Origin of the sequence: Pseudomonas sp. MSSRFD41 (assembly GCF_014230245.1) — a bacterium.
Classification (GTDB): Bacteria; Pseudomonadota; Gammaproteobacteria; order Pseudomonadales; family Pseudomonadaceae; genus Aquipseudomonas; species Aquipseudomonas piscis.
Map to the genome: position 1 here is coordinate 1 of NZ_JACKZK010000022.1, position 56,931 is coordinate 56,931.

Here is a 56,931-nt window from a genome sequence, read left to right on the forward strand (position 1 = left end):
GTAGCCGCTGCTGAGCCTGCGAAGCTGCGCCAAGGCCCGCAGGGCCTTCAATTGTGGCGTTAGCAAGGTTGCGCCCGCTGCGCGGCCGTGCGCAGCGGGCGGCAGCGGCTACACCCAGCGGGTTTGCCCGGCGTTACCAGGCGGTGGCGGGGGCGGTGCGTACCTGGGCCTGGCCACCGGCATCGGCGGGGCAGGCCAGCAATGGCACCGCACGCACCGAGTCACCGGGTTGCAGTTGCAGGCGCTTGGTGGCCTGGCGGTCCACCAGCAAGCAGCCGGCCACCAGGCGCCCGGGCGCGGCGGTGATGCGGCAGCTCTCCAGGCGCCGGTTGTGGATCAGCCACATCGGCGCCTGCTCGTCCGGGTTGCCCACCAGCAACGGCAGGACCTGGCTTTCACGCACGCTGCGGATCTTCGCCACTTCGGCCTCGATCAGCGGGCCACCGTCGAACACATCGATGCAGCCCTGGTGGCTGAAACCTTCATCGCGCAGGATGCCCACCGCCTGCTCGGTACTGGCGTGAGCCTGGCCAATGGCCGCCTGGGCCTGGGGGCTGAGCAGGCAGGTATAGAGCGGTTGGCGCGGCATCAGCTCGGCGATGGATGACTTGCCGCCATGGCTGGACAGGCGATTGGCCTGCTGGAAATCCATCTTGAAAAAATGCCGCCCCAAGCTGTCCCAGAACGGCGAGCAGCCCTGGTTGTCGACCTGGCCGCGCAACTCCGCCACCAGCTTCTCGCCGAACAGCGCCGGGTACTCGGCGACGAACAGCAAACGCGCCGTGGACAGCAGGCGCCCGGTATAGCCCTGGCGCAGGTCGTGGCGCAGGAACAGCGAGCACAGCTGGGATTGCCCGGCCATGTCGTTGCTCAAGAACAGGGTCGGGATCTGTTTCTCGATACCCAGTCCCGGGGCGCTGCCACGGGTGACGCCGAGCCGGTAGTTGTAGCAGGGCTCGCGCAGGCCGATGGCACCGCTCAAGCCACAGATGCCGATCACCTGCTGCTCGTCATCTTCCAGCACGAACAGGTAGTCGGCGTCGGCGCGTTCCACCTGGCCGGCGAACGTGCGCTGGGCCCAGCGCACCCGCTGGTCCAGGCGCTCGGGGTCGGTGCTGAGGTTGTCCAGTTCCCGCTGGCTGCCACCCAGCAGGCGCAGCAGCGCGGGCAGGTCGGAGACGCGAATCGGGCGCACGATCATGCACGGGCTCCTGGCAACGGCACGGTTGCGAGTCGACAAGGGGTCATAGCGCAATGCTCCGCACGGCAGCGCCGGGCTCCAGTTGCAAGGCCTGGAACATCTCCTGGTCCAGGCCGATACGCTCCTCGGGAGCTTCGTCGAGCAGCGCGACGATGGCGCGGAAACCTTGCAGGCGGTCGTTGCTCAACAGCCATGGGCGGCCCCGGCCGCTCTGCACGGCGAAGTAGCTGGTGGCGATCCGGCTCTGGATGATCGAGCGCAGTTCGTTGGTGCGCGCTTGCAGGGTCGGCCCGGCATCGAACAGGTCGACGTACTGGGTCGGGGCGAAACCTTCGTCCACCAGGATGTCGCAGGCTTCCCGGGCGTCGGGATGGATGCGGCCGATGCAGTCCTGGGCCGCCTGCGCCAGCATCGGGATGTAGATCGGGTACTGGGGCATCAGCTCGACCAGGAACCCGCGCCCCTGCAGGGCGCACAGGCGTTCGGCCTCGATATAGGGCAAGTCGAAGAAATGCTGGCCCACCGCTTCCCAGAACGGCGATTGGCCCTTGCCGTCGCTGTAGCCGACGATTTCGCTGATGCAGCTGTCGGCGAAACGCTGGGGGTGGGCGGCGATGAACAGCAAGCGGGCCCGGGAGGTCAGTTGCGCCAGGGGCGTGCCGGCCAGCGCAGTGTCGATGTGGAAGCTGCGCAGCAGGGTCTGTTCGCTCAGGTCGTGGCACAGCGACAGGGTAGGGACCCCGTGCTGGATGTCCAGCTCCCGCGAGCTGCTGATGAACGGGCGGTTGCGCAGGCTGTAGAACGGTTCGCTGAAACCGGCCGTGGCCAGGATGTCGGAGCAGCCATGCAGCTCGCCGGTGGCGGGGTCTTCGAGGACGAAGAAATAGTTCTCCGGTCCCTGGTCGGCCTCGGCCTTGGCGAAGGAGGCCAGGGAGTCGAGGATCTTTTCCCGCAGGCAGGTTTCGTCGTCCACCAGCGAGGTGATGCCCAGCAGGCGTCCGCGGGCCAGGCGCCGCAGTTGGGGCAGGTCGGATAACGCCACGGGGCGCAAGGCCAGCATGGATGCACTCCTGTATCAAGGGCCGCCGACCCAGGGCCGGGCGGCCAGACATCACTGTCGATTACCACGCATTGTCCCCGGCCGCGGCATCTTGCGGCCGGTTCCCGGACTGCTCTTGATGGCCGTGCCGGGACGACGCGTCACCCGGTGGGGCAACGCGCCGCGTTCACTATGGCTTGAGCGGATCCGGCAGGGCGGCACCATTGCCCAGCCGGTTGAGCACAAACAGGTATACCAATCCTGCGACCACCCAGATCGCGCCAAGTTTCTGCGCATCCACGCCCATGTTGTACATGATGGCGCAGACGATCACGAAACCGATCGACGGGCAGACCAGGTGGCGCAGCACCTGGCCGGACTTCTGCCGGCGCCAGTAGAAATTGATCACGGTGATGTGCAGCAGCATGAAGCCGCTCAGGGCGCCGAAGTTGACCAGCGAGGTGAGGGTGTCCACCGAGTCGATGAACAGGTAGCAGATCACCAGCGACAGCAGCGCCACCAGGTAGATGCTGATGTGCGGGGTGTTGTGCCTGGCATGGACCTTGGCCAGCACCTTGGGCAGCTTGCCGTCGCGGGCCATGCCGAACAGCAGGCGCGACACGGCGGCCTGCGAGGTGATGGCCACCGCCACGCCCCAGGCCAGTGCCGTGGCGACCCCGGTGAGGGTCGCCAGCCAGCTGCCGGCTGCCAGTTCGGCAATCTCGTAGAAGGCGGTGTCGGCGGACTTGAAGCCCATGCCCGCTGCCAGGTCGGTGGCGATCCAGGTCTGCGCCACGAAGATCGCGCCCATCACCACCAGGGTTATCAAGGCTGCCCGGCCGACGCTACGCCCGGGATCGCCCTTGACCTCTTCGGCCAGGGTCGAGATGGCGTCGAATCCCAGGAACGACAGCACGGCGATGGACACGCCCTGCATCAGCATGCCGAAGTGGAAATTGTCCGGGCTGTACAAGGGCGCCAGGGTCAGCTCGCCGTGGCCGGTGCCGCCGTGCAGGGCGTTCCAGGCATGGAACAGGAAGATCCCCAGGACCACCAGTTGCGCCAGCAGGAACAGGATGTTCATCCGCGCGGTGAAGGTGATGCCGCGCAGGTTGACGAAGGTGGCGCTGACCAGGAACGCCAGGATGAAGCCGACCTTGGGCACTTGCGGGTACAGGTGGTTGAGCGCCATGGCCGCGTAGACATAGAGCAGCGGCGGGATCAGCAGGTAGTCCAGGAGCATCAGCCAGCCGGCGAGGAAACCCACATGGGGGTTGAGCCCGCGTTGGGCATAGGAATAAACCGAGCCGGCGATGGGAAAGGCGCGGGCCATGGCGCCGTAGCTCAGGGCGGTGAAGACCATCGCCACCATGCCGATGATGTAGGCCAGGGGCACCATGCCCGGAGCCTCCTGGTTGACGTAGCCGTAGACCCCGAACGGGGCGATGGGGATCATGAAGATCATCCCGTAGACCACCAGGTCGCGCAGGTTCAGCCCGCGCTTGAGCTCCTGCTTGTAGCCGAATTCTTCAATCTCCATGAAGCACTTCTCCTTGTAGCCAATAGGGGCAAAGCCCGCGGCGTGCGTCGTCATTGACGCTTGGGCCGCGGGCCGGTGTTTGAACCTGGCAGGATCAAAGACACACCACGGCGGTTTTTCTGATGGTTATTGCAGTCCTGCGAACAGCGTTCTTGGATGAGCCTCGGTGCTCTTGAGGCACTACAGCAACGGCGCCAGGCAATCGCTCCAGTGCTGTACCGCCTGCGGGGTGCGCAGCAGGTCGTTGCGCACCTCGATCAACACCGACTCCAGGCCCCGGGCATCGCCGTGCACCGGTACCGTCATATCGCTCAACGGATCGATTTCATAAGGCTGGTTGCCGGCCACTTTCAGCGGCAGGGCCCACAAGCCTTCCAGGACCCGGGCGGCATAGGCGGTGGCGTTGCCATAGAGCACGCCGATTTCCAGGTCCCGCGGCTGGCCGTAGTACACCGGGGTGAAACTGTGGATGCCCACCACCCGCACTTCGCGGCCCTGGGCCAGGCGCCGGTCGATGATCCGCTGCAAGCGCTGGTGGAATGGCGTGAACAACTGCTGGCGCCGGTACTCGCGGGTCGCTTCGTCCAGGTGCTGGTTGCCCGGCACCTGGTAGATCTCGCTCTGCAACGGAATGCTGTCGGGGGCATGCCGTGGCCGGTTGAGGTCCACCAGCAAGCGCGAGTAGTTGGCCGCGATCAGGGTCGCGCCCAGGGCCTGGGACAGGCTCTGGGCCAGCTCCAGGGCGCCCGGGTCCCAGGCGATATGCTCGCGGGCCGCCACCGGGTCCAGCCCCAGGTCGTTCAGGGCTGGCGGAATGTAGGGGCTGGCGTGCTCGCACACCAGGATCAGCGGATGCTCGGAGTCTTCCCGGAACAGGCGATAGGCCGGCTCGGTATAGAGTCCCAGCTCGGCGGATTTAGTACAGGTGTCCATAGTGCTCACAGAGTTGGGCGGCGTTCAGGTGCTCGGTCAGTGACACTTCCTTTTGCTTGACGGCGAAATAGGTATCCAGCAGCGCCTGCGGCAGCAGTTGTCGCAACTCGCGGTTCTCGCGCAGGCAATCCAGGGCCTGGGGCAGGTTGCCGGGCAGTGGCACGATGCCGCTGGCCCGGCGCTGTTCGGCGCTCAGTTCATCGGGGACCTTGTCGGTCACCGCATTGAGCGCCAGTCGCTGCTCGATGCCCAGGCGGCCGGCCATCAGCACCACGGCCATGGCCAGGTGCGGCGAAGCGGTGGCATCCAGGGCGCGGAATTCCAGGTTGTATTGCGACGCTTCAGGCTTGCCACCGATGGTCACGGTGGGGCAGATGCGCAGCGAGGCTTCGCGGTTGCGCAGGCCCAGGCAGGCATAGGAGGCGCTCCAGTGATGGGGTTGCAGGCGCGCATAGGAAATCGGTGTTGGCGCGGTGAAGGCGCACAGCGCCGGCAGGTGCTTGAGCACTCCGGCGGCCCAGTGCTGGCCCAGGCGCGAAAGGTCGTCGCCGCTCACCGCTTGCGGATCGTAGAGCAGCGGGGTGCCGTCCAGGTCCTGCAGGCTCAGGTGCAGGTGCACGCCGTTGCACACCGCGTTCTCGGCGGTCTTGGGCGCGAAGCTGACCCGCTGCCCCAACTGCCGGGCGATCTCGCGGGTGATCTCGCGCACGTTCACCGCGCGGTCGGCGGCGGCCAGGCCCTGGGTCGGGCGGCAGGTGACCTCGTACTGGTGCTTGCCGTATTCGGGCAGGAACATTTCCGGCTCGACCCCGGCGGCGCGCAATGCCGCCAGCAACCAGCCGCCGAAGCTCGCGCCCTGGCGCTGGGCCTGCAGCGAGAACGCCAGGTGTTCGGCCTGCTCGTCACCGGTGTCGAGGTTGAACTCATGCTCGAACGCCGCGGTGACCTGGATGCCCAGGGCCTGGTAGGCCTCCAGCTCGTTGCGCAGCAGGGTGCGCGGGCACGCGGCCCAGGGCTGGCCATCGGTCTCGCGGATATCGGCGTGGACGAAGTCCAACGGCGGCGCCGAGGCATCGGGCCCGGCACCGACGCTGACCCGGCTGTCCAGGTCGGGAATCAACCGCAGGTCGCCATAGGCGCCCCAGGGATTGTCCTCGGCGATCAGGTCCTGGGGTGTCAGCGCGCTGTTGGCCGGCACCCAGCCACAACCGCCGAGCCGGTAGTGCTCCAGCTCGTCGCTGGGAAACGAGCGTCCGCGAGTGACGCCGATCAGGTCGGTGGTGACGATGCTGGTCATCGCCACCGGGCTCAGGGCCTCGATGTCCTGGCTCCGGCTCATCCGCGGATCTCCCGCAGGCGCCCGAGCACGGTGGCGGTGTCGGTGATCCAGCAGTAGCCCTTGATCGCATTGAGGCAGGCCTGGTGCCGGGCATCGCTGTAGGTGGCGCAGGCGTCTTCCACCAGGGTCACCAGGTAGCCGCGGTCGGCGGCATCGCGTACCGCCATGTCCACGCACTGGTCGGTGACGATCCCGGCGACGATCAGGTGGCGCGTCTCCAGGTTGCGCAGCACGTAGTCGATGTTGGTGGAGTTGAAGACGCCGGACGAGGTCTTGGGCAGCACGATCTCGTTTTCCACTGGCTCGAGCTCGGCGATGATCGCCGCTTGCGGGCTGCCCTTGGGCAGGTGCATGTCCGACAGCTTGTGGTCCAGGGAGCGATCACGGCCGTCGGCGGTGAGGCTCTCGATGATGGTGTGCAGCACGTTCTGCCGAGCCTCGCGCACCGCGGCCAGGAGCTTCTGCTGGTTGGGGATCACTTGCTCCCGGGCGCGCTTGAGGAACGCCTCGCCTTCGGGGCCTTGCAGGTGCGGGTCGAACTGCGGCTCGAGCCAGGCCCGTTGCATGTCCACCAGCAGCAGGGCGGTGTGGTCGACGACGAAGGGCAGGTCCCGTGGCGAGCGATGGGGCAGGCTGAACATCCTTATTTCTCCTCCAGCACATGAGTGGCGAATTCGGCCCGCAGGGCATCGATGCCCTCCAGGCGTTGATCCAGATGGGTACTGCGTGGGGTCATGCAGGCGATCAGCGCCTCGACCTGGGCCAGGGCCGGCACCAGGCTGTCGAAGGGCGACAGCGACTCCACCGGGGCACTGATGACCAGGTCCGCCAGTTCGCGCAGCGGCGATGCGTAGATATCGGTGAACAACACCACCCGGGCGTTGCGTGCCTTGACGGCATTGGCCACGCGCAGGGCCTGGGTCTGGTAGCGGCGGTAGTCGAACAGCAGCACCACGTCCTGGCGCTGCACGTCGAACAAGCGGTCCGGCAGTTGCGCGTTGTCTTCGAGAAAGAAGCAGCCCGGACGCATCAGGCGCAGGTGGTTGAGCAGGTACTGGGCGAGGAAGCTGCTGAAGCGTCCACCGAAGCAATGCACCGAGTGCCGGCTGTCCAGCAGCCAGTCCATGAGCACGCGGATGTCCTCGGGCTGGGTCAGCGCCTGGGTGTCCTGCAGGGCCCGCTGGCTGTCGGCCAGGTAGCGTCCCCAGGTGTCGCCCCGGGCTACCTGGGCCCTGGGGTGGAGCAGGGTGCTGGGCGAGCGCAGGCGGTCATCCATGTCACTGAGCAGGGCTTCCTGGAACTCGCCGTAACCGCTGAAACCGAGTTTCTTGACCAGGCGCACGATGGTCGGGTCGCTCACCCCGGCGTGCTCGGCCAGCCGCGACATGGGGCCCAGGCCGCTGCGCGGATAGTGGTCGAGCAGGGCTCGCACCACCTTGCGCTCGGAGGGCGTCAGGTCGAGGGCGGGATCGGTGATCAGGTCTCTGAGAGAAGGCATCGGGATGATTGACAGGCCGGGTGTAGTTTTTGTTTCAGAAAAAGCTGAAAGCGATATTTATGTAATGAACATTACATGTCCAGTGAATTTTCCAATAAGGGCGAAAGGCTCTGGGGCGGAGCTTGACCCGGCGTCCTGCTGTCATCCATGAGAACGCACCCTGGGTAACAGCCGGGTTCACTGGCGAGCGCCTCGCTGGACCCCGTAGCCGCCGCATCCACGGTGCTTCGGCTAAACCCGCGCGGGCGCCATGGGTGTAGGATGCCCGGTCGCCAATCCATCGGAGCGCTGCCCGTGCAGGCCACCCGTCTGACCCTGATCTGCCATGCCCGTACCCTCGCCCAGAAGCTGGCACGCTTGCCCCTGGACGAGCCGCTGGAGATGGACTGGCAGGCCCAGGCGGCCTCCCGCGCCGCCGAGCTCAAGCGCAGTACCCGGGTGCTGTGCGCTCCAGAGCTGCGGACCCGGCAGACCGCCGCGCTGTTCAGCCCCAATTATCAGGTTGAACCGGCCCTGGCCGACTGTGCCCTGGGTGACTGGCAGGGGCTGGCCCTCGATGCCCTGCAAGAGCAACAACCCCGGGCGCTTCAGGCCTGGCTGGCGGACCCGCACCAGGCCCCGCCGGGCGGCGAGTCGGTGGCCGACCTATGCCAGCGCGTGACCCGCTGGCTGGAGCGACTGGCGCAGCAGCCCGGGCACTGGCTGGCGGTGACCCATCCGTGGGTCATGCGTGCGGCCATGCTCGAGGCGCTCCAGGCGCCACTGCACAGCTTCAATCTGATCGATATCGAGCCCCTGGCGCGCCTGGACCTAAGCCACGCCGGGTGCTGGCGCCTGCGCCTGGACGGTCGTCCCTGAGGTCCGGCGCCGGCATTTCTCCCGGGGCCGAAGCGGCCCATACTGGCCCGCAGGCATAGCAGCGGGAGCATCCCTTCATGAAAACCGTCCTGGTCATCGGCATCGGCGCCGGCCACCCCGACTACATCACCATCCAGGCGATCAAGGCGCTGAACCGCTGCGACGTGGTGTTCCTGATGGACAAGGGGCCGAGCAAGGATTCGCTGATCGACCTGCGCCGCCAGTTGTGCGAGCGCTACCTCACCGAGCGCCCCTATCGTTTCGTCGAGGCACGGACCCCGGAGCGCGAGCGTGGCGAAGTGGATTACCCGGCCAGCGTCCAGGCCCTGAACCGCGACAAGCAACAGCTCTTCGAACGGCTGATCGACCAGGAGCTGGAGGAGGGCCAGACCGGGGCGTTCCTGGCCTGGGGCGATCCGGCGCTGTACGACAGCACCCTGCGTATCCTGCAACGGATCCTCGCCAGCGGCACGGCGTCGTTCGAGTACGAAGTGATCCCTGGCATCACCAGCGTCCAGGCCCTGGCGGCCCGCCACAAAGTGCCGCTGAACCGGATTGGCCGCTCCGTGGAAATCACCACCGGACGCCGCCTGGCAGCGGGGCAGGCCGGCTCCGCCGACAGCCTGGTGGTGATGCTCGATGCCGAGGATGCCTATCGGCAACTGCGCAACCAGGACCTGGACATCTACTGGGGCGCCTACCTGGGCACGGCGGCTGAAATCCTCATTGCCGGGCGTCTCGACGAGGTTGCCGACGAGATCCGCCGGGTCCGCCTCGAGGCCCGCCAGGCCCATGGCTGGATCATGGACACCTACCTGCTGCGCAAGCCCGAGGACTGACGCCCCGCCGGACCCGCGTCGACCCCTTCGCCGGCAAGCCGGCTCCTACGGGCGCGGTGGCGGGGCGCTTTCCCGGCCGCGGCCGAAGCGTTCGCGGTACACCGACGGCGGTACGCCCACCAGGCCGCGAAAGGCCACGCGAAAGCTCTCCACCGAGCGATAACCGCAGCGCAGGGCAATGGTTTCGGTATTCTCGCTGCTGCTTTCCAGCAGTTCCCTGGCCCGGGCCAGCCGTTCATGCTGCAGCCAGGCCTTGGGCGAGGCGCCAGTGGCGTCGTGGAAACGCCGCAGGAAGGTACGTTCGCTCATCAGCGCCTGGGCCGCCAGTTCGCTCACGCTCAACGGTTGATGCAGGCGCTCCCGGGCCCATTGCATGAGCCGCGAGAGGTCGCTGCGCGGGGTGCGGCTGACCGGCGCGGGAATGAACTGCGCCTGGCCGCCGGTGCGTTGCGGCGACATCACCAGGCGCCGGGCCACGCTGTTGGCCACCTGAGTGCCGAAGTCCCGGGCCACCAGGTGCAGGCAGGCATCGATACCGGCGGCGCTGCCGGCGGAAGTGATCAGTTGCCCGGCATCGACATAGAGCACATCCGGGTCCACACGGATATTCGGGAACCCCTCGGCCAGCTCGCGGGCATAGCGCCAGTGAGTGGTGGCGCTACAACCATCCAGCAGCCCGGTCGCCGCCAGAACGAATACCCCGGAACAGATCGACAGCAGCCGCGCGCCGCGTTGGTGGGCCTGGCGCAGCGCTTCCAGCAACCGCGGCGGCGGCGCCTGCTCGCGGCTGCGCCAGCCGGGAACGATGATGGTCCGCGCCTGCTCCAGCAGCTCCAGGCCACCGTCGGCCAGCACCTGGATCCCGCCCAGGGCACGCATCGGGCCGGGGTCCACGGCGGCGATGGTTTGCCGGTACCAGGGGAAATCGAACTCCGGCCGGGCCAGGCCGAAAATCTCCACGGCGATGCCGAACTCGAAGGTGCAAAGGCCGTCGTAGGCGAGAATCGCCACCAATCCAGGGTGATTGTGCATTTGGCGGAAAGTTACCAGTCGTTGTCTTGAGCGCCACTGTAGCCGTAGGGGCAGGGCGGATAAAGTCCTGCTCACCGCCACCCTGATACCTGGAGAGCCCCATGACCAGCCTGGTCCGCAGCACCGCCGCCGCCCCGTGCGCCCGTGCCCTGATGCATTTTTCCAACCGCCTGAGCTTTGAAACCGACTGCTCCGATGTCTATTCCAGCCAGCAGGCCGGTGCCGTGGATTTTGTCCTGGTGGACGTGCGCGGCCCCGACGCCTTTGCCCGGGGCCATGTGCCGGGGGCGATCAATATTCCCGTGCGCCTGCTCACCGCCGAGCACCTTGCACACTATCCGCGGGACAGCCTGTTCGTGGTGTATTGCGCAGGCCCGCACTGCAATGGCGCGAACAAAGCCGCGGTAAAGCTCGCGGCCCTGCAATACCCGGTCAAGGAAATGATCGGCGGTATCACCGGCTGGCTGGATGAAGGCTTTGCCCTGAGCGGCCAGGCGCCAGGCGCGCCAACCCCGACCTTGCCCTGTGCCTGTTGAAGGCCGCCGTCGCGGCGACACCCCTTGGCCGCCCAGGGCCTTCGAGCGCTAAAAATGCGCCGTCATGGGGCGAGTCTCGGCTTTGGCCGGGGCGGGTGCACCACGGCGCAGCGCAGGCAAAAGCGCCCGGCAGCGGGCGCATGTTTTTTATAAGTATTTGTCGCATGAACACAATTTGCATCCAGGGAGCCGCTCTAGACTGCTGGCCACTTCGATTGGCCCACGATCGAATGCTGCCAACAAGAAACCTCCGCCCCCTGGAGTTATAAATGAACAAGTTTGTGCTGTTCGGTGCCCTGGCACTGTCGCTGTTTTCCTTCACCGCTTCGGCCGACGAGGCCAAGCCGATCCGCATCGGTATCGAAGCCGGCTACCCGCCATTCTCGATGAAGACCCCCGACGGCAAGCTCGCCGGTTTCGACGTGGACCTGGGCAACGCCCTGTGCGAGCAGATGAAAGCCAAGTGCACCTGGGTCGAGCAGGAATTCGACGGCTTGATCCCGGCGCTGAAGGTGAAGAAGATCGACGCCATCCTGTCGTCCATGACCATCACCGACGATCGCAAGAAGAATGTCGACTTCACCATCAAGTACTACCACACCCCGGCTCGTTTCGTGATGAAGGCCGGCACCACCATCAAGGACCCGCTGACCGAGCTCAAGGGCAAGAAGGTCGGTGTACTGCGTGCCAGTACCCACGACCGCTTCGCCACCGAAGTGCTGGTGCCGGCCGGCATCGACCTGGTGCGCTACGGCTCGCAGCAGGAAGCCAACCTGGACATGGTGTCCGGTCGCGTCGACGCGCTGCTGGCCGACTCGGTCAACCTTGACGACGGTTTCCTGAAAACCGAGGCCGGCAAGGGTTTCGCCTTCGTTGGTCCCGAGTACAACGATCCGAAGTATTTCGGTGGCGGTGCCGGTATCGCCGTGCGCAAGGGTGACAAGGAGCTGGCGGAGAAATTCAATGCCGCCATCACCGAGATCCGCGCCAATGGCAAGTACAAAGAAGTGCAGGACAAGTACTTCACCTTCGATGTCTACGGCGAATAAGCCGCTGGCATGAAAAAAGGTGGCGACCGGCTCCCGGTCGCCACCTTTTTTATTTTTATGCACGCTGTTCTATCCTGCGCCACGCCTTTTTTCCGGAGCCTGCATGCAACGCATCGACCACGCCCTGCCTTGGGGCCACCTGGGCACTTCGCGCCAGCTCAGCGTATTTCGCTTCGGCAACGGCCCGCGCAAGGTCTACATCCAGGCCAGCCTGCACGCCGACGAACTGCCCGGCATGCGTACCGCCTGGGAGCTCAAGCAACGCCTGGCGCTACTGGAAGAACAGGGGCGCCTGCAATGCACGGTGGAACTGGTGCCGGTGGCCAATCCCATCGGCCTCGACCAGCAGGTGCAAGGCAACCACCTGGGGCGCTTCGAGCTGGGCAGCGGCAACAACTTCAACCGTGCCTTCGTCGAGCTCAGTGGCCCGGTCGGCGACCGGATCGGCAAGCTGTTGGCGGATGACGCGGCGGCCAACGTGGCCCTGATCCGCCGCACCATGCTCCAGGTGCTGGACGAGCTGCCGGCCCCGCTGTCGCAGCTCGAAGCCCTGCAGCGCTTGTTGTTGCGCCATGCCTGCGACGCCGATATCACACTCGACCTGCATTGCGATTTCGAGGCGGCGATCCACCTGTATGCCTTGCCCCAGCACTGGCCCCAATGGCGGTCCCTGGCGGCGCGGCTCAAGGCTGGCGTGGCGCTGCTGTGCGAGGATTCCGGGGGCAGTTCCTTCGATGAGTCCTGCTCCGCCCCCTGGCTGCGCCTGGCGCGGGATTTCCCGCGGGCGGCGATCCCCCTGGCCAACCTGGCCACTACCCTGGAGCTGGGCAGCATGGGCGACACCCGGGTCGAGCAGGCGCGCGCCAACGGCGAAGCCATCCTGGGCTTTCTCGCCGAACAGGGGCTGATCGACGGCGACTGGCCGGCGGCGCCGCAGGATTGCTGCGAGGGCATGTCGTTCGACGGCACCGAGTATCTGTTCGCGCCGCACCATGGCGTGGTCAGTTTCCTGCGTGAAGCCGGGGAGTGGGTCGAGCGCGGTGACGCTTTGTTCGAGGTGGTGGATCCGTTGAGCGACCGGGCCAGCGTCGTCCGGGCCGGCACCAGCGGCATACTGTTCGCCCTGGATCGTGGACGCTACACCCAGCCGGGGATCTGGCTGGCCAAGGTCGCCGGTCGCGAACCCATTCGCCAGGGCAAGCTGGTCAACGACTGATCCGGTGTCGCACACCGCGAACCGCCTGCTGCCGATCTTGCAGTGGGCCTTCCACTACCCGACCGGGGCTCAAGCCTTGTTTCGATTGTCCCTGTGCATCCGCTGGTTGTTCGCCCTGTGCCTGCTGGCGGCGACCTTCAATCATCTGCACGCTGCCTTCGCCCACGGCCTGCTCTGGGACTATGGCTACGGCAGCGATACGCCCCTGGTCAGCCGGGCCTTCTGGGGTTCGCTGACGCTATTGGACCCGCTGGCCGTGCTGCTGTTGTGGCGGCGCCCACGCTGGGGGCTGGCGCTGACCCTGGCGATCATTGTGCTGGACGTCCTGCACAACAGCCTTTATGTCGCCGCCCACGAACAGTGGCTGGCGAGTTTCTATCTGTCCCAGGTGGGGTTCCTGGTGCTGGTGCTGTTGCTCACGCCGCTGGCCTGGCGGGGGCTTGCCGGCACCGGGCAAGCGAGATGCCAGCGCTTGCCCGGTTGAACGGGCGCGGGCTGCCCAGGGAGGTCATCGTGGCGGGCTCTGGCGGCGGCTGCTCCAGCCAGGTCCGCAGTGCTAGGCTCTGGCCGTCGATTTTCCCCACTTAAGGAGCCATCCATGATCCGTTGCCTGGCGCTACTGGCCCTGTTGGCCGCGCCCTTTGTCCACGCCGATACCCTGCTGCACGACGACCTGCCGCTGCGCTACCTGGAACAGGCGCCGACAGAGACCCGCGACCAGCCGCTGGTGATCTTCCTGCACGGCTACGGCAGCAACGAGGCCGACCTGTTCGGGCTGCATGAACGCTTGCCGGCGACCTACACCTATCTCTCCGCCCGCGCGCCGCAGACCCTCGATGAGGACAGCTTCCAGTGGTTCCGGCGCCAGGGGCAAGGGCCTTATGACGGCGTCAGCGAAGACCTGGCCAGCAGTGCCGAGTTGATCGGCCGCTTCGTCCGTGCGGCGGCGGCCAAGTATCTCACCGAGCCTGGCAAGGTGGTGCTGGTGGGCTTCAGCCAGGGGGCGGCGATGGCCTATGAAGTGGGCTTGCGGCATCCGCAAGCGGTGCGCGGGATTGCCGCCTTGAGCGGGAAGATCCTGCCGCTGCTGGCCTCGCAGCTAAGGAGCGAGCCAGGGTTGCAGCGCCTGGGGATCTTCATCGGCCATGGCACCAGCGACCAGCGTTTGCCCTACAGCGACGGCGTGGAGGCCAACCGGCTATTGCGCGGGCTGGCCCTGGAGCCGCAGTTCCATGCCTATCCGGGGATGGGCCACAGCATCAGCGAAGTGGAGATCCAGGACCTGGATCGCTGGTTGCGCGCACTCGCCCCCTGAACCAGGGTCATTGGCCGAGGATCTGCTTCATCAATGCCGCATGCCCGGCTTTGTCGGCGGCCCGGGAGATCACCTGGATCACCGCCATGTGCGTACCGGAGCCGGCGATCAGGGTCGAGTTCAGGGTCAGGCCGCCGCCCTGGGTGGCGGTGCTGTCGATCTGGCGCACGCCGAGGCCCTTGAGGATGAGGCTTCTTTGCGCCTGCTTCTTGAAGTCCGGCAGGGCCTGGGACTGCTGGACCAGGAAGCCGGCGGTCGCGTCATCGAGAAAGGCGCTGTCGTTATCCTTGACCCGGGCCCCGTTGGGAATGCTGTTCTGCGCCGCGATCACCACGGTACGCGTGTCGTCGTTGGCGTACAGGGTACCGCTGGCGCCGCCGGTGCCCTTGGCTTCGTCGCCCCCCGGCAGGGCCGCGGCGCTGAAGCCCTTGGGCAGGCTGAAGGCCAGCTTGCCGTCGAGCAGCGTGACTTTTTCGCCCGAGGCCTGGCGAGCGGTGGATTTGCCGGCGGCCACGGCGTTCAACGCACCAAGGCCCGCCACGGCGGCGAACACCAGGACCAGGGCTTTTCTAGCTAGGGATGACATGCACGATCTCCGGGCATCTGGATGGAAGGCGCGCATCATCCCACGCCCGTGGCAGCCGGCTCCAGAGGGATTTCTTTCATTGGATCATCGACTCTGGCGGCTGCCAGGTCCTGCGACCCGTGCCGAGCCGCGCGCAGCCTGCGGCAGCGGCTACACCAAGCGAAGCACTGGCGTGGCAGGTCAAGGCGTGTCGTCGAGAAAGCGCCCACGGTGATCGGGGCTGGGCAGCAGGCAGACGTCGTAGCGGCCGAACCAGCGATAGCGGTGGCGGGCGATGTAGCTGTAGCCCCAGTCGCGCAGGGGCCGGGGAATCCACTGCAGCAGGCGCAGCCAGCGCCAGGGCGCGGGCAGTTGCGCCATCAGGCGGATGAAGGCTGTAGAGCGCAGGGACAGGCGCTGGCCTTCGATCAGCACCACGCTGTCGAACTGTTCGGTGGACAACCCGGCCCATGCCAGCAGGGCCTGGCCCTGGGGCGACTGCACCGAGGCCAGGCGGATCCGCCGTTCGGTGTCATGGGCAATGACGAAGCGCACCGAGGCGTTGCACAGCTTGCACACGCCATCGAACAGCAGCACTCGTTCGCCAGGCTGCAGGAAGGGCGGCAGGGTAGCGCCTGCCGAAGTCGTTGCGGTGTGGGCCACGGAGAAACCTTGCAAGGGTGGAACGGGGTCCGGCCCGGGCCGGAACCTGTGCAGCATACTCGCCTTGACCGATGAATTTCAGGCTTGGGCGGCCGCGGCTAAACCTCTAAGCTGGGCACCTGCTTCAAGTCGCCGTGGAGTCCCCCTTGTGAAATTCAGCCTGCCGAAAATCGCCACCGCTCCTTTCTGTCCGCCGGAGGTGGCCGGTTCCGTCACCGTCGACCCCCGCGCTTCGCTGTTCAAGCGCGTGCTGCGCTTCGCCGGCCCCGGGCTATTGGTGTCCATCGGCTACATGGACCCGGGCAACTGGGCCACGGCCATCGAGGCCGGTTCGCGCTATGGCTACAGCCTGCTGTTCGTGGTGTTGCTGGCGAGCCTGGCGGGCATGGTGGTGCAGTGCCTGTGTTCGCGCCTGGGCATCGCCACCGGGCGTGACCTGGCGCAGCTTTGCCGCGAGCGCTACAGCCCACGCTCGGCGCGGGTCCAGTGGCTGCTGGCGGAGGTCTCGATCATCGCCACCGACCTGGCCGAAGTGCTGGGCTGCGCCTTGGCTTTCCACCTCTTGCTGGGCGTCTCGTTGAGCACCGGGATCGTCATTACCGCCTTCGACACTTTGCTGGTGCTGGCCCTGCAGAACCGTGGCTTTCGCCGGTTGGAAGCGATCATGCTGGCGCTGGTGGCGACCATCGGCGTGTGCTTCTTCATCGAGTTGCTGCTGATCAAGCCTCACTGGCCAGACGTGGCCCGGGGCTTCACCCCGTCGCTGGCGGCCATCAGCGCTGCCGCGCCGCTGTACCTGGCGATCGGCATCCTCGGCGCCACGGTGATGCCGCACAACCTGTACCTGCATACCTCGGTGGTCCAGACCCGGCTGGTGGGCAAGGACCTTGCCAGCCGCAGCGATGCGATCCGCCTGGCGCGCATCGATACCATCGGCTCCCTGGCGCTGGCGCTGCTGGTGAACGCGGCGATCCTGATCCTTGCCGCCGCGGCCTTCCACAACACCGGGCACAGCGACGTGGTGGAGATCCAGGATGCCTACCACCTGCTCGACCCGCTGGTGGGCGGGGCCCTGGCCAGCGTGCTGTTCGGCGTGGCACTGCTGGCCTCCGGGCAGAGCTCGACCTTTACCGGGACCATCGCCGGCCAGGTGATCATGGAGGGTTACCTGAACCTGCGGATTCCCTGCTGGCAGCGCCGCCTGATCACCCGCGGCCTGGCGTTGATCCCGGCGTTCATCGGCGTCTGGCTGCTGGGCGACGGCGCCGTGGGCAAGCTGCTGGTGCTGAGCCAGGTGGTGCTCAGCCTGCAACTGCCATTCGCCTTGTATCCGTTGATCCGCATGACCAACGACCCACGCCTGATGGGCGTCTTCGTCAACCGCAGGCCGACCCGCTGGCTGGCCTGGAGCCTGTTCGCCGTGATCAGCGCTGCCAATGCCTGGCTCATAGCTAGCCTTTAGCGGCAAGCGGCAAGCCCCAAGCCAGAGCCAGAGCGCTCAAGCCAAGGCTGATCGCGTCCGGCTTTCAACTTGCCGCTTGCAGCTGATCGCGCTAGCGATCCCAATACGGTATTGGCCCGAACTTCTCGACGAAGAAGTCGATCACCGTGCGGACCTTCACCGACAAGCGCCGGCTGCCCGGCCACAGGGCGGCGATCTGTTGCGGTTCGAGGCTGGTGGCCACTTCGAAATCCTCGAACAGCGCCACCAGCCGGCCCTGGTGCAGGGCCTCGCCGATCAGCCAGGAAGGAAACATCACCAGCCCCAGGCCTTGTTCGGCGGCCTGGGTCAGGGTGTCGGCGTGGTTGCCGGTCAGCGGGCCCGTGACGCTGTAGGGCGTCCAGGATTCCTGGCCCTGGCGGAAGAACCAGCGCTGCTGGCCGCTTTCGCCCTTGTAGGCCAGGCATTGGTGCTGGTGCAGCTGGTCGGGATGCCGGGGGTGGTCGTGGCGGGCCAGGTAGCCCGGGCTGGCGGCGACCCGGTAGCGCTGGGGTGCCAGTAGCCGGGCCTGCATCGAGGAGTCTCCCAGCACGCCGATGCGAAACAGCAGGTCGGTGCCGTCCTGCAACGGGTCGATATAGCTGTCGGTCTGCTGGATATCCAGTTGCAGCTTGGGGTAGCGCCGGTGCAGTTCGCCCAGCCAGGGCGAGATATGCCGCTGGCCGAATACCACCGGTGCGTTGATCCGCACCAGTCCGGTCGGCTCGTCCTGCTGTTCTTGCAGGGCCTGCTCGGCTTCTTCCCATTGCGCCAGCACCCGCCGGGCATGGTGCCCCAACAGGCGCCCGGCCTCGGTGGGGCTGACCGCCCGGGTATGGCGATACAGCAACTGTTGGCCCAGGGCCTGTTCCATCAGCTGGATCTGCCGCGAAATGGAGGAGGGTGCCAGGCCTTCGCGTCGGGCCACGGCAGAGAAACTGCCCTGGTCGAGCACCGCGATGAACAGCCGCAGGGCCTTGAAACCCAGGTCGTTGAAGCCTTGCATGGGGAGTCCTTGCTGTGCGCTTTGCGCAAAGGTGTTGTCGGCATGCTCCCATTTATCGCAAAGCATGGGCAACCAATAATGCTCGCCATTCCATGAACCCAAGAGGTGCCCCATGTCTTGCGAAACCCTTGACCCGACGCTGCCACCGCCAGTGGCCCCCGCTGTATCCACTGCCGGCTGGCAACGCCTGGCCCTGCTGCCGCTGGTGATCCTGGCCGGCATGGGCCTGTCGGTGGAGGCCGGCTTGCTCGGCCCCCTGGGAGCCCAGGTCGGCCACCTGTGGGCGACCCTGAGCATCTTCGGCGTCGGCGCGGCGTTGCTGGCCTTGCTGTTGCTGTTCAGTGGCCCGCAGCCGGGGCCGGCCTTGAGCCAGTTGCCGCGCTGGCAGTTGCTGGGCGGAGTGCTGGGGCCGATCTACGTGGTGGTGCTGACCCTGGCCACGCCCCATATCGGCATTGCCATGACCATGATCGCGATTCTTTCCGGCCAGGTTGGCAAGAGCGTGCTGATCGACCACTTCGGCTGGTTCGGCAGTGCCCGTAAACCGGTCAACGCCGAGCGTTGGCTGGCCCTGGTGCTGATCGTCGGCGCCCTGATCCTGATTGCCCGAGGTTGAATATGAACCTGATTCTATTGCTGGTGGTCGTGGTGGCCGCCGGTGCAGTGCTCAGTGTGCAGGCGGCGATCAATGGCCGCCTGGGGCAGAGCGTGGGGGTACTGCGCAGCAGCCTGCTGACCTTCGCCGTCGGTGCCCTGGTCACCTCGCTGCTGATCGTGTTCTTCCAGCCGCCCCAGGCCATGGGCCTGTTGCAGGCGCCCAAGTGGCAGCTCAGCGGCGCGCTGTTCGGCGTGGTGTACATGCTGGTGATGGTCGGCGCGGTGCCTCGGGTCGGGACTGCCGTGGCGACGGTGGCGGTGATCCTCGGGCAGTTGGCCATGGGCATGTTGATCGACCACTTCGGCTGGTTCGGCAACCCGGCCATGGCGCTCTCCGGCAACCGCATCCTGGCGATGCTGTGCCTGGCCCTGGCCTTGTTGTTCATGTACCGCAGCAGCCTGCGCCGTCGCTGACGGCCCAGGAGCGTTCCACGCAGATGCGGGTTCAGGAGCCTTCCAGGCAGTTGGCGGCCACTTGCGCCACCTGGGCATCTTCGCCGGAGCGGACGCCGGACACGCCCACCGCGCCGACCACCTGGCCATCCACGCGAATCGGCACGCCGCCTTCCAGGGCGGTCAGCAGCGGCGCTGAGAGAAAGGCGCTGCGCCCGGCATTGACCATGTCTTCGTAGGCCTTGGACTCACGCCGGCCCAGGGCGGCGGTGCGGGCTTTCTCCAAGGCGATGTAGGCACTGATCGGCGCGCAGCCGTCCAGGCGCTCCAGGGCCAGGGGATGGCCGCCATCATCGACCACGGCGATGCTCACCGGCCACTGCTGGCGGTGGGCCTCGGTGCGGGCGGCGGCGAGGATGCGGCTGACGTCGTCTTGGCACAACACGGCTTTGTGGTGCATGGCAGGCTCCAGGGGGTTCAAGAATTGAGGGCGGCGTCCAGCAGTTCGATCCAGTGGCGTACCGGGGTGCGTCCGGCGCCATCCAGGTGGCTCTGGCAGCCGATATTGGCCGTAGCGATCACGTCCGGGCTGCCGCTTTCCAGGGCCCGCAGCTTGTCGTCGCGCAGTTGCCGGGCCAGGGCGGGCTGGGTCAGCGAATAGGTGCCGGCCGAGCCGCAGCACAGGTGGCCGTCGGGCACCGGAGTCAGGTTGAAACCCAGGCGTTGTAGCAGGCTTTCCACGGCGCCGCCCAGTTGCTGGGCATGTTGCAGGGTGCAGGGGCAATGGACGGCCAGGCGCTGCCCACTGCGTACTTGCAGCGCTGCCAGAGGTTCGGCCCGCACCACCTCCACCAGGTCCCGGGCCAGGGCGCTGACGTGCTGCGCCTTGGCGGCATAGACCGGGTCGTCGGCCAGCAGGTGCCCATAGTCCTTGACGAAGGCGCCGCAGCCGCTGGCGGTCTGGACGATGGCCTCGGCACCTTGTTGCAGGTGCGGCCACCAGGCGTCGATATTGTGCCGGGCCCGCTGGCGGCCGCGCTCCTGGGCATCCAGGTGGTAGTCCACGGCGCCGCAGCACGCGGCCTCGGCCACCGGTTGCACGCTGATGCCCAGCCGATCCAGGACCCGGCACGCGGCAGCGTTGGTATTGGGCGACAGCCCCGGCTGCACGCAGCCTTCGAGCAGCAGCACGCGCCGCGCGTGGACCCTGTCCGGGCGCACGCCGGCGGCGGGTACCTGGCGCGGCAGCTTGTCTTGCAGGGCCTGGGGCAGCAGCGGGCGCAGGCGGCTGCCCCCCAGCACCAGTGCCTTGAACAGCTGCGGGTTGCCCGCCAGGGCCCGCAAGCCCTGGCGCAGCAGACGCTGGCCGGCGGGCCGGGGCAGGGCGGCGTCCACCACCGCCCGGCCGATGTCCAGCAGGTTGTGGTACTCGACGCCCGATGGGCAGGTGGTCTCGCAGTTGCGACACGACAGGCAACGGTCCAGGTGCAGCTGCGCCTGGTGGGTGACTGCGGCGCCCTCCAGGACCTGCTTGATCAGGTAGATACGACCGCGCGGTCCGTCCAGCTCGTCGCCCTGGACCTGGTAGGTGGGGCAGGTGGCGTTGCAGAACCCGCAATGCACGCAGCTGCGCAGGATGCGTTCGGCTTCGGCAGCCCTTGGCAACTGCCGGGCTTCGGGGCTGAGGGTGGTCTGCATGGATCAGAGCTCCGGGTAGAGTCGGCCGGGGTTGAAGATGCCCTGGGGATCGAGCTGCGCCTTGAGGCGTTGGTGATAGTGCAGCAGGGTCGGTTCCAGGGGCTGGAACGGGCTGTCCAGCAGACCATGGCTGTAGCAACTGGCATGACCGCCGGCGGCGCTGGCCACGGCGCGGATGCGCGCGGCCGGAGCATCGGACTTGAGCCAGCGCTGGGCGCCGCCCCAGTCCAGCAATTGGGTGCCGGGCAACGCAAGTTCCGGGGTGTTGTGTGGCAGCGACAGGCGCCACAGCGGCGGGCCGGGGTCGAAGAACGGCAATTGCTGCTCGTTGAGCCGGTTCCAGTAGCGGTTGTCCAGGGGCTCGCCGCCGAGCCGATCGCGGGCCGCGGCCACCGAGCCTTCGCCGCCTTCCAGGCGCAGGTGCAGGCGGCTGCCATCGTGGCAGGCGGCGCTGATGGGCAATGGCTGCTGGCCCCATTGCGCGAGCCTGGCCAGGGCTTGCCCGGCAGGCAGTTCCAGGCTCAGGCTCAGGCAGTGGCGGGGCTTGGGCAGCACCTTCAGCGAGACTTCGGTCACCAGCGCCAGGCAGCCGTAGCTGCCGGCCATCAGCCGCGACAGGTCGTAGCCGGCGACGTTCTTCATCACCTCGCCACCAAAGCGCAGGTGTTGGCCGGTGCCGCTGATGATCCGGGTGCCGAGGACGAAGTCGCGCACCGCCCCGGCCCAGGGCCGGCGTGGCCCGGACAGGCCAGTGGCGAGCATGCCGCCGAGGGTGGCGCCGGCACCGAACGCCGGTGGCTCGCAGGGCAGCATCTGCCCGGCGGCCTCCAGTACTGCCTGCAATTCGCTAAGCGGCGTCCCGGCCCGGGCACTGATCACCAGTTCGGTGGGGTCGTAGCTGACGATGCCGCGATGGACCCGGGTATCGAGGATTTCGCCGGCGCTGTCGCGCCCCAGGAAGGCCTTGCTGTTGGAGCCCTGGATGCGCAGCGGGGTGGCGTTGTCCAGGGCGTCGCGCACCTGCTCCAGCAGGGCTTCGCTGGCATCGCAATCGGTGGGGGCGGCCATCAGAATCGCTCCAGTTCGGGGAAGGGCAACTGCCCATGGTGGACGTGCATGGCTCCGGCCTCGGCGCAGCGGTGCAGGGTCGGGATGTTCTTGCCGGGGTTGAGCAGGCCCAGGGGGTCGAAGGCGCGCTTGATACCGTGGAACAGGCTCAGCTCGTCGCCGCTGAACTGCACGCACATCTGGTTGATCTTCTCCCGGCCCACGCCGTGCTCGCCGGTGATGGTGCCGCCCACGGCCACGCACAGCTCGAGGATCTTGCCGCCCAGGGTTTCCGCCCGCTCAAGTTCCCCACTCTGGTTGGCATCGAACAGGATCAACGGGTGCATGTTGCCGTCGCCGGCATGGAACACGTTGGCCACCCGCAACTGGTGCTCGGCGGCCAGCCGGGCGATGCCGTGCAGCACGGCGGGCAGTTGGCGCCGGGGGATGGTGCCGTCCATGCAGTAGTAGTCCGGCGACAAGCGGCCCACCGCCGGGAAGGCATTCTTGCGCCCGGCCCAGAACCGCGCGCGCTCGGCCTCGTCCCGGGCCAGGCGCACTTCGCTGGCGCCGGCCTGTTGCAGCAGTTGGCGCACCCGCTCGCAGTCGTCGTGGACATCGGCCTCGACCCCATCCAGCTCGCACAGCAGCATGGCCTGGGCATCCACCGGGTAGCCGGCGTGGATGAAGTCTTCGGCGGCGCGGATCGCCAGGTTGTCCATCATCTCCAGGCCGCCGGGAATGATGCCCGCGGCGATGATCGCCGCCACCGCCTGGCCGGCGTTCTCCACCGAGTCGAAGGCCGCCAGCAACACCTTGGCGATCTGCGGTTTGGGCAGCAGCTTGACCGTGACTTCGGTGATCACCCCCAGCAGCCCCTCGGAACCGGTGAACAGCGCCAGCAGGTCGAAGCCCGGCGAGTCCAGGGCCTCGCTGCCCAGGGTCAGGGGTTGGCCCTCGACGGTGAGCATGCGCACCTGGAGCAGGTTGTGCACGGTCAGGCCGTATTTCAGGCAGTGCACGCCACCGGCGTTTTCCGCGACATTGCCACCGATGGAGCAGGCGATCTGCGACGACGGGTCGGGGGCGTAGTACAGCTCGTAGGGCGCCGCGGCCTGGGAGATCGCCAGGTTGCGCACCCCGGGTTGCAGGCGCGCGCAGCGCGCGGCAGGGTCGATCTCGAGGATCTCCTTGAACCGCGCCATCACTAGCAGCAGGCCCTTTTCCAGGGGCAGGGCGCCGCCGGACAGGCCGGTACCCGCGCCCCGGGCCACCACCGGTACCCGTTGCTGGTGGCAGATCTTGAGGATCTGCTGCACCTGCTCCAGGCGCCGGGGCAGGGCCACCAGCAGCGGGGTGCTGCGGTAGGCGCTCAGGCCGTCGCATTCGTAGGGCTTGAGTTGCTCCTGGCGGTCCAGCAGTTCCAGGTCCGGCAGCTGGCTGCGCAGGGCGTGGATCAAGGCTTGGCGGTCGACCTCGGGCAGGGCGCCGTCGAGGCGTTCATCGTAGAGAATCGTCATGGCGGGCGAATGACCTTGTGGCGTTGTTATCAGGTCGCGACTGCATCACGCATGCCTTGCATCATTGGCCCGGGGCGCCTTAGTGTCCATGTGCGCCGGCAGTGGTCGAACCACTTTGTTTTCCGGTACTTGCCCCGGGCTCCAGTAAAACTGATTGATTTCAGCAAGTTGCAGCCAAGCCAGGAAGTGGGCGCGAATCGACAAGGAACTGGTCATACCAGTGGGAGGCGAGATGCAGGACAAACCGGGACAGCCGCGCTTGCAGGTGGCCGATAGGGTCTGCGCACGGATCGAGCGCCTGATCGTCGACGGGGTATTCAAGACCGGCCAGCTGTTGCCCTCGGAGCGGCGCCTGACCGCCAAGCTCGGGGTCTCGCGCACGGCCCTGCGCGAGGGCCTGAAGCTGTTGCGGGCCCGGGGCATCATCGACACGGTGCAGGGCCGTGGCTCGCAGGTGGCGCAACTGTCGGCGCCGGCGGCGGACTCGCCACTGCTGCACCTGTTCAGCTCCCAGCCCCGCACTCTCTACGACTTGCTGGAGGTCCGTGGCCTGCTGGAGGGCGAGTCGGCGCGGCTGGCGGCCCTGCGTGGCACCGAGGCCGACTTCGTGCTCATCGGCCGTAGCTACCAGGCCCTGCTCGAGGCCCATGACCAGGACCTGGAGCCCGCCGACCTGGCGCGCCTGGACCATGCCTTCCACCTGGCCATCTGCGAGGCTTCGCACAACCCGGTGCTGGTGCAGACCCTGGGCTCGCTCAACGGCCTGTTGCTCAATTCGGTATTCGCTTCGGTCAACAACCTCTATCACCGGCCACTGCGCAAGCGCCAGATCGACCGCCAGCATGCGCGCTTGTACCACGCGGTCACTGGCCGCTTGCCGGAACAGGCGCGCAGGGCCGCACAGGCGCATATCCAGGGCATCGCGCAAAACCTGCAGGAGATCGAAGAAGAGGAGCAGCGCTTGGTGCGGGCCACGCTGCGCCTGCAAGGCTGGGATTGAGCCTCGGCGCTGGGGATGGCGCCGGCTAGACCGAAGGGCGCCAGGTGACGTTGTGGATACCGAACTTCTCCGCCGTGGGGCGGCTGGTCTTTTTCACTTGTTCGCGCCCGAAGCGGCCGATGCGGCCCACCCCGGCATCGCAGCTGGCCCAGTGCCAGGCCTCGGCGTTGTCCATCTTTTCCTGGCGGATGATGAAGGACTTGGGGGCACCGTGCAGGGTGTATTCGATGACGAAGAGTTTTGCGTTGTTCATAAAGCGTTCAATCCTCCCTGTGATGCAGCAGTGATCCCCCAGCGGCGGAAAAATTCACTCGGATTGACCCAGCGGCCTGGCGAGGCGTTGAAAAAACTCGGCAGGCCATCCAAACGGATGGATCTCAAGCGCCACGGCATCGATTTGGCTAGTGCTGGCTGGTGGCTGCTTCGACGGCTGGTTACCATGGTCGCCCGCCGTCCCGCCGCGACCTTGCCATGGCCCTAGCCGCTCCTCCCGACCTCACCGACACCGCGATTCCCGTGCAGCCGCTGGCCCGTACCTACCCGCGCGGGTTGTTCGTCGAACCCCACGAGCACGACTGGGGCCAACTGCTGTATGCCATGAGCGGGGTGATGTGGGTCGAGACTCCCCACGAGGCCCTGGTGGTGCCGCCGCAGCGGGCGGTGTGGCTGCCACCGGGCGTGGTCCATGGCATTCGGGTGGTCAGCGACCTGCAGATGCGCAATATCTACTTGCGTCCCTCCCTGGCGGCGACCCTGGATACCAGGGTCCAGGTGCTGCAAGTGGATACCCTGCTGCGGGAGTTGATCGTGCGCCTGGTGGAACTCGAACCACCCCAGCCGGACTACTACGAGGCCCTGGTGGGCCTGGCACTGCTGGAGCTGCAACGGGCGCGGCGCTCGGAGTTGAAGATCGTCTTGCCCGATGCCGCCGACCGGCGCCTGTGCAGCCTGTGCCAGGCGGTGATGGCGGCGCCGTCCCTGGAGATTTCCTTCGAGCAGCATGCCGAGGCCGTCGGGGCCAGCGTGCGTACCCTGGCGCGCTTGTTCAAGGAGCGCCTGGGCCTGGGGTTCGCCGAGTGGCGGCGCCAGGTGCAACTGGCCACCGCGGCGGCGGAGCTGATCCAGGGCGTGCCGGTGAGCCGGATCGCCCGCGAGCTGGGTTATTCCCCCAGCAGTTTCAGCGACATGTTCCGCCGCGAGCTGGGTGTCGCCCCCTCGCAGTATGTCGCTGGCCAGCCCTCGGCCTGACCAGCGCCGATGCTTTGGCCGATAGCCTGAAGTACTTGGCCGATGCCACTGCCTCCTTGTCTCTAGAATCCACTCCATGCCTGTAGCCGCTGCCGAGCCTCTCAGGTTGCGTTCAGGGACGCAGGACCGTGGCCCTGCGGGCCATGCGCAGCCTGCGGCGGCGGCTACATGAAGCGACGCGGTGGTTGCAGCCGAGCCCATGCACCACGGCCTTTCTGGAGCGAACCATGAATTACCTGATGTCCCTGGCGGCCGGCCTGCTGGTCGGGTTGCTCTACGGTGCCCTGCAGGTGCGTTCCCCGGCACCGCCGGCCATCGCCCTGGTGGGGCTGCTGGGCATGCTCGGTGGCGAGCAGTTGTGGCCCCTGGGGCGCCAGCTGTTCAGCCAGTGGCTGTCCTGATCGCTGATATCGACCGTTTCTCGACCCATGGAGTCTTTGATGAAAGCACTGCAATTTTCCGCCACCGGCGACCTCGCTTCCCTGCAACTGGTGGAGGTTCCGACTCCGGTCCCCGGGCCCGGCCAGGTATTGGTGCGGATCAAGGCGGCGGGCCTGAATCCCAGCGATGTGAAGAATGTCCTCGGGCGTTTTCCCTACACCACGCTGCCACGGATTCCCGGGCGGGATTTCGCCGGGGTGGTGGAGCAGGGGCCGGACGAGTTGATCGGCCAGGAGGTCTGGGGCACCGGCAGGGACCTGGGCTTTTTCGCCGATGGCAGCCACGCCCAGTACGTGGTGTTGTCGGCCAGCGGCGTGGCGCTCAAGCCCCGGCACCTGAGCTTTGCCCAGGCCGCCAGCCTCGGCGTGCCCTATACCACTGCCTGGGATGCCCTGGAGCGTAGTGGCGTGGTCGCCGGTACGCGGCTGCTGGTGATCGGTGGCGGCGCCGTGGCCACTGCGGCCCTGGCCCTGGCCAAGGTTCGTGGCGCCCAGGTGCTGGCGGCGGCGCGCCGGCCGGAGCAGGTGCAGGCGTTGCAGGCCCTGGGCTATCCGGCGCTGCAACTGGCGCAGCCGGAGAATCTTGCGACCCAGGTGGGCGAGCATCATGCCGGTGGCGCCGAGGTGATCTTCGACACCACTGGCTTCTGGCTGCCGGCGGCGGTGCCGGCCCTGGCCACGTTCGGCCGGATCGCCATCATCGCCGCGCCGGTGGATGGCCATGTGCAACTGCCGGCTCTGGCCCTGTATCGCAAGGGTGGTTCGGTGGTGGGGATCAATTCGTTGCTGTATGGCGTCGAAGAATGCGCGGCGATGCTGGAGCAGTTCGGTCGCTATTTCGACGAAGGCTTGCTGCCGCTGCCCGAGGGTTTGCTGGAGTCGCCGCTGGAGCAAGGGCTGGAGCGCTATGCCGAGGTCAACCAGGGCGGCGGCGACAAGGTGATCCTGATTCCTTGAGGCGGGCAGGGCCGGGGGGGCGTTGAAGGCCCTGCGGGCCTTGGCGCAGCTTCGCGGGCTCAGCAGCGGCTACAGGGTCTGCTTGTGCAGCCGCTGCCGCAGGCTGCGCACGGCCCGCAGGGTCGCGAGGTCGGCGCCGCTTCGCAGGTTCAGCTGTGGCCACGGTTATGGGGAGCGCCGATCACGGGGTCATTGCGGGACGCCGTGCTCCCAGGCCGACCAGTTCTTGAGGATGTCCTGCACCAGTGGGTTGCCGGCTCGGTAGAGGTTCTCCAGGGCCGGTACGAAGCCGCCCTGGTCGGCGTACTTGAGCAGGTTGTCCACTTCGCTGGCACCGGGTGCCGGGCGGTCGAAGTCCGAGCCGGCGCGCAGCACCGCCAGGCGCTGGACATCCACCCGGCCTTCGCGGCTGGCCCGCAGCAGCGCCTCGTAGGTGGAGTTGTCTTCCTGCTGGGTGGTGCAGTAAACGCCTTTGTTGTCGGTGAGCAAGCGGGTCCAGACTTCGGCTCGCTCGCTCAGGCGCGTGCCGGAGAACCAGGTGTTGCCGGCCAGGGTGTCGCAGCGGGTGACCACCGGCGGTTGGTTGGCCGGAGCCTGGGGATACTTCAGGCGCCAGGCCGCCGATTCCTTGCTTTCGCTCAAGGTCACCTTCTGGCTCAGGGCGAAGGCCTTGGCCTGGAGTTTCGGGTTGAGTTCGAACACTTCGGTCTTGTAGTCCAGGGGCGGTTTTTCATTGGGCCCCTTGGTGTTGATGCCCAGGTAGCCGGTCGGCCATTCCTTGGGCGCATCCCGCGAGTCGAGCTCCCACTGGGTGCCGAACTCCACCAGGTAATGGGCCCAGGCCGCGGTGCCGATGGTGCCCTGGTGCGGGTTGATGCCGGCGATCCCGGCGATGAGGAAGTAGCTCTTGCGCAGATCGAACTGCGGCGACAGCGCCAGGGCCAGGGTCGAGGCCGCAGCGTTGGTCTGGCCCATGCCGGTGGTCAGCAGGCACACCTGCCGGTCGTTGCTGCAACTGATGTCCGGATATTCTCCGGCCAACCCCGGGACACGCACCTTGTGCTTGAGTTCCAGGCGCTCGATCCAGTTCTGTGCCTCCGGAGCGAACATGCTGATCAGCACCACCTTGGGCTTGATCGGCGCTTCATTGGCCCAAGCCCCCGCAGCCATCACCGTACTCAGCCCTACTATCCACGAAAGCTTTTGAACCCCACGCATAACACCATCTCCTTGATTGCCGTTGTCTGGCGTTTTTTCCGCGGCTTAAAGCCAGCAGCTTGGTTGTTAAAACTGATAGCCGATCCCGGCGTAGTAACCCCAGCCGTCGGAACGGGCGCGAAACTCACCGTCACCGAAATTCAACACGCTGCCGTCCTCCCAATTGCCACCGTTGTGGAAATAGCGCCCCACTAACATGAAGCGCAAGTGGGTGAAGGAATACAGCAGTACGTTGGTGGCCACGGTGGCGTTGGCCGTGCGGGCCGGGTTGTCCTTGTGCAGGTCGGAGCCGAAGTCGAAGTTGGTGAAGCCGATGTAGGTCAGCGAGGCGCCGTTGCTGAATTTGTCGATGGGCACGATGTACTTGAGCTGGGCGCGGTAGCCATCCCAGGAGTATTCATTGCTGGCGCCATAGTTTTCCCACTGGTAGCGACCGTAGAAGTTGGCGGACAGGTTGACCCGTGAATGGGTGTCGATATCGGTGCCCAGGCCGCTGTACAGGGTGTTGGCCCGGTTGGCGGTGCGGCTGCCGTGGTCATAGATCCAGTCGAAGGCTACATACCACTCCTTGATCGGGCCGATGGCCAGGCTGCGGCCGGCCAGGTAGTCGATGGAGATGCGCGGCTCGTGCTCCATGAACAGTGGCGAGCCATGGTCCCAGGCGCCCTTGTCGTGGCTGTTGCCGATATCGAGGATCTTCGGCAGGTCGATGTAGCCATAGAGCTCGAATGGCCCCTTGCGCCCGAAGTACTCGTATTCCAGGTAGACGTCGTCCACCGGGCGTGGGCCGAAGCTGATGTCCTTGCTGCCGATCAGCATCAGGTCCTGGTTGTACCAGTCGGAGAGGTAGGCGCCGGGCTTGGCCGGTTGCACGTCCTTGCCGAGGCCTTCGCTCTGGGCCGATTCGTCCGGGGTGGCCGGTTGGGCCAGCAGGACAGGGCTGAGTAATCCGGTAACGATGCCCAGTAGCAGGGAAACGCTGCGTGGGTACGAAGGAGCGATACGCCTGGAGGTGACGAGCATTGAAAATCCTTGTTCGTGCGGGAGTAAGGGCCGGTCCAGCTAATTTTCGGCAAACAGCTGGCAAACCCGGTACGCAAACGTTTGCATGTGTCGTACCAACTCATCTTTTCGCTGCTGGGTCGATGCAATCTGCCTCTTGGGAAGCTAAGGCTGGATGAGCGCTCCATAAGGGTGAAATTCAGTGGCCCGTGCGGTGTTGTAAAAATTTTAGAACACTACGGATGGCCGAAAATAAGCGCTTTTTCCCGGATTTTTAATGAGATTAATCGTTGCGCCTTACCAAGGTATTAATGCTATTTGATGGTGCGCCAGGGTTGGGAAAGCTTTACAGCGTCGTCTAGGTTTCTGCCAGGGAAATTTAACCATCGGTCAGGTTTTGGCGTGTTGATGCGTGTAATAGAGGGATCTGAAGTTTCCGGGTAGTACGCGTTCCTACGTAGTGAAAAGCCTGCTCTCAAGGAAGGAGCTGCATGTGAACGCTCGCGCCAAGGATGTGCTGGTCAGTCTTTCGCCTTTGCCTCTAGCCATCCGCCTGGGCCTGGCCGGCCTACTCTGGGGGCTGGCCAGCCCGGCCGCCATGGCCGCGTGCTCTCCGGCCAACCCCAGCGCTGGCAGTATCGTCACCTGCACTGGCAATGCCACGGCGATCCTCACCAACGCTTTCGCCACCTCGGCCGACGACCTGACGGTCAACGTCAACAGTGGCGCGACCTTCAACTCGCTGCTCGGCGGCACGGCGATGAGCCTCACCGGCCATAACGTCACCCTGAACAACAGTGGCACTATCGACCCGGCCCTGCTGGGGCTGGTGACCCTGCTCAGCAATGGCGCGGTCATTGGCAATGGCAGTGCCGCGACCGTCAACATCAACAACGCCGCCAGCGGTACCCTCAACGGCACCTCCGGCATCCTCGGCCTGAACCTGGGCACGCTCAACGGCATGGCGCTGAACATCAACAATGGCGCGGGCGGCAGCACCACCATCGTCAACAACGGCAGCATCGGTTCCTCGGCATTGCTGGGCCTGACCCTGCTCTCCGCCGATGCGCCGGTGGTGGCGGTACAGGGGGGCTCGCAGGTCAACATGACCAACAACGGCACCCTGGTGGGCCGGGTGGCGTTCCAATCCTCGACGGCTGGCAACAACTTCACCAACACCGGGCAGATCACCGGCGGCGTGTCCCTGGGCGCTGGCAGTATCAACAGCTTCACCGCGGTGACCGGCTCCTCGGTCAGCAGCGGCGGCGGGATCGGCATCGCCCTGGGCGGCCTGCTGGGGGTCGACCTGACATTTGCTCCTACGGGGCAGATCGACGGTGGCGCTGGCGGTTCCAACACCCTGCTGTTGCAAAACACCCTGGGCGTGGGGGGCGGCACCACCGGCAGCGGTACGGTTTCCAGTGCCAACTACGTCAACTTCAACAACCTGGTCCTCAACAGCGGCACCTGGACCTTGCAGGGGCCGGTGGTCAGCGGCAACACCACGCTCAATGGCGGGGTGGCCTTGTACAACAACAGCGCCACCTTCGGCAGCGGCCTGCTGACCTCCAATGGCGGTGTGCTGCAAGCCAGCAGCGCCGGCCTGACCCTGAACAACCTGATCAGCCTGGGCGCTGGCGGCCTGACCCTGCAAGGCAGCAACGACACCACCCTGGCCGGGGTGATTTCCGGCGGCGGTGGGCTGGTCAAGTCCGGCGCCGGGCAACTGACCCTCAATGGCGCCAACACCTACAGCGGCAGTACCACCCTCAATGCCGGTACGGTGCAGTTGGGCAACAACCAGGCCTTCGGCACCTCCACCGTGACCCTGGGCGGCGCGGCCACCTTGAGCGCTCCGGGCACCGTCAACCTGGGCAACAGCCTGGTGCTCAACAACGCCCTGAGTACCAGTGGCGTCGGCGCGCTGACCTTGTCCGGCATCCTCAGCGGCAGCGCCGCACTGAACAAGGGCGGCACCGGCAGCCTGACCCTGAGCGGCAACAACACCGGCTTCAGCGGCACCACCAACCTCAATGCCGGCAGCCTGATCCTGGGCAACAACAATGCCTTGGGCAGTGGCCTGCTCAGTACGGCCGGCGGCACCACCCTGGATGCCAACACCGCCATCAACCTGGGCAACGCCCTGGCCCTGGCCGGCAACCTGACGGTGGGTGGCAGCAATGCCCTGACCCTGGGTGGCCTGGTCAGCGGTGTCGGTGGCCTGATCAAGAACGGCAGCGCCGACCTGGTCCTCAATTCGGCCAATGCCTACCTGGGCAACACGGCCCTGAATGCCGGGCGCTTGATCGTCGGCAATGCCGGCGCCCTGAGCACCGGCACCCTCAACGCGGCGGCCGGTACGACGCTGGATGCCAACACCGCCTTGAGCCTGGGCAACAACGTCAACCTGGCCGGCGCCCTGACCATTGGCGGCAACCAGAACCTGGGCCTGTCCGGGCAGATCAACGGTGCCGGCGGGTTGGTCAAGAATGGCGGGGCCAGCCTGACCCTGTCCGGCAACAACGGCTACCTGGGCAATACCAACCTCAACAGCGGTTCGCTGATCCTGGGCAGCAACCTGGCCCTGGGCCTGGGCGTGCTCAATACCGCCGCCGGCACTACCCTGGACAGCAGCACCGCGGTGTCCCTGGGCAATACCCTGAACCTGTCCGGCAACCTCAACCTGGCCGGCAGCAATGCGCTGACCCTCGGCGGGCTGGTCACCGGCACCGGTGGCCTGACCAAGAACGGCACGGCGGGGCTGACCCTCAACGGCAGCAACACCTACCAGGGCGGAACCTTGCTCAACGGCGGCACCCTGACCCTGGGCAACAGCGGCGCCCTGGGCAGCGGCGCCTTGACCGTGGGCGGCGCGGCGAACCTCGCCGGCAGCACCAGCCTGGACCTGCTCAATGACATAGTGCTCAACGCCGACTTGACCCTGGACGGGCTCAATCCGCTGATCCTGGATGGCGACGTCAGCGGCGCCTATGGCCTGGTCAAGAACGGTGGCGCCAACCTCACCCTCAATGGCAACAACAGCTACCAGGGCGGCACCTTGCTCAATGCCGGAAGCCTGACCCTGGGTAGCGCCACGGCCCTGGGCAGCGGTGCGCTGACCGTGGGCGGCGCCAGTTCGCTGAATGCCGGCAGTGCCCTGAGCGTGGGCAATGCCATCAACCTCAACGCCAACCTGACGGTGGGCGGTAGCAATGCCCTGACCCTGGGCGGGACCATCGGCGGCAGCGCCGGGCTGATCAAGGGCGGCACTTCCAGCCTGACCCTCAGCGGTACCAACACCTACCAGGGCAATACCGCCCTCAACGGCGGCACGCTGATCCTGGGGGCCAACGGCGCCCTGGGCAATGGCACGCTGAATGCCGCCAACGGCACCAGCCTGGACGCCAGTACCGCGGTCAGCATCGGCAATGGGCTGAACCTGGGCGGCAACCTGACGATCGCCGGCAGCAATGCCCTGACCTTGGGTGGCGTGATCGGAGGGATCGGCGGCCTGATCAAGAATGGCAGCGCCGACCTGATCCTCAATGGCGCCAACGCCTACCTGGGCAACACCACCCTCAACGCCGGCCGGTTGATCGTCGGTAACGCCAATGCCCTGGGTGGTGGTGCGTTGAATGCGGCCGCGGGCACTACCCTGGACAGCAACACGGCGGTGAGCCTGGGTAACCAGGTGAACCTCGGCGGCGGGGTCACTATCGGTGGCGGCGCCGACCTGACCCTGGCCGGGGTGGTCGGCGGGATCGGCAGCTTGATCAAGAACGGCAACGCCAACGTGACCCTGAGCGGCGTCAACACCTACCAGGGCGGCACCACGCTCAACGCCGGGACCCTGACCCTGGGCAACAACAGCGCCCTGGGCAACGGAGTGTTGACCGTGGGGGGCGCGGCAAACCTGGACAGCGCACCAGGTATCAGCCTGAACAACAACCTGACCCTCAATGCCAACCTGACCCTGCCCGGTAGCAACGACCTGACCCTGGGCGGGGTCATCGGTGGTACGGGGCAACTGATCAAGAACGGCGCCAGCAACCTGACGCTCAACGGCATCAACACCTACCAGGGCGGCACCACGCTCAACGCCGGGACCCTGACCCTGGGCAATAGCGGGGCCCTGGGCAGCGGCGCCCTGACCGTTGGCGGCGCTGCGACCCTGGACAACAGCACGCCAATGGCCCTGGGCAACAACCTGACCCTCAATGCCGACCTGACCCTGGCCGGCAACAACAACCTGATCCTGACGGGGGTGATCGGTGGCAGTTCCGGCCTGATCAAGGACGGCCTGGCGGACCTGTCCCTGAGTGGCAACAACACCTTCAGCGGGCCCTTGACCCTGCTGGCCGGCAGTGTGACCACGCTTTCCAGCGGTGCCCTGGGCAACAGTTCCGGGGCCAACATCAGCGCGGGCGCCAGCCTCAACCTGGGCGCCAATGCCAGCCTTGGCGGGTTGACCGGCAGCGGCTCGGTGCAACTCAGCCCCGGTGTGGCACTGAGTGTCGGTGGGGGTAACGCCAGCTCGGTGTTCAACGGCGATCTTGGTGGCAGCGGGCAGCTGACCAAGGTCGGCAGCGGCACCCTGACCCTGGGCGGCATCAATGGCCTGACCGGCAATAGCCTGGTCAGCGGCGGCACCTTGAAGGTCGACGGCTCCCTGGCCAGCGGCACGGTCAACGTCGCCAGCGGCGGCACCCTGACCGGCTCCGGTTCGTTGCTGGGCGCCCTGGATGTGGCGTCCGGTGGCCACCTGGCGCTGAACTCGGGCAGTACCTTGTCGGTGGGCTCGCTGGTGCTCAACAGCGGCGCCAACCTGGACGCCAACCTGGGTGCGCCGTCCACCACTTCGCTACTCAACGTCGGCGGCAACCTGACCCTGGGCGGCCAGCTCAACGTCAGCGACGCCGGCGGTTTCGGCGTGGGCGTGTATCGCCTGATCAACTACACCGGCAGCCTGGTGGACCAGGGTCTGAACGTGGCCAGCGTGCCGTTGGGCTTCAATCTCGGCGACCTGGTGGTGCAGACCAGCGTCGGCAACCAGGTCAACCTGCTGGTGTCGGGGGGGACCAACATCCGCTTCTGGGACGGCAGCCAGACGGTGCCCAATGGCGTGGTCGATGGTGGCAGCGGTACCTGGGACTCGCTGAACAGCAACTGGACCTCGGTCAATGGCACCCTCAACCAGACCTGGGGTAACGGTTTTGCGGTCTTCCAGGGCACGGCGGGTACGGTCACCGTGGCCGGGGCGCAGAGCTTCAGCGGCATGCAGTTCGTCACCGACGGCTACAACCTGGTGGGGGCCCCCGGTGGTTCGCTGACGGCCGTCAATGGCAGCGGCGGCAGTACCTCGATCCGCGTCGACCCGAACGCCACCGCTACCCTCGGCGTGGCGATCAACGGCAGCGGCACCCTGGCCAAGCTCGACAGCGGCACCCTGGTGCTCAATGGCACCAACAGCTACAGCGGCGGCACTTCGCTGCAGGGCGGCACCCTGGTGGTGGGCAACGACAGCGCCCTGGGCACAGGCGCCTTGAGCACCGCCAATGGCACCACCCTGGACAGCAACACCGCGGTGACCCTGGGCAATGCCGTGACCCTGGCCGGTGCACTGAATATCGCTGGCTCCAACGCCCTGACCCTGGACGGGGCGATCAGCGGCAGCGGCAGCCTGGTCAAGAACGGCAGCGCCAGCTTGACCCTGGGCGGCAACAATACCTACCTGGGGCCTACCGCATTGAACGCGGGCGGCCTGATCCTGGCCAGCAATACTGCCCTGGGCGGCGGTGCGCTGAACGCCGCAGCGGGCACCAGCCTGGACGCCAGCACGGCGGTCAGCCTCACCAATGTGCTCAACCTGGCCGGCAACCTGGGCATCGGCGGTACCGCCAACCTGACGCTGGGTGGCGCGGTCAACGGTGCAGGCGGCCTGACCAAGAATGGTGCAGCCAACCTGACCTTGAACGCCAGCAACGGCTTCACCGGCGGCACCTTGCTCAACGCCGGCACCCTGACCCTGGGCAACAACGGCGCCCTGGGCACCGGAGGCCTGACCGTGGGCGGCGCCGCGACCCTGGACGCCAGCAGCGCTCTGAGCCTGGCCAATGCCCTGACCCTCAATGCCAACCTGACCCTGGCCGGCAGTAACGACCTGACCCTGGGTGGAGTCATCGGTGGTGCCGGCCAGTTGATCAAGAATGGCGCAGGCAACCTGGTCCTGGGCGGTGTCAACAACTACCAGGGCGGTACCTTGCTCAACGCCGGCACCCTGACCCTGACCCTGGCCCAGGCCGCGGCCCTGGGCAGCGGCGCGCTGACCGTGGGCGGCACCGCGACCCTGGCCAATAGTGCGCCGCTGGTGCTGAACAACGATTTGAACGTCAATGCCGGGCTGACCCTGGCCGGGGCCAACGACCTGACCCTGGGTGGCGTGATCGCTGGCAGCGGGACCTTGAGCAAGAACGGCGCGGCCAACCTGACCCTGAGTGGCAACAACACTTTCAGCGGCCTGTTCGACGTGTCGTCCGGCAACCTGATCACCCAGGGCAGCGGGGCCCTGGGCAACAACGCCAGGGTCAACCTCGGGGCTGGAACCAACCTTGACCTGGGCGCTTCCGCCAGCCTTGGTGGCCTCAGTGGCAGCGGTGCGGTGACCATCGGCAGCGGCAACACCCTGACCCTGGGCGGTAACAACCTGGGCAGTACCTTCGCCGGCGGCCTGAACGGTGCCGGGCAGCTGGTCAAGACCGGTAGCGGCGTTCTCAATCTCAGCGGCACCAGCAGCCTGAGCGGCAATACCCAGGTCAACGCCGGCACGCTGAACCTCAGCGGCTCCCTGGCCAGCAGCACGGTCACGGTCAACAGTGGCGCGACCCTGACCGGCAATGGCAGCCTGGGCGGTGCTCTCAGCGTGGCCGATGGCGGGCACCTGGCGCTGAGTTCCGGCAACAGCCTGTCGGTGGGCTCGCTGGTAATGGGCGCCAACTCCAACCTGGACGTGGGCCTGGGCACGCCAGCCAGCGGTGGCGGCAATGCCCTGGTCAACGTCGGCGGCAACCTGACCCTGGACGGTACCCTCAACGTCAGCGATATCGGTGGTTTCGGCACCGGCGTCTATCGCTTGATCAACTACACCGGGGCGCTGACCGACAACGGCCTGAATTTCGGCAGCTTGCCTGGCAGTGTGGTCCCGGGCGATCTGCAGCTGCAAACCGCCGTGGGCAACCAGGTCAACCTGCTGGTGAGCGCCCCCAACACCACCGTGCTGTTCTGGGATGGTTCGCAAACCACGGGCAACGGCGTGATCGACGGCGGTTCGGGCACTTGGGGCAGTGGTATCAGCAACTGGACGTCGGTCGATGGCAGCTCGAACCAGGCCTGGGCCGGCAGCTTCGCGGTGTTCCAGGGCAGCGCTGGCAACGTGACCGTGAACGGCACGCAGAACCTCACCGGCATGCAGTTCGTCACCGACGGCTACAACCTGGTCGGCGGCGTGGGTGGGGCACTGAACCTGGTCAATGGCGGTACCGGCAATACCGCGATCCGAGTCGATCCGAACGCCACCGCCACCCTCGGCGTGACGCTCACTGGCGGCGGTACCCTGGCCAAGCTCGACAGCGGCACCCTGGTACTCAATGGCAACAACAGCTACAGCGGCGGTACCTCGCTGCAGGGCGGCACCCTGGTGGTGGGGAACGACAACGCCCTGGGCAGCGGTGCCCTGAGCACCGCCAATGGCACCACCCTGGACAGCAATACCGCGGTGTCCCTGGGTAATGGGCTGAACCTGGCTGGCGCATTGAACATCGGCGGCTCCAATGCCCTGACCCTGGGCGGCCTGGTCGGTGGCAGCGGTGGGCTGGTAAAGAGCGGCAGCGCCAGCCTGACCTTGAACGGCGTCAATACCTACCAGGGCGGCACCTTGCTCAAGGCTGGGCAATTGATCCTGGGCAACAACAGCGCCTTGGGCACCGGGGCCTTGACGGTGGGCGGCAATGCCCAGCTCGACAGTCCGGTGGCCTTGCAACTGGCCAACGCCATTACCCTTGGCGCGCAGTTGAACCTGGCCAACCAGCAGGCCCTGACCCTCAGCGGCGCGATCAGTGGCAATGGCTCGCTGGTGAAAAATGGCAGCGGTGATCTGCTGCTCAACGGCGCCAACACCTACAGCGGCGGCACCACGCTCAATGCGGGCACCACCCGCGGCGACGCCAGCAGCTTGCAGGGCTCGATCCTCAACAACGCCGCGCTGACATTCCAGCAGAACGCCAATGGCACCTATGCCGGCAACCTCAGCGGCAACGGCACCCTGGTCAAGCAAGGCAGCGGCACGCTGTTGCTGACCGGCAACAACAGCTTCACCGGTACCACCCAGGTGCAGGGCGGCTCGTTGCTGGTGGATGGCAGCCTGGCCAGCGGCAATGTGCAAGTGGCCAATGGCGCCAGTATCGGTGGCAGCGGCCAGCTCAGCGGTACCGTACAACTGGGCGATGGCGCCAGCCTCAAGGCGGGCGGCAGTGCCACGCCCTTGTCCGTGGGCGGCCTGGCGCTGTCTTCCGGCACCAGCCTGGACTTCAGCCTGGGCCAGGCCACCAGTTCCACCACGGTGGTCAACGTGGCTGGCGACCTGACCCTGGACGGCACCTTGAACATCACCGATGCCGGAAACTTCGGCGTAGGCGTCTACCAACTGTTCCGCTACGGCGGCACCTTGACCAACAACGGCCTGAACTACGGCACGCTGCCTGGTAGCGTGCTGCCGGGTTCCTTGAGCCTGCAGACTGCCTTGGCCAACCAGGTCAACCTGCTGGTACAGGGGGCGCCAGGCCAGGTGCAGTTCTGGAACGGCAGCCAGACCACGGCCAACGGCAGCATCACTGGTGGTAGCGGTACCTGGGGCGGTTCGACCAACTGGACCGATCCGACCGGTACCCAGACCCAGGGCGCGGGCAACCAGTTCGTGATTTTCGGCGGGCAGGGCGGCACCGTGACCGTCGCGGGAAACCAGAGCTTCACCGGCATGCAGGTGCTCGACAGCGGTTACAACTTCGTCGCCGGCAGCAATGGCAGCCTGAGCCCTACCAATGGCAGCGATGGCAGCCTGGCCAAGGTACGGATCAATGGTGGAGTGGTGACCCAGATCGACGCGCCGCTGGTGGGCAGCGGCGGTATCGAGAAAACCGATGCCGGGGTGTTGCTGCTCACCGGTGCCAATACCTACAGCGGCGGCACGACCGTCAGCGGCGGCACTCTGGCCGGTAATACCCGCAGCTTGCAAGGGCGGATGCTGGTCAATGCCCGGATGTTGTTCGCGCAGAACAGCAATGGCGTGTTCAACGGCCTGCTCAGTGGTACCGGTACGGTGGTCAAGCAGGGCGCTGGTTTGCTGCAGATCAATGGCAACCAGCCCTTCAGCGGCACCCTGGCGGTGGAGCAGGGCACTGTACAGATCGGCGACGACCCGGCTTCCCTGGCTGGGCAAGTGGTGGTCAGCAATGGTGCGACCCTGGCTGGCAACGGCAGCGTCGGGGGGCTGGTCAACAATGGCCTGGTGAGTTCCGGCGGGCCGATCGGCAAGCTGGCGGTCACCGGCAACTTCAGCAACGGCAGCACCGGGACCCTGCAACTGACACCGACCTCGGCCACGAGCCCGGCGTTGCAAGTGGGCGGCACCGCCAACCTGGCGGGCAACCTGCAGGTCACTGGCCTGAACTATGGTGGCGCCAACGCCAGCTACGCACTGATCAACGCCGGTGGCGGTATCACCGGTACCTTCAGCGGCAGCAACTTGCCGCAACTGGTGTTCTTCGACACCTCGCTGGTGTACGGCGCCAACCAGGTGAACCTGAACGTCAATCGCAACCAGACCCGCTTCGTCGACGTCGCCCAGACCCCTAACCAGCGTGCGGTGGCCGCGGCTCTGGGGGCCTACTCGGGGGATGACGACGATCCGGCCGACCAGTTGAACGACCAGATCCTCGGCCTGGACCGCGCCGGGGCGGTGGATGCGTTCAACCGTCTGTCCGGGGAGATCCATGCCAGCACTGTCAGCGCCTTGCTGGAGGACTCGCGGTATGTGCGCGATGCCCTCAATGACCGGATGCGCCAGCCTGGCTGCTCCAGCTCCCAGGACGACCCGCGGCAGGTCCTGGCCAGTCGCGAGAACCGTCTGAGCAGCACTGGCTGCCAGGGCGAGATGGTCGGCTGGATGCGGGTACTCGGCACCTGGGGTGACATGGCTGGCAACAGCAATACCGCCAAGCTGGACCGCAACCTGTCGGGCTTCATGCTCGGCAGCGACCGCCAGCTGGACGATACCTGGCGTGCCGGGGTCGCTGCCGGTTATACCCGCAGCGACCTGTCGGCCCATCGGCTGCAATCCGATGCCAAGGTCGACAGCACGCACCTGGGGGCCTACCTCAATTCCCAGTTCGATGCCGTGGCCGTGCGCCTGGGAGCGGCTTACAGCTGGCACCGGATCGAGACCAAGCGCGATGTCAATGTCGGCACCTACAGCGATCGGCTCAAGGCGCACTACAACGCCCGCAGCGCCCAGGTCTTCGGTGAGGTGGGGTATGCGATGGACGCTGCAGGCATGGCCCTGGAGCCATTCGTCGGGCTGTCCTATGTCAACTACGACAGCAACACCGGCAAGGAAAAGGGCGGTGCGGCGGCGCTCAAGGCCAAGGCCAGCCAGGACGTGACCTTCTCCACCGTCGGTATACGGGCCGGCAAGCGCCTCACCTTGGGCAATGGGCACCAGCTCACGCCACGGGTGGGCCTGGGCTGGCGCCATGCCTATGGCGACACCAAGCCGGATGCCGACCTGAGCTTCATCGACGGCGGCACCTCCTTCACCACCCAGGGCGTGCCGATCGCCAAGGACAGTGCGCTGCTGGAGGCTGGCCTGGACTACCAGATCACCCCGGCCGGCAAGCTGGGCATCGGTTACTCGGGGCAGGTATCCGACAAAACCAAGGACCATGCCATGACCCTCAACTTCACCCTCGACTTCTGACTGTCTTGGGTGTTCGGCAGCCGCCCTATGGGCGGCTTTGCCATGTCCGGTGGTCGCGCGAGGTTGCCGGTCGTCGGGCCGCGTTGCCTGACCGGCATCCTTAGGTGGCGTCCAGTGGAGCGCGATCTTGCTTGTCGAACATGGCAGAAGTGCTGGTCGATACTGGAGCCGACAAGCCTCGCCGGCTGTTCTGGATCACTCTTTCTTATATTGAAAGTACAAGGCTGCTTGATTGCAGTGGACTTATTTTAAGTCTGGCTGTTAATTTGCTGAACTTGCATTTTAGCAAGTTGTCCGACCCTCCGGTCGCCATGGTCCATAGGTGAAATAAAACTGCAACAAGGTCGCGTGAGTATGCGTGGACAGCAACTTTCTTGGCGTGTCGGTATCAGGGGCTGTTTCGATTGTGGGGTTAAGTGGCACTATGGCGGGGCTTGGATAATAAGCGTGGGCTTGCCGCGGATCAAACGGGGATACAAGTCATGTGCGATGAACTACGTCAAGCCAGAATAATGAAGGTCTTGCAACTTATAGTTGGTGCTCCTGATGCTGTACATGTCCGTGCGGCAGCGGCCTATGTCCATGGTTATATCGACGGGCTATTCGACGAAGGCAAACTTTCAGTGCAAACCGCACAAGATTTGAAGTGGGTGGCGGAGATGCACCGGGATAAGCGGTTGTCGGATTTGAATATTTGAATGCAGTTGCCGATTCGAGCGCTGGGAGTAGGGCATTTCATCCGCCTGGGTGCAGGCGTGCGGGTGGTTGTCGAGAACGTCGGCTCATATATGCCTGATCCTGCTCGGGGCAGCGGCTAGCCCGCCGGGGCGAGGCCGAACCGATGGGCGCCAGGCAGGCGTTCGAGGCGCTCCTGGCGATGGCTCCTGTCTGCCCTGGCTACCCGCGGGTTTTTGGCTGGTCGCTACGGATAGCATTATCGAGGTGCGGATAGCGGCTGCCTTGTACCGGAAATATCCCGACCTATTCTTCTTTGCTGACTTCGCCCTATCTTCACTGTTTCCTGGCCAATCAAGCCGTATCCAGGTCAGTAGAGATTAATGGTCGTTCTGGGTAGCCTGGATTGGTTCTACGGAGCACTTCAGGAGAGGTCTTGGACAAGTGTTCTGGTGCAGTTTTAGTCTGTCAAAAATGAAAGTCATGTTCTTTGCCGATGGCTGTCTAGCGGGCGGCCTCCATCAGGCATGGGTAAGTTTTTTTGAGCGTTCGTTCGGTTTTTCAGAGCGAAGTGGTGTATCCAATGGTCCGGAGGTTTATTTATAGTTGGGTATGTTTTCAGTGAAAAAGTTGCGCAATGCAACATGAGTGATGCTTGTGGTGTAGAGCGGAAAGTACGGCGGGTGCTGTTCGGATATTGATTTTTCATTGTGGTGATACTTGTCATGTTTTTGTCGCGTGAACTTTTGACGCTGTTGTCCGGGTTCACTCTTCGGTAGTCGAGAGATATGAAGAAAGAGTCCGGCAGACGGGATATTCCCGGCATGGAGTCAACGGTTGTCGATATTCAGCGCGCCATGCTGGATGCCACCCCTGACTGCATCAAGGTGCTGACCCCAGACGGCCTGCTCCTGGCCATGAGTGAGGCCGGATGCGCTGCGTTCCAGATACCCCGGGCGCAAGTCAAGGGCACGGCCTGGATTCCCTTGCTGCCCGCGTCGACCCACGGCGCCGCCCTCGATGCCCTGGCCTTGGCGGGCAGGGGTATTTGCGCGCGCTTCACCGGCTACAGCGATGCCCACGGCAAGATCATCCACTGGGACAATCTGCTGACCCCGACCCTCGATCTTCAAGGGCAGGTGCATAACATCATCTGCGTGTCTCGCGATGTCACCGAGCAGGTGCTGTTGCAGCGGGAGCTGAACCAGGCACTGGCGCGTGAACGGCTGTTGACGGGTGAAAGGCTGCACCGGATCAAGAATCTTTTCACCGTGGCCGATGCGGTGGTCATGATGGCCGACAGGGAAGCCCGGAGCACCGGCGTTCTCGACCGTCTGGGCAAGATCGCGGCCGAGAAGCTGAGGGCGCTGTCCAGGGTCTACACCCAGGTCCTGGATGCGGAGGATGCCAAGACTATTGAAATGACCGCCTTCATCGGTGCCGTGCTGCAACCCTTCGGCGGCCAATGCCGGTTCGGCGGCACCTTCGAGCATGTCCCCGGGGTGCTGGCCAATCTGCTGGCGCTGCTGCTCCATGAACTGGCGACCAACTCGGTGAAACATGGCGCATTGAGTGTCGTCGAAGGTGAGGTCGACATTCGCTGGGCCAGTCATGAGGGTTGGCTACGCCTCGATTGGCACGAGCAGGGTGGGCCGGTGATTCTTGCCCCGCCAGCCCGCGATGGCTATGGCTGCGAATTGATCAACGAACTGGCGGTGGTCGCCGGCGGGACCATCGAGCGGGACTGGCGACCGGACGGACTGCGGGTGGTATTGAAGCTTTCAGTGGCGGGCAAGTAGGTCCGTGCCAGGCCACCGGGTCCTATGGGTTGCCTTGCTCTCGGTTTTGCGTGCTGACAACCCCAGCGGCATCCACGGTGGCCATGTGGCCTAGTCCCCAGCTATCAAGATCGATCGTTACGCTGGACAGAGGTACTCATGCATGGCTCTCCAGCCACCCCGGGCTGAGCCACTCTCCAGAGATTTCGCGGACACCTTGCGCTGTGATTGTCGCAATGGATTGGCTATCACATTAGGGAATACCTGAAGGCATCTTTTCTATTATCCAGTAATGACTGACCTGGCTAGGATCTGGGCAGCCTGACGGTCGTCGTTGCCGTCTGGGCGCCACAATAATAGATGCCGAGGAATAGTCATGAGCAGTTCCACGCCCTGTCGCCTGGAGCAGGTCCAGCAGATGGACGAGGCCGATCCACTGGCCTTTTGTCGCCAGCGCTTTGCCCTGCCGCAACACAAGATCTACCTGGACGGTAACTCCCTGGGGGCGATGCCGGCCCATGTGCCCGCGCGAATCGAACAAGTCCTCAAGGAGGAATGGGCCCAGGGGCTGATCAACTCGTGGAACGATGCCGACTGGTATCCGGCACCGCAGCGCACGGGAGCGCGCATTGCGCATCTGGTCGGCGCCCAGGCGCATGAAGTGATCGTGGCCGACTCGACCTCGATCAACCTGTTCAAGGTGTTGGTGGCGGCCTTGCGCATGCAGCCGCAACGTCGGCTGATCCTGGCGGAAAATGGCAACTTCCCCACCGATGTCTACATCGCCCAGGGGGTCTCGGAGTTGACGGGGTGCCAGTTGCGGTGCGTCGATCCCGAGCAGGTGATGGCGGCGCTGAGTGAAGAGGTGGCGGTGCTCTCGCTGACCCATGTCAACTTCAAGTCCGGCCGCCGCTACGATATGGAGGCCATTACCGCCCGTGCCCATGAGTTGGGGGTCCTGGTGGTCTGGGACCTGTGTCATTCCGCCGGAGCCATGCCGGTCCGCCTGAATGCGGCGGGTGCCGACTTTGCCGTAGGCTGTGGCTACAAGTACCTCAATGGCGGACCCGGCGCTCCGGCTTTCGTCTTTGTGGCCGAGCGCCATATCCCTCATTTGCGCCAGCCGCTCACAGGTTGGCATGGCCATGCCAAGCCCTTCGACTTCACCCATGAATACCAACCGCATCCCAGCCTGGACCGGATGCTGGTGGGCACGGCGCCACAGCTTGGGGTGCTGGCCCTGGAGGCGGCCCTGGAAGCGTTCGATGGGGTCGACCTGCAGGTGCTGCGAGCCAAGAGCGAGGCCCTGACCGAATTGTTCATCGATCTCTGCGACCAGCAGTTGCAGGGCCTGGGGGTAACGCTGTGCAGCCCTAGGCAGGTCGAACAGCGCGGCAGCCAGGTCGCCCTGAGCCATCCCCAGGCCTATGCGGTCATGCAGGCCCTGATTGCCCGAGGCATCGTCGGTGACTTCCGGGCACCGGACATCCTGCGTTTCGGTTTTGCACCGCTGTACAACCGTTACCAAGAGGTGTGGGAGTGCGTGGGGGCACTGCGGGAAATCCTCGTGAGCGGCGAGTGGAACCAGCCGCAGTTCCTGGCCCGTAAATCGGTGACCTGATCCCAGTGCCTAGCCTTGGAGCAAGCGTGTCATGACAAAAACAATACACACCTTCAAACAAGTGGCAGACCGTGAGAAAGGCCTCAAGCAAACCTTGAGCAGCGGCCAATTGTCGATGATCGCCATTGGCGGGGCCATCGGCACCGGACTGTTCCTGGGCAGCAGTTTTGCCATCGGTTTCGCCGGGCCCAGCGTGCTGGTGAGCTATGGCATCGGCGCGGTGATCGCGCTGTTGCTGATGGGCTGCCTGGCGGAAATGACCGTGCGCCATCCGACTTCCGGGTCTTTCGGTTCGTTCGCCGAGTTTTATGTGGCGCCCTGGTTCGGCTTCGCCCTGCGTTACGCCTACTGGGCGTCCATCGTGTTCGCCGTGGGCACGGAAATCACCGCCGCGGCGATGTACATGAAGTTCTGGTACCCGGATGTGCCGGGAGGCTACTGGATGCTTGGCTTCTCCCTGGCGCTGATCCTGGCCAACGCCTTCAGCGTCAAGGTCTTCGGCAGCATCGAGTACCTGTTCTCGCTGCTCAAGCTGTGCGCCATCGTTGCCTTCATCCTGCTGGGGGCCTGGGTGGTGTATGACGCGCCCATGGAATCGGGCATCGGCCTGGCCAACTACAGCAATGACCGGGGCTTCTTTCCCAATGGCGTCTGGGGCACCTGGGTCGCGGTGATCGTGGCTTTCTTCAGCTACCTGAGCATCGAGATGATCGCGGTAGCGGCGGGCGAGGCCAAGGACCCTGAACGCGCTGTGACGCGGGCGTTCCGCATTACCGTGGTGCGCCTGGTGGTGTTCTACCTGCTGACCATCGCCCTGGTCCTGGCCATCGTGCCCTGGGCGCGCAATACCGGCGGGGAAAGTCCCTTCGTCATGGTCATGGCGGCCAGCGGCATTCCTTATGCCGGTGGGGTGATCAACGCGGTGATCCTGGTGGCGGCGCTGTCGGCGATGAACAGCCAGCTGTACATCACCACCCGGCTGATGTTCAGCCTGTCCCGGGCTGGCCAGGCACCGGCGATGTTTGGCCGCCTGAGCCGCCATGGCGTGCCACTGGCGGCGCTGTTGCTGTCATCCCTGGGCATTGCCCTGGCCACCTTGTTGTACCTGGCTTATGCCGAGCAAGCCTTCACGCTGATGATGTCGATCGCGATGTTCGGGGCCATGTTCACCTGGGCGGGGATCTTCCTCACCCACTTGTGCTTCCGTCGCCAGCAGGGTAGCGAACCGCTGGCCTTCAAGCTCTGGGGCTATCCCTGGACCAGCCTCGGCGGCCTGTTGCTGATGCTGGCCGTGATGGTCACGACGTTGTTCACCGAACCGTTCTTCCTGACCCTGGTCTGCGGGTTGCCCTTCCTGGGGCTGATCCTGTCGATCTACTACCTGCGTTTTCGCGGCAAGCGGGCCCTTGACGCCGAGGCCCCCAAGCCGCTGCCGCTGCGACAACCCTGAGCCGTGCTACCCCTGTAGACGCCAGCGAACCGGGGAGGGGCGTAAAGCAGCGTTGCCCTGCGAGTCGTACGCGGCCAAGGGCCGTGGCTCGGCGAGCGCGCTGGCGCCACTTCCTAGATCGCTCGGTTCCGGTGGCTCTGTGGTCACCCAGGGAACCGGGCGACCGCACTGCATCACCACGACAAAAACAAAAAATCACCAGAGGTTTTGCCATGCCCCATGTCTCGCGTTCTCTATCGCCATTGCTGTTGTCGCTATGGGGCTGCTTGCCCTGGACAACCCAGGCCGCCGAGTCGGGATTCATCGAGGACAGTCACCTGAGCGTGCTGGCCCGCAACTACTATCTCAATCGCAGCATTCAGGATGGCCGCGCGGATCGTAAGGATTGGACCCAGGGTTTTATCGGTCGCTTCAGTTCGGGGTTCACCCAGGGCTCCGTTGGCGTGGGCGTGGATGCCTTCGCCTTTCTGGGACTGAAGCTGGATGCCTCCGGCGGCAAGACCGGCACCTACAATTTGCCGATCCACGACAACGGCAAACCGGCAGACGAATACTCCAAAGCCGGTGCCGCGCTGAAGATCAAGGTCTCCAACAGCGTGCTGCGCTATGGCGAGCAATCGGTGGATACCCCGGTGTTCGCCGTCGGCCACAACCGCCTGATCCCGCAAACCGCCACCGGCTTTGCCCTGGATAGCCAGGAGCTGGAACGGCTCAAGCTGCGGGCCGGGCACTTCACATCGGCCACCGGCCATGTCACCACTAACAGCAACGGTGACCTGTGGGCGTTCTATGGTGGCGTCACCACCCCCTCGGTGGACTACGCCGGTGGCCAGTACCAGTTCACCCAGGACCTGGGCGCCAGTCTCTACGTTGCGCGCTTCCAGGACATCTGGAACCAGTACTACGCCAACCTCGACGGCCGCACCGACCTGGGGGCGGGGCAGCAGGCCGGCTTCGACCTCAACCTGTATCGCACCCTGGATACGGGCCGGGCCAAGGCCGGGGCCATCGACAACACCACGCTGGGCGCTGCGGTGTTCTATGGCCTGGGCGCTCACCGTATGACCCTTGCCTTGCAGAACGTCGATGGCAATACCCCGTTCGACTACCTGGGGGTCGGTGACCTGGATCGCAACGGTCGCAACGGCCGCGACCAGGGCGCCTCGATCTACCTGCCCAACTCGGTGCAGTACTCCGACTTCAACGGGCCCAACGAACGCTCCTGGCAACTGCGCTACGACCTGTCCCTGGCCAGTTATGGCGTACCGGGCTTGAGCCTGATGAGCCGTTACCTGCGGGGCTCCGGGATCGACGGTACGCACACCCCGGCCGGCAGCGCCTACGCCGGGATGTATGGCAAGGATGGGGTGCACCGGGAAATCAACTTCGAGGCACGCTATGTGGTGCAGAGCGGTCCCTGGAAGGATCTGAGCCTGCGCCTGCGCCAGACCTGGCACCGGGCCAATGTGGCTCAGGGCGAGGGTAATATCGATGAGTTCCGGCTGATCACCGACTACCCGATCGATATGTTCTGATCCGGTCCGGCCTTGGCCCCAGCGCCGTGCTGTCAATCCCGGTTCGCTCAGCAGGGCCATGATGATGCCGCCCAGCGCCCCAGCCAAGGGAATCATGGCACTGATCCGCGCAGCATCGAGACTGTCGTAACCACTGGCGCGCAGTACGGTGGGCAGCCAGTTGGTCAATAGGTAGAACACCGACAGGCAGCAGAAGAACGTCAGCCACAGCAACAGGCTGCGCGCCAGTTGCGCTGGAGTGAACAACGCGCCTAGCGGTGAACGCATGGTTCGCGTGGGGGTGTCACTTTGCAGCCGAACCCGGCTCCAATCATAGTGGCCGCTGATCTGCGCCACGACCCGGTGCAAGGTGCTGGCATGGCGTGGGCGACCAGCCATGAAACACACCGATTCCGGCAAGGCGTGGTACAGCACGGGCAGTAGCAGTAGCGGCGCGAGGCCGCCGATCAGCAACAACCCTTGCCAACCCACCAGGGGCAACAGCGCTGCGGTCACGCCCCCGCCCAAGGCCAAGCCCAGGGTGAAACCGCAATAGCTCAGGGTTACCAGCAGCGTACGCCGACGTGCCGGTGAGTATTCCGAACTCAAGGTGATGCAGTTGGGGAGTACGCCTCCCAGGCCGATGCCGGTGACGAAGCGCAAGACGCTCAGCACTTCGATATTCGGCGACAGTGACGAAGCCAGGGTGCCCAGGGCGAAGATCAGTACGCAAAGCTGTAGCACGGACTTGCGTCCATGGCGGTTGGCCAGGGGACCGAGGCAAAAGCTGCCCAGGAGCATGCCGAACAGCCCCGCGCCAAAGACAGGTGCCAGTTGCACGCGATCGATGTGCCAGTCGTGAATCAGTTCGGGAGCGATGTAGCCGATGGCGGCAGTGTCGAAACCGTCCAGTAGAAGAATCAGAAAGCACAATGACAACACGCGTATCTGCAGGGCGGAGAGGGGACTGCGATCGATGAGTTCGGTGAGGTTTTGCGTACGCTCGTACAGGGTGGCTCCTTATGGGTTTTGTTTCTGGCGGACAGGGAGAGCCCGCCGGATGACCACGATTGCCGGTGCCGCAAGGGGATTGGGAAGGACGTAGCGGTTTAGAGCAGCTTGAAGAAGTCCTGGGCGTTACTGCCCAGAATCCTTGATTTATCGAGTTCTGCCAGATCGGGGTGCTCGGCCACGCCGCTGCCGATATCTTGCTCGCCCAAGGGGAAGGGCGAGTCGGAGCCGAGCATGACCCTTTCGCTGCCCATGACCTGTACCAGCAGTTTCAGGGCCCCGGGATCGAACACCGCGGAATCGACGAAGAAGCGCTTGACATAGCTTGACGGCAATTGCGGGCAGTTCTCGCGGACGATATCGCGATGGCGCCAGGCGTTATCCACCCGACCCAGGAGAAAGGCGAAACCGCCGCCGCCATGGGCAAAGCAGAGGCGCAGGGACTCAGGCAGGCGTTCGAAGGCCCCGGAGAGAATCAGCGAGAGGATACCCAGCTGAGTCTCCGCGGGCATCGCCACCAACCACGGCAGCATCCATTTGCGCATGCGCTCGCCGCCCATCATGTCCCAGGGATGGACGAGCACCGGAATGTCGTTGCGCCCGCAGTGATCGAGGAAGGCCACAAGATGGTCATGGTCCAGGTCGTGATTGCCCACGTGGTTACCGATCTGTACCCCGACATGACCGATGGCCCGTGCCCGGCTGGCTTCGGCGCAGGCCGCCTCCAGGTCCTGCAGCGGCACCTGGGCCAGGACCTTGAGCCGCGACTCGTGGCCAGTGGTCATCTGCATGGCCCGGTCGTTCATGCGTTGTGTCCAGGGCAAGGCTCGTTCGATCGGCGCATCGTAGCCGAACATCACCGGCGTGGCGCACATGATCTGGATGTCCAGGCCCTGTTCATCCAGGTGCTCGATACGCCGGGCCGGGTCCCAGAGCACGTCGTGTACCGGGCGAAAGGGCTTGTCGCCGACCATGATCTGGCCCTTGGCGCCGTCCTTGTGCAGCCAGGGAGCGCGCACCGGGTCCAGGCGTGCGGCCTCTTCTTGGGTAATGGCAGGGAAGAAGTGCGAATGCATGTCGATTTTCATGGGCAGGTCGCCGTCTTGAGGATTCGGTGCCAGGTCTGCCAGTCGCGACCCGGATGGATTTCGCCACAGCCGGTACAGCGACGCTGCTGGTCGCTGCTGGCGTAGAAGGTTTCGTAGAGGGGCGGCAGGTCGTCGACGATGCTTCGCAACTGCAGCTCGTGGCGCTGGATCAATGTGCCGCAGTGAGCGCAGGACCATTGCAGGGCATCGAGCATTCCCGGTGGCCGTTGGCGCTCCACCACCAGGCACAGGCTGCCGGGCTCCGGGCGCTGGGGAGAGTGGATGACGTGGGGTGCCATCAGGTAGAGGTCGCCTTCGCGCAGATCGATGCGCTCGTAGCGGCCGCGATCCCAGATGTTCAGGTAGGCGTTGCCCTTGAACTGGTAGAAGAACTCTTCCATGGGGTCGTCGTGGAAATCGGTACGCTGGTTCGGACCGCCCACCACCGTGACCATGAAATCGGCGTCTTGCCAGATCTGGCGATTGCCTACCGGTGGCTGTAGCAAGTGTGCGTGTTCATCGAGCCAGCGGTTGAAGTTGAGCGGGGCGCTGTAGTGATGTTTGTCCATTGTTATTGTTCTCGGCGATTGAGCGGGGCATAGGCCACCGCCTTGATTTCGATGCGCAGGTGCGGATGCGGCAATTGGTGCACGGCCACGGTGGTGCGGGTCGGGCCCTGCTCGTCGAAGTACTGCGCATAGACCTGGTTGTAGGGACCGAAGTCGTTCATGTCCACCAGGAATGCGCTGATTTCCACCAGGTCCTGCAGGCCGGCGTTCTCGCTGGCGAGAATGTCGCGGATGTTCTCGATCACGGCCCGGGTCTGGGCACGAATGTCCAGTGCGGTGGTACCCAGGGCATCCACCTCGACGCCTTCGAAGCTGTTGTCCGGACGTCGCGAACTGGTGCCGGAAACGAACAACAGGTCGCCGGCGCGCTTGATGTGGGGAAAACGTCCCCGGGGCTGGGCCTTGCCGGGTACCAGGGTGGCGCGCTTGCTGGTCATGGGCGCTCTCCCCGGGAATGGCCGCTGCAACTGAAGGCGCATTCGCCATAACCGGCGATCTCCACCTGGATATGGGCTCCAGGGGACAAGGCCACGGCGGCAGTGGCGGCACCCGCCATGATCAGGCTACCGGCGGGCAGGCTGATACCCGCCTGGGCCAGCAGGAGCGAGGCTTGCACCACGCTACGCAACGGGTGTCCGAGAATCGCCGCGGTGGAGCCGGCTTCCACCAGCGCGCCGTCCAGGCGCATCAGCACCCCGGCATTGGCCAGGGTCGAGAAATCCCGGGACCAGGGGCCCACCACCAGCCCGGCCGATGAGCAGTTGTCCGCGACCACATCTTCCAGGCTGAACCTGAACGCTTCGTACCTGGAGTCGATGATCTCGATGGCCGGGGCCACGGCCTCCAGGTAGTCCACGGCTTCGAGCTGGGTCAGGGGCCGGTCGATGACGCGACGGGTCAGGAAGCACAATTCCGGCTCGGCTCGCGGGTGGATATAACGATCGAGGCGCAAGGTGCCGCCATCTTCTTCCAGCATCGCGTCGGTGAGCCAGCCCCAGATCAGGCTGTCGACCCCCATCTGGGCCATCTTGGCCCGGCTGGTGAACCCGAGCTTGAGGCCGATCGTGCGTTCGCCGTCGGCGTAGCGGCGGGCCATGGAGGCGCGCTGGATGTCATAGGCCTGCGCCAGGTCGAACGGCGTGTGCTGGCTGAACTGGGGCAACGGGCAGGCAGTGCGCGCGGCCTGGTCGAGGGCGTGGGCGATGGGTTCCAGATCAAGGCTCATGGGCGGGACTCCCGGGCAGCGAGCAGGTCGAGGGCAACGTCGACGATCATGTCTTCCTGGCCGCCGACCATGCGGCGGCGGCCGAGCTCCACCAGGATGTCGACGGTCTTGAGCTGGTATTTGCGGGCGGCCACTTCGGCATGGCGCAAGAAGCTGGAATAGACCCCGGCGTAGCCCAGGGCCAGGGTTTCGCGATCGACCCGCACCGGACGATCCTGCAGCGGTCGTACCAGGTCATCGGCGGCGTCCATCAGGCGATACAGGTCGGTGCCATGGTTCCAGCCCAGCTTGTCGGCGGCGGCAATGAACACCTCCAGCGGCGCATTGCCCGCCCCGGCCCCCATGCCGGCGAGGCTGGCGTCGATGCGCTGGCAGCCTTCCTCCACGGCCACCAGGGAGTTGGCCACGCCCAGGCCGAGGTTGTGGTGGGCGTGCATGCCGGTGGCGGTGTCCGGCTTGAGCGTGGCCTTGAGGGCGCGAAAGCGCAGGCGGATGTCCTGCATGTTCATGGCGCCGCCGGAGTCCACCACGTAGATGCAGGTGGCGCCGTAGCTTTCCATTTTCCGGGCTTGGAGCGCGAGGTTCTCCGGGCTGGTCATGTGGCTCATCATCAGGAAGCCCACGGTGTCCATGCCCAGTTCCCGGGCGCATTCGATGTGCTGGCGCGACACATCGGCCTCGGTGCAATGGGTGGCCACCCGCACCACCCGGGCACCGGCGCGATAGGCCGCCTTGAGGTCATGCACGGTGCCGATGCCGGGCAGCAGCAGGGTGGCGATGCGGGCGTGTTGCAGGACGTCGGCGGCGGCTTCGATCCATTCCAGGTCGGTATGGGCGCCGAAGCCGTAGTTGAAGCTGGAGCCCTGCAGGCCATCGCCGTGGGCCACCTCGATGCTGTCGACCCGGGCGGCATCCAGGGCCCGGGCGATGGCCTGGACCTGATCCAGGCTGTACTGGTGGCGGATCGCGTGCATGCCGTCACGCAGGGTCACATCCGAGATGTAGAGCTTGTTGCCGGGGGTTGAGGTCATGGCGAAGCTCCTTCAGCGATTGAGCATGGACTGGGCCATGCGCTCGGCGGTGGCCAGCGCGGCGCAGGTCATGATGTCGAGGTTGCCGGCGTAGGCGGGCAAGTAGTGGGCGGCACCCTCGACCTCCAGGAACACCGAGGTCTTGAGTCCGCTGAAGTGCCCAAGGCCAGGGATCAGCAGCGGCGCGGAGGGTGGGACCGGGTCGAATTGCACCTGCTGCTTGAGGCGGTAGCCGGGCACATAGGCCTGCACCGCTTCGGCCATGGCGGCGATGGAGGCGGCGACCTCCTGCTGATCGGCGGCGGCCGATAGCACCAGCACCGTGTCGCGCATGATCAGGGGTGGTTCGGCCGGGTTCATGACGATGATGGCCTTGCCCCTGGCGGCACCACCGATGGTTTCGATGGCGTGGCGGGTGGTTTCGGTGAACTCGTCGATATTGGCCCGGGTGCCGGGGCCGGCGGACTTGCTGGCGATCGAGGCGACGATCTCGGCGTAGTGCACGGGGGCGACCCGGGAGATTGCAGCCACCATGGGAATGGTGGCCTGGCCGCCGCAGGTCACCATGTTCAGGTTGAGGCTGTCCAGGTGCTGCTCCAGGTTGACCACCGGGATGCAATAGGGGCCGATCGCCGCCGGGGTCAGGTCGATCAGGCGGATGCTGGGTTTGGCCTGGCGCAGTACGGCCTCGTGGTGCTGGTGGGCGGCGGCCGAGGTGGCGTCGAAGACGATGTCGATGGCGCTGAACTCGGGCATGCGCAGCAGCCCTTCGACCCCTTCGTGGGTAGTGGCTACGCCCAGGCGCCGGGCCCGCTCCAGGCCATCGGAGGCGGGGTCGATGCCGACCATGGCGGTCAGTTGCAGGTGCCGGGCCTGGCGCAGGATCTTGAGCATCAGGTCGGTGCCGATATTGCCCGAGCCGATGATCGCGGCCTTGAGGGTTGTGGTCATGATGGGCTCCGGTCTATTGGGCACTGGCGAAGGCGGCGCTGACGCTGCCCAGGCCCTGGATATGGGCGGTGAAGCGCTGCCCTGGCTTGACCGCCACCATGGGGCCGAGGGCGCCGGTAAGCAGGATGTCGCCAGCGCGCAGCGGCGTGCCCAGGCGTACCAGCGTGTCGGCCAGCCACAGGGCGGCATTCAAGGGGTTGTCCAGGCATGCGGCGCCGACGCCCACCGAGACGGGTTCGCCGCCTTGGGTCATGCTCATGCCGCAACGCACCAGGTCGAGGCGGTCCAGGGACACAGGGCAACTGCCGAGGACGAACAGCCCACTGGAGGCGTTGTCGGCGATGGTGTCGCTCAACTGGATATCCCACTGGGCAATGCGACTGCCGACGATCTCGATGGCCGGCAGGGCGAAGGCGGTGGCGCGGATCAGGTCGGCCAGGGTATGGCGCTCATGGGGCAGGTCGCGCTCCAGGACCAGGGCGACTTCGGCCTCGACCTTGGGTTGGCAGGTATCGCTCCAGGCGATGGCTTGGCCGTCGCCGCGCGCCATGTCGGCGAACAGCTGGCCAAAGTCCGGCTGGTCCACCCCCAGTTGTTTTTGCACGGCGCGGGAGGTCAGGCCGATCTTGTGGCCCACCGGACGACGCCCGGCGTCGATGGCCGCGCTGTTGTTGTAGCGCTGTACCTGGTAGGCCAGGTCGATGTGGGCGGACGGTGGCTGTTGCGCGGCGGCCCGGGCGATCAGCTCGCGTACCGGCGCGCAGGGTTGGCCGTCGAGTTGGGCCTGGCGCAAGCGGTGCGCCGCTTCGATCAGGTCTGCATGCATGTTGAGGCCCTCAGGGGTTGACGCAGATGGTGGTGATCTCGGAGTAGAAATCCAGGGAGTGGCGGCCGCCTTCGCGGCCCAGGCCCGAAAGCCGGGTACCGCCGAAGGGGGTGCGCAGGTCGCGCAGGAACCAGGTGTTGACCCAGACCATGCCGACGCGAAAACGCCGTGACAGCTGGTGGGCGCGCTTCAGGTCGCGGGTCCAGAGGGCCGTGGCCAGGCCGTAGGCCGAATCGTTGACCCGGCGCAGCACTTCTTCCTCGCTGTCGAACGGAGCGATGTGGCAGACCGGGCCGAATATTTCCTCGCGCAGGCAACGAGCGTGATCCGGCAGGTCGGTCCAGAGGGTGGGCTGGACGTAGGCGCCCTGGTCCCGGGCATCGCCAAAGTGGGGGACAGCGCCGCCGCTGACCAGGGTCGCGCCTTCCTCCAGGGCCAGCTGGAAGTAGCCCAGGACCTTGTCCCGATGCTTGTGGGAAATCAGCGAACCCATGTTCACCCCGTCTTCGTCGGGGTAGCCGATCTTCAATTGCTCGGCCCCAGCCTTGAGGGCGGCGACGAAGCGCTCATAGATCGGCCGCTCGACGTAGACCCGCTCCGAGCACAGGCACACCTGGCCGGAGTTGGTGAAGCTGGAGCGCAACACCCCGGCGACCGCGGCGTCGAAATCGCAGTCGGCGAACACCACCGCGGCGTTCTTGCCTCCCAGTTCGAAGGACACCTCGCGCACGCCCTCGGCGGCGGCTTTCATGATGGTGGCACCGGTGCGCGATTCGCCGGTGAAGGTGATCGCGTCGACATCCGGGTGGGTGGTGAGGAATTCTCCGGCCGAATTCGGGCCGAAGCCGTGTACCAGGTTGAAGGCCCCGGCCGGTACTCCGGCCTCCCGCATCACCTCGGCCAGCAAGGTGGCCGTGGATGGGGTTTCTTCCGAAGGCTTGATCACCACCGAATTGCCGCAGGCCAGGGCCGGGGCGACTTTCCAGGTCAGCAGCAACAACGGCAGGTTCCAGGGCGAAATGATCGCTACCACGCCATGGGGCTTGCGCACGCTGTAGCTGAAGACGTCGTTGCCCTCGGCGCTGCGCATTTCGAAGAGCTCGCTACCGGACTGGCGCAGCAGTTCGGCGAAGGTGCGAAAGTTCTGTACTGCCCGGGCCACGTCCAGGGTCCGGGCCTGTTGCACCGGGCGCCCGGTGTCGGCGACTTCGGCGGCGACGAACGCCTCGAAGCGGCGCTGGATACCGTTGGCGATGTCCAGCAACAGATCGGCGCGCTGGCTGGCGCTGTAGTGGGCCCAGGGGCCCGATTGCGCGGCCTTGGCCGCGGCTACCGCGCGTTCGACCAGGGGCCGGTCGGCCTCGCAGACCTGCCCCAGCAAGCGACCGTCTACAGGGGAGATATTGGCAAAGGTCTTGGGGCTGGCGACAAACTCGCCGTCGATGAAATGACGCAGCAGGGGAGTGGACACTTGAGCCTCCGAAACGTGGGTTTCGGAGCGAGTGTAGGAAGACCTGGTATTAGTGAATAATCAATATTGAATGACTGGGTATTAGTGTTTGGAATACCGGTCACGCCGGGTGCTCTTCGGTGAGGGATTCGTTTCGGGCCTGGTCCAGGCATTGGCGAAACAAGCGGGCGGCGGGCCCCAGCTTGCGCTGGGCGGAGCTGAAGCAGCCGATGTCGCCGAATTGCAGCGCGGTTCCCAGGTCGAAGGCCTTGAGCATGCCGGCCTGGATGAACTGCCGGGAAGCTTCGAAGGGCATCAGTGCCACGGTGCGCTGGTCCTGCATCAGGGTGATGTTGGTCAGGATCGACAGCGATTCGGCGACGTTGTCCGGGGTCGGCAGTCCGTTATCGGCAAACAATCGATCGCAGGTGCGGCGTAGCAGTGAGTCGCGAGTCGGCAGCACCCAGGGGTAAGCGTGCAATTGCTGGAGGCTGACCGGCGCCTGGCGATGCATCGGGTGCCGGGCACCGGCGACGATGCTCAGGTCCTCGCGGTACAGCACTTCGACTTCCAGGGCTTCGCTGCGCCATTGCCAGTCGTCTGGGATCCGGCCTACCACCAGGTCGACGTCGCCCACCGCGAGCGCCGGGAACAACTGATCCATTTGCCCCACCCGCAGCGATACCAGCACGCCTGGGGCTTGTCGCTTGAGCAATTGAATGGCCCGGGGCAACAACGAGGTGGAGGCCGAGATCAGCGTCCCCACCATCACGTGCCCCGAGGTGCCTTCCTGAAAGGCATTGACCTCATCGGTCAGGGCCCGCAACTCCGCCAGGAGCGACTTGGCACGCTGCACCACCACCTGCCCCAGGCCGGTGGCGCTCACCCCCCGGTTGCTCCGGATCAGCAGCGGCGCCTCGAAGTAGGATTCCAGCTCATGGATGATCTTGGTCACCGCCGGTTGGGTCAGGTTCAGGGCCTGGGAGGCGCGGACCAGCGAGCCGCTTTGCAACACCTGTTCGAAGACCACCAATTGGTGGAACTTGAGCTTGCGGGCGATGGACTGGGTGCTGAACTTCATGGCGGGCTCCGTCAGCTCCATACCCGGCCTGGAGGAGGTGGCCTGGGGCGGCGCTTTTGTGGGGTGGCAATCAGGCCCGGGCAGGGCGCTGCAAGCCTAACCAAAGCCCGGGACTTTTGCATACCGACCGGCGTGACCCAGGTCGCCTACCTGTGCCATAACGCCGCAGCGTCCGGACGAGCGGCCAGCAGTGCCTGGCGCAGTTCGCTGTGGCGCGGTCGCGAAGGGCACTGGCAGATGCCGTTCCACCAGGGGACGCCGCGACCGGGGGCCCGAGGGCTCTGCTAGAATCCCCGTCCCAGACTTGACGAGGTGCCCCATGAGCGAGCCGATTCGCCTGACCCAG

Annotated in this window: 48 protein-coding genes and 1 pseudogene (1 of these 49 only partly in view); 21 read left to right on the plus strand and 28 right to left on the minus strand. The window is 65.6% G+C overall.

Translation table 11 applies throughout. The annotated features are described in order from the left end of the window. Nucleotides 1–133: 133 nt before the first annotated feature. The 7 genes from H7A76_RS25360 to H7A76_RS25390 all read right to left on the minus strand — a co-directional run bounded on the left by H7A76_RS25360 (nucleotide 134) and on the right by H7A76_RS25390 (nucleotide 7,550). Nucleotides 134–1,201, minus strand: coding sequence for an arginine N-succinyltransferase (locus tag H7A76_RS25360; RefSeq protein WP_185701044.1), 1,068 nt, complete (start codon nucleotides 1,199–1,201; stop codon nucleotides 134–136). Between the two features lie 43 nt (nucleotides 1,202–1,244). Continuing rightward, entirely contained in the window at nucleotides 1,245–2,261 is a 1,017-nt protein-coding gene (locus H7A76_RS25365; RefSeq protein ID WP_185701045.1) for an arginine N-succinyltransferase, read from the minus strand. A 169-nt stretch (nucleotides 2,262–2,430) separates the two neighbouring features. Beyond that, nucleotides 2,431–3,780, minus strand: coding sequence for an APC family permease (locus H7A76_RS25370; protein WP_185701046.1), 1,350 nt, complete (start codon nucleotides 3,778–3,780; stop codon nucleotides 2,431–2,433). A gap of 180 nt (nucleotides 3,781–3,960) precedes the next feature. Then, a complete protein-coding gene (locus H7A76_RS25375) occupies nucleotides 3,961–4,713 on the minus strand; it encodes an N-formylglutamate amidohydrolase (protein ID WP_185701047.1) in 753 nt (250 codons plus the stop codon). Beyond that, entirely contained in the window at nucleotides 4,697–6,052 is a 1,356-nt protein-coding gene (locus tag H7A76_RS25380) for a glutamine synthetase family protein (RefSeq protein ID WP_185701048.1), read from the minus strand. Before H7A76_RS25380 ends, H7A76_RS25375 begins: the two co-directional genes overlap by 17 nt. Then, a complete protein-coding gene (locus tag H7A76_RS25385; protein ID WP_185701049.1) occupies nucleotides 6,049–6,693 on the minus strand; it encodes an isochorismatase family cysteine hydrolase in 645 nt (214 codons plus the stop codon). The genes H7A76_RS25380 and H7A76_RS25385 overlap by 4 nt, the downstream gene beginning before the upstream one ends. Nucleotides 6,694–6,695: 2 nt before the next feature. After that, complete coding sequence (locus tag H7A76_RS25390) at nucleotides 6,696–7,550, minus strand: MurR/RpiR family transcriptional regulator (RefSeq protein WP_185701050.1); 855 nt, start codon at nucleotides 7,548–7,550, stop codon at nucleotides 6,696–6,698. A gap of 294 nt (nucleotides 7,551–7,844) precedes the next feature. Here H7A76_RS25390 and H7A76_RS25395 point away from each other — a divergent pair, with 294 nt between their 5' ends. Next, nucleotides 7,845–8,408: a histidine phosphatase family protein gene (locus tag H7A76_RS25395; RefSeq protein ID WP_185701051.1), complete on the plus strand. Its 564-nt coding sequence runs from the start codon at nucleotides 7,845–7,847 to the stop codon at nucleotides 8,406–8,408. Nucleotides 8,409–8,485: 77 nt separating this feature from the next. Beyond that, nucleotides 8,486–9,247: a precorrin-6A synthase (deacetylating) gene (cobF, locus tag H7A76_RS25400; protein WP_185701052.1), complete on the plus strand. Its 762-nt coding sequence runs from the start codon at nucleotides 8,486–8,488 to the stop codon at nucleotides 9,245–9,247. A 45-nt stretch (nucleotides 9,248–9,292) separates the two neighbouring features. Here cobF and ftrA read toward each other — a convergent pair whose 3' ends face one another. Further along, nucleotides 9,293–10,279 (minus strand): transcriptional regulator FtrA, encoded by a 987-nt coding sequence (gene ftrA / locus H7A76_RS25405; protein ID WP_185701053.1) that lies wholly within the window; start codon nucleotides 10,277–10,279, stop codon nucleotides 9,293–9,295. Nucleotides 10,280–10,380: 101 nt separating this feature from the next. Between ftrA and H7A76_RS25410 the strand changes: the two genes are divergently transcribed. The 5 genes from H7A76_RS25410 (at nucleotide 10,381) to H7A76_RS25430 (ending at nucleotide 14,395) form a co-directional block, all read left to right on the plus strand. Beyond that, entirely contained in the window at nucleotides 10,381–10,815 is a 435-nt protein-coding gene (locus H7A76_RS25410; RefSeq protein WP_185701054.1) for a rhodanese-like domain-containing protein, read from the plus strand. A gap of 269 nt (nucleotides 10,816–11,084) precedes the next feature. Then, complete coding sequence (locus H7A76_RS25415; RefSeq protein WP_022643672.1) at nucleotides 11,085–11,864, plus strand: ABC transporter substrate-binding protein; 780 nt, start codon at nucleotides 11,085–11,087, stop codon at nucleotides 11,862–11,864. A 103-nt stretch (nucleotides 11,865–11,967) separates the two neighbouring features. Further along, on the plus strand, nucleotides 11,968–13,080 hold the full coding sequence (locus H7A76_RS25420; protein WP_185701055.1) for a succinylglutamate desuccinylase/aspartoacylase family protein: 1,113 nt from the start codon (nucleotides 11,968–11,970) through the stop codon (nucleotides 13,078–13,080). A gap of 76 nt (nucleotides 13,081–13,156) precedes the next feature. Beyond that, nucleotides 13,157–13,564 (plus strand): hypothetical protein, encoded by a 408-nt coding sequence (locus tag H7A76_RS25425; protein WP_185701123.1) that lies wholly within the window; start codon nucleotides 13,157–13,159, stop codon nucleotides 13,562–13,564. A gap of 114 nt (nucleotides 13,565–13,678) precedes the next feature. Further along, nucleotides 13,679–14,395 (plus strand): alpha/beta hydrolase, encoded by a 717-nt coding sequence (locus tag H7A76_RS25430; protein WP_185701056.1) that lies wholly within the window; start codon nucleotides 13,679–13,681, stop codon nucleotides 14,393–14,395. A gap of 7 nt (nucleotides 14,396–14,402) precedes the next feature. Here H7A76_RS25430 and H7A76_RS25435 read toward each other — a convergent pair whose 3' ends face one another. Together H7A76_RS25435 and H7A76_RS25440 are read right to left on the minus strand one after the other, a co-directional pair. Continuing rightward, complete coding sequence (locus tag H7A76_RS25435; protein ID WP_185701057.1) at nucleotides 14,403–14,981, minus strand: hypothetical protein; 579 nt, start codon at nucleotides 14,979–14,981, stop codon at nucleotides 14,403–14,405. Nucleotides 14,982–15,161: 180 nt separating this feature from the next. Next, nucleotides 15,162–15,623, minus strand: coding sequence for a thiol-disulfide oxidoreductase DCC family protein (locus H7A76_RS25440; protein WP_312026270.1), 462 nt, complete (start codon nucleotides 15,621–15,623; stop codon nucleotides 15,162–15,164). A 148-nt stretch (nucleotides 15,624–15,771) separates the two neighbouring features. Between H7A76_RS25440 and H7A76_RS25445 the strand changes: the two genes are divergently transcribed. Beyond that, a complete protein-coding gene (locus H7A76_RS25445; RefSeq protein ID WP_185701059.1) occupies nucleotides 15,772–17,085 on the plus strand; it encodes an Nramp family divalent metal transporter in 1,314 nt (437 codons plus the stop codon). 91 nt (nucleotides 17,086–17,176) lie between these two features. Here H7A76_RS25445 and H7A76_RS25450 read toward each other — a convergent pair whose 3' ends face one another. Next, entirely contained in the window at nucleotides 17,177–18,109 is a 933-nt protein-coding gene (locus H7A76_RS25450; protein WP_185701060.1) for a LysR family transcriptional regulator, read from the minus strand. A gap of 112 nt (nucleotides 18,110–18,221) precedes the next feature. Here H7A76_RS25450 and H7A76_RS25455 point away from each other — a divergent pair, with 112 nt between their 5' ends. Then, entirely contained in the window at nucleotides 18,222–18,725 is a 504-nt protein-coding gene (locus H7A76_RS25455) for a DMT family transporter (protein ID WP_022643680.1), read from the plus strand. Nucleotides 18,726–18,727: 2 nt separating this feature from the next. Beyond that, the gene (locus H7A76_RS25460; RefSeq protein ID WP_185701061.1) at nucleotides 18,728–19,180 is read left to right on the plus strand and encodes a DMT family transporter; all 453 of its coding nucleotides are present in this window, start codon (nucleotides 18,728–18,730) and stop codon (nucleotides 19,178–19,180) included. Between the two features lie 31 nt (nucleotides 19,181–19,211). On the opposite strand, the gene H7A76_RS25465 is transcribed toward H7A76_RS25460, so the two are convergent. The 4 genes from H7A76_RS25465 to glcD are packed head-to-tail and all read right to left on the minus strand — an operon-like array spanning nucleotide 19,212 to nucleotide 23,424. After that, nucleotides 19,212–19,619: a heme-binding protein gene (locus H7A76_RS25465; RefSeq protein ID WP_185701062.1), complete on the minus strand. Its 408-nt coding sequence runs from the start codon at nucleotides 19,617–19,619 to the stop codon at nucleotides 19,212–19,214. 17 nt (nucleotides 19,620–19,636) lie between these two features. Further along, entirely contained in the window at nucleotides 19,637–20,857 is a 1,221-nt protein-coding gene (gene glcF, locus H7A76_RS25470; RefSeq protein ID WP_185701063.1) for a glycolate oxidase subunit GlcF, read from the minus strand. 3 nt (nucleotides 20,858–20,860) lie between these two features. Continuing rightward, nucleotides 20,861–21,925 (minus strand): glycolate oxidase subunit GlcE, encoded by a 1,065-nt coding sequence (glcE, locus tag H7A76_RS25475; RefSeq protein ID WP_185701064.1) that lies wholly within the window; start codon nucleotides 21,923–21,925, stop codon nucleotides 20,861–20,863. Further along, the gene (gene glcD, locus H7A76_RS25480; protein ID WP_185701065.1) at nucleotides 21,925–23,424 is read right to left on the minus strand and encodes a glycolate oxidase subunit GlcD; all 1,500 of its coding nucleotides are present in this window, start codon (nucleotides 23,422–23,424) and stop codon (nucleotides 21,925–21,927) included. Before glcD ends, glcE begins: the two co-directional genes overlap by 1 nt. A gap of 232 nt (nucleotides 23,425–23,656) precedes the next feature. Here glcD and glcC point away from each other — a divergent pair, with 232 nt between their 5' ends. Beyond that, nucleotides 23,657–24,424: a transcriptional regulator GlcC gene (glcC, locus tag H7A76_RS25485; RefSeq protein WP_185701066.1), complete on the plus strand. Its 768-nt coding sequence runs from the start codon at nucleotides 23,657–23,659 to the stop codon at nucleotides 24,422–24,424. A 25-nt stretch (nucleotides 24,425–24,449) separates the two neighbouring features. Here glcC and H7A76_RS25490 read toward each other — a convergent pair whose 3' ends face one another. Beyond that, nucleotides 24,450–24,677, minus strand: coding sequence for a DUF6555 family protein (locus H7A76_RS25490; protein WP_022643687.1), 228 nt, complete (start codon nucleotides 24,675–24,677; stop codon nucleotides 24,450–24,452). Between the two features lie 218 nt (nucleotides 24,678–24,895). Here H7A76_RS25490 and H7A76_RS25495 point away from each other — a divergent pair, with 218 nt between their 5' ends. The 3 genes from H7A76_RS25495 (at nucleotide 24,896) to H7A76_RS25505 (ending at nucleotide 27,069) form a co-directional block, all read left to right on the plus strand. Further along, the gene (locus tag H7A76_RS25495) at nucleotides 24,896–25,672 is read left to right on the plus strand and encodes an AraC family transcriptional regulator (RefSeq protein ID WP_053138064.1); all 777 of its coding nucleotides are present in this window, start codon (nucleotides 24,896–24,898) and stop codon (nucleotides 25,670–25,672) included. Nucleotides 25,673–25,899: 227 nt separating this feature from the next. Beyond that, a complete protein-coding gene (locus H7A76_RS25500; RefSeq protein ID WP_083457005.1) occupies nucleotides 25,900–26,073 on the plus strand; it encodes a DUF1427 family protein in 174 nt (57 codons plus the stop codon). Between the two features lie 39 nt (nucleotides 26,074–26,112). Next, a complete protein-coding gene (locus H7A76_RS25505) occupies nucleotides 26,113–27,069 on the plus strand; it encodes a zinc-binding alcohol dehydrogenase family protein (RefSeq protein WP_185701067.1) in 957 nt (318 codons plus the stop codon). A 189-nt stretch (nucleotides 27,070–27,258) separates the two neighbouring features. Here the strand turns inward: H7A76_RS25505 and H7A76_RS25510 are convergent, their stop codons facing one another. Together H7A76_RS25510 and H7A76_RS25515 are read right to left on the minus strand one after the other, a co-directional pair. Further along, nucleotides 27,259–28,239, minus strand: coding sequence for a purine-nucleoside phosphorylase (locus H7A76_RS25510; RefSeq protein ID WP_409302692.1), 981 nt, complete (start codon nucleotides 28,237–28,239; stop codon nucleotides 27,259–27,261). Nucleotides 28,240–28,353: 114 nt separating this feature from the next. After that, nucleotides 28,354–29,310 carry a nucleoside-specific channel-forming protein Tsx gene (locus tag H7A76_RS25515; RefSeq protein ID WP_185701069.1) on the minus strand — a complete coding sequence of 319 codons (957 nt, stop codon included), beginning with the start codon at nucleotides 29,308–29,310 and terminating at the stop codon, nucleotides 28,354–28,356. Nucleotides 29,311–29,782: 472 nt separating this feature from the next. Between H7A76_RS25515 and H7A76_RS25520 the strand changes: the two genes are divergently transcribed. The 6 genes from H7A76_RS25520 to H7A76_RS25545 all read left to right on the plus strand — a co-directional run bounded on the left by H7A76_RS25520 (nucleotide 29,783) and on the right by H7A76_RS25545 (nucleotide 47,374). After that, nucleotides 29,783–40,315 (plus strand): autotransporter-associated beta strand repeat-containing protein, encoded by a 10,533-nt coding sequence (locus tag H7A76_RS25520; RefSeq protein ID WP_409519208.1) that lies wholly within the window; start codon nucleotides 29,783–29,785, stop codon nucleotides 40,313–40,315. Nucleotides 40,316–40,797: 482 nt separating this feature from the next. Next, nucleotides 40,798–41,013 carry a hypothetical protein gene (locus tag H7A76_RS25525; protein ID WP_185701070.1) on the plus strand — a complete coding sequence of 72 codons (216 nt, stop codon included), beginning with the start codon at nucleotides 40,798–40,800 and terminating at the stop codon, nucleotides 41,011–41,013. Nucleotides 41,014–41,814: 801 nt separating this feature from the next. Then, the gene (locus tag H7A76_RS25530; protein WP_185701071.1) at nucleotides 41,815–42,789 is read left to right on the plus strand and encodes a PAS domain-containing protein; all 975 of its coding nucleotides are present in this window, start codon (nucleotides 41,815–41,817) and stop codon (nucleotides 42,787–42,789) included. Between the two features lie 355 nt (nucleotides 42,790–43,144). Beyond that, on the plus strand, nucleotides 43,145–44,389 hold the full coding sequence (gene kynU / locus H7A76_RS25535; RefSeq protein WP_185701072.1) for a kynureninase: 1,245 nt from the start codon (nucleotides 43,145–43,147) through the stop codon (nucleotides 44,387–44,389). A 31-nt stretch (nucleotides 44,390–44,420) separates the two neighbouring features. Beyond that, nucleotides 44,421–45,839 carry an amino acid permease gene (locus tag H7A76_RS25540; RefSeq protein ID WP_185701073.1) on the plus strand — a complete coding sequence of 473 codons (1,419 nt, stop codon included), beginning with the start codon at nucleotides 44,421–44,423 and terminating at the stop codon, nucleotides 45,837–45,839. A 212-nt stretch (nucleotides 45,840–46,051) separates the two neighbouring features. Then, nucleotides 46,052–47,374, plus strand: coding sequence for an OprD family porin (locus H7A76_RS25545; protein WP_185701074.1), 1,323 nt, complete (start codon nucleotides 46,052–46,054; stop codon nucleotides 47,372–47,374). 105 nt (nucleotides 47,375–47,479) lie between these two features. Here the strand turns inward: H7A76_RS25545 and H7A76_RS25550 are convergent. The 10 genes and pseudogenes from H7A76_RS25550 to H7A76_RS25595 all read right to left on the minus strand — a co-directional run. Further along, nucleotides 47,480–48,295 (minus strand): annotated as a pseudogene (locus H7A76_RS25550) (MFS transporter); the annotation flags it as partial. A 167-nt stretch (nucleotides 48,296–48,462) separates the two neighbouring features. Continuing rightward, nucleotides 48,463–49,452 (minus strand): amidohydrolase family protein, encoded by a 990-nt coding sequence (locus tag H7A76_RS25555; protein WP_185701075.1) that lies wholly within the window; start codon nucleotides 49,450–49,452, stop codon nucleotides 48,463–48,465. Then, the gene (locus H7A76_RS25560) at nucleotides 49,449–50,021 is read right to left on the minus strand and encodes a 3-hydroxyanthranilate 3,4-dioxygenase (protein WP_185701076.1); all 573 of its coding nucleotides are present in this window, start codon (nucleotides 50,019–50,021) and stop codon (nucleotides 49,449–49,451) included. Before H7A76_RS25560 ends, H7A76_RS25555 begins: the two co-directional genes overlap by 4 nt. Nucleotides 50,022–50,023: 2 nt before the next feature. Beyond that, complete coding sequence (locus tag H7A76_RS25565) at nucleotides 50,024–50,458, minus strand: RidA family protein (RefSeq protein WP_068578590.1); 435 nt, start codon at nucleotides 50,456–50,458, stop codon at nucleotides 50,024–50,026. Further along, complete coding sequence (locus H7A76_RS25570; RefSeq protein ID WP_185701077.1) at nucleotides 50,455–51,246, minus strand: 2-keto-4-pentenoate hydratase; 792 nt, start codon at nucleotides 51,244–51,246, stop codon at nucleotides 50,455–50,457. The genes H7A76_RS25565 and H7A76_RS25570 overlap by 4 nt, the downstream gene beginning before the upstream one ends. Next, nucleotides 51,243–52,277, minus strand: a complete 1,035-nt coding sequence (gene dmpG, locus H7A76_RS25575; protein WP_185701078.1) for a 4-hydroxy-2-oxovalerate aldolase — start codon at nucleotides 52,275–52,277, stop codon at nucleotides 51,243–51,245. Before dmpG ends, H7A76_RS25570 begins: the two co-directional genes overlap by 4 nt. Before the next feature lie 12 nt (nucleotides 52,278–52,289). Continuing rightward, complete coding sequence (locus H7A76_RS25580) at nucleotides 52,290–53,228, minus strand: acetaldehyde dehydrogenase (acetylating) (protein ID WP_068578206.1); 939 nt, start codon at nucleotides 53,226–53,228, stop codon at nucleotides 52,290–52,292. A gap of 13 nt (nucleotides 53,229–53,241) precedes the next feature. Further along, nucleotides 53,242–54,054 carry a 2-keto-4-pentenoate hydratase gene (locus H7A76_RS25585; RefSeq protein WP_185701079.1) on the minus strand — a complete coding sequence of 271 codons (813 nt, stop codon included), beginning with the start codon at nucleotides 54,052–54,054 and terminating at the stop codon, nucleotides 53,242–53,244. A gap of 10 nt (nucleotides 54,055–54,064) precedes the next feature. Next, nucleotides 54,065–55,525: a 2-hydroxymuconic semialdehyde dehydrogenase gene (locus tag H7A76_RS25590; RefSeq protein ID WP_185701080.1), complete on the minus strand. Its 1,461-nt coding sequence runs from the start codon at nucleotides 55,523–55,525 to the stop codon at nucleotides 54,065–54,067. A 100-nt stretch (nucleotides 55,526–55,625) separates the two neighbouring features. Continuing rightward, nucleotides 55,626–56,585: a LysR substrate-binding domain-containing protein gene (locus H7A76_RS25595; RefSeq protein WP_185701081.1), complete on the minus strand. Its 960-nt coding sequence runs from the start codon at nucleotides 56,583–56,585 to the stop codon at nucleotides 55,626–55,628. Nucleotides 56,586–56,904: 319 nt separating this feature from the next. Here H7A76_RS25595 and selD point away from each other — a divergent pair, with 319 nt between their 5' ends. Continuing rightward, nucleotides 56,905–56,931, plus strand: the beginning of a protein-coding gene (selD, locus tag H7A76_RS25600) for a selenide, water dikinase SelD (protein WP_185701082.1). Its footprint extends 1,008 nt past the window's final position; the window shows 27 of its 1,035 coding nt (coding positions 1–27); the start codon lies at nucleotides 56,905–56,907; its stop codon lies off the right edge, out of view.

Bases quoted from the DNA above. Each gene is read 5' to 3' on its own strand.
- H7A76_RS25360 (WP_185701044.1), bottom strand. From the start codon at position 1,201: ATGATCGTGCGCCCGATTCGCGTCTCCGACCTGCCCGCGCTGCTGCGC.
- H7A76_RS25365 (WP_185701045.1), bottom strand. From the start codon at position 2,261: ATGCTGGCCTTGCGCCCCGTGGCGTTATCCGACCTGCCCCAACTGCGG.
- H7A76_RS25370 (WP_185701046.1), bottom strand. From the start codon at position 3,780: ATGGAGATTGAAGAATTCGGCTACAAGCAGGAGCTCAAGCGCGGGCTG.
- H7A76_RS25375 (WP_185701047.1), bottom strand. From the start codon at position 4,713: ATGGACACCTGTACTAAATCCGCCGAGCTGGGACTCTATACCGAGCCG.
- H7A76_RS25380 (WP_185701048.1), bottom strand. From the start codon at position 6,052: ATGAGCCGGAGCCAGGACATCGAGGCCCTGAGCCCGGTGGCGATGACC.
- H7A76_RS25385 (WP_185701049.1), bottom strand. From the start codon at position 6,693: ATGTTCAGCCTGCCCCATCGCTCGCCACGGGACCTGCCCTTCGTCGTC.
- H7A76_RS25390 (WP_185701050.1), bottom strand. From the start codon at position 7,550: ATGCCTTCTCTCAGAGACCTGATCACCGATCCCGCCCTCGACCTGACG.
- cobF (WP_185701052.1), top strand. From the start codon at position 8,486: ATGAAAACCGTCCTGGTCATCGGCATCGGCGCCGGCCACCCCGACTAC.
- ftrA (WP_185701053.1), bottom strand. From the start codon at position 10,279: ATGCACAATCACCCTGGATTGGTGGCGATTCTCGCCTACGACGGCCTT.
- H7A76_RS25410 (WP_185701054.1), top strand. From the start codon at position 10,381: ATGACCAGCCTGGTCCGCAGCACCGCCGCCGCCCCGTGCGCCCGTGCC.
- H7A76_RS25415 (WP_022643672.1), top strand. From the start codon at position 11,085: ATGAACAAGTTTGTGCTGTTCGGTGCCCTGGCACTGTCGCTGTTTTCC.
- H7A76_RS25420 (WP_185701055.1), top strand. From the start codon at position 11,968: ATGCAACGCATCGACCACGCCCTGCCTTGGGGCCACCTGGGCACTTCG.
- H7A76_RS25430 (WP_185701056.1), top strand. From the start codon at position 13,679: ATGATCCGTTGCCTGGCGCTACTGGCCCTGTTGGCCGCGCCCTTTGTC.
- H7A76_RS25435 (WP_185701057.1), bottom strand. From the start codon at position 14,981: ATGTCATCCCTAGCTAGAAAAGCCCTGGTCCTGGTGTTCGCCGCCGTG.
- H7A76_RS25450 (WP_185701060.1), bottom strand. From the start codon at position 18,109: ATGCAAGGCTTCAACGACCTGGGTTTCAAGGCCCTGCGGCTGTTCATC.
- H7A76_RS25455 (WP_022643680.1), top strand. From the start codon at position 18,222: ATGTCTTGCGAAACCCTTGACCCGACGCTGCCACCGCCAGTGGCCCCC.
- H7A76_RS25460 (WP_185701061.1), top strand. From the start codon at position 18,728: ATGAACCTGATTCTATTGCTGGTGGTCGTGGTGGCCGCCGGTGCAGTG.
- H7A76_RS25465 (WP_185701062.1), bottom strand. From the start codon at position 19,619: ATGCACCACAAAGCCGTGTTGTGCCAAGACGACGTCAGCCGCATCCTC.
- glcF (WP_185701063.1), bottom strand. From the start codon at position 20,857: ATGCAGACCACCCTCAGCCCCGAAGCCCGGCAGTTGCCAAGGGCTGCC.
- glcE (WP_185701064.1), bottom strand. From the start codon at position 21,925: ATGGCCGCCCCCACCGATTGCGATGCCAGCGAAGCCCTGCTGGAGCAG.
- glcD (WP_185701065.1), bottom strand. From the start codon at position 23,424: ATGACGATTCTCTACGATGAACGCCTCGACGGCGCCCTGCCCGAGGTC.
- glcC (WP_185701066.1), top strand. From the start codon at position 23,657: ATGCAGGACAAACCGGGACAGCCGCGCTTGCAGGTGGCCGATAGGGTC.
- H7A76_RS25490 (WP_022643687.1), bottom strand. From the start codon at position 24,677: ATGAACAACGCAAAACTCTTCGTCATCGAATACACCCTGCACGGTGCC.
- H7A76_RS25495 (WP_053138064.1), top strand. From the start codon at position 24,896: ATGGCCCTAGCCGCTCCTCCCGACCTCACCGACACCGCGATTCCCGTG.
- H7A76_RS25500 (WP_083457005.1), top strand. From the start codon at position 25,900: ATGAATTACCTGATGTCCCTGGCGGCCGGCCTGCTGGTCGGGTTGCTC.
- H7A76_RS25505 (WP_185701067.1), top strand. From the start codon at position 26,113: ATGAAAGCACTGCAATTTTCCGCCACCGGCGACCTCGCTTCCCTGCAA.
- H7A76_RS25510 (WP_409302692.1), bottom strand. From the start codon at position 28,239: ATGGCTGCGGGGGCTTGGGCCAATGAAGCGCCGATCAAGCCCAAGGTG.
- H7A76_RS25515 (WP_185701069.1), bottom strand. From the start codon at position 29,310: ATGCTCGTCACCTCCAGGCGTATCGCTCCTTCGTACCCACGCAGCGTT.
- H7A76_RS25525 (WP_185701070.1), top strand. From the start codon at position 40,798: ATGTGCGATGAACTACGTCAAGCCAGAATAATGAAGGTCTTGCAACTT.
- H7A76_RS25530 (WP_185701071.1), top strand. From the start codon at position 41,815: ATGGAGTCAACGGTTGTCGATATTCAGCGCGCCATGCTGGATGCCACC.
- kynU (WP_185701072.1), top strand. From the start codon at position 43,145: ATGAGCAGTTCCACGCCCTGTCGCCTGGAGCAGGTCCAGCAGATGGAC.
- H7A76_RS25540 (WP_185701073.1), top strand. From the start codon at position 44,421: ATGACAAAAACAATACACACCTTCAAACAAGTGGCAGACCGTGAGAAA.
- H7A76_RS25545 (WP_185701074.1), top strand. From the start codon at position 46,052: ATGCCCCATGTCTCGCGTTCTCTATCGCCATTGCTGTTGTCGCTATGG.
- H7A76_RS25555 (WP_185701075.1), bottom strand. From the start codon at position 49,452: ATGAAAATCGACATGCATTCGCACTTCTTCCCTGCCATTACCCAAGAA.
- H7A76_RS25560 (WP_185701076.1), bottom strand. From the start codon at position 50,021: ATGGACAAACATCACTACAGCGCCCCGCTCAACTTCAACCGCTGGCTC.
- H7A76_RS25565 (WP_068578590.1), bottom strand. From the start codon at position 50,458: ATGACCAGCAAGCGCGCCACCCTGGTACCCGGCAAGGCCCAGCCCCGG.
- H7A76_RS25570 (WP_185701077.1), bottom strand. From the start codon at position 51,246: ATGAGCCTTGATCTGGAACCCATCGCCCACGCCCTCGACCAGGCCGCG.
- dmpG (WP_185701078.1), bottom strand. From the start codon at position 52,277: ATGACCTCAACCCCCGGCAACAAGCTCTACATCTCGGATGTGACCCTG.
- H7A76_RS25580 (WP_068578206.1), bottom strand. From the start codon at position 53,228: ATGACCACAACCCTCAAGGCCGCGATCATCGGCTCGGGCAATATCGGC.
- H7A76_RS25585 (WP_185701079.1), bottom strand. From the start codon at position 54,054: ATGCATGCAGACCTGATCGAAGCGGCGCACCGCTTGCGCCAGGCCCAA.
- H7A76_RS25595 (WP_185701081.1), bottom strand. From the start codon at position 56,585: ATGAAGTTCAGCACCCAGTCCATCGCCCGCAAGCTCAAGTTCCACCAA.